The 54,132-nt window shown below is 69.0% G+C and carries 52 protein-coding genes, 4 pseudogenes and 4 CRISPR repeat arrays; of the genes and pseudogenes, 33 read left to right on the top strand and 23 right to left on the bottom strand.

Annotated features, from left to right (window positions below):
• The 4 genes from IE265_RS38820 to IE265_RS34840 all read left to right on the top strand — a co-directional run.
• A partial coding sequence (locus IE265_RS38820) for a hypothetical protein (RefSeq protein WP_229916895.1) occupies positions 1 to 424 on the top strand: 424 nt, incomplete at its 5' end.
• A gap of 205 nt (positions 425 to 629) precedes the next feature.
• A complete protein-coding gene (locus IE265_RS34850; RefSeq protein ID WP_190039771.1) occupies positions 630 to 2,369 on the top strand; it encodes an AIPR family protein in 1,740 nt (579 codons plus the stop codon).
• A gap of 205 nt (positions 2,370 to 2,574) precedes the next feature.
• Positions 2,575 to 3,335: direct repeats of the CRISPR family, unit length 29 nt; unit sequence CTGCTCCCCGCACCCGTGGGGATGGCCCC.
• A gap of 434 nt (positions 3,336 to 3,769) precedes the next feature.
• On the top strand, positions 3,770 to 4,375 hold the full coding sequence (locus tag IE265_RS34845) for a hypothetical protein (protein ID WP_190039770.1): 606 nt from the start codon (positions 3,770 to 3,772) through the stop codon (positions 4,373 to 4,375).
• Positions 4,372 to 4,770, top strand: a complete 399-nt coding sequence (locus IE265_RS34840; RefSeq protein WP_190039769.1) for a hypothetical protein — start codon at positions 4,372 to 4,374, stop codon at positions 4,768 to 4,770. Before IE265_RS34845 ends, IE265_RS34840 begins: the two co-directional genes overlap by 4 nt.
• Positions 4,771 to 5,469: 699 nt before the next feature.
• Here the strand turns inward: IE265_RS34840 and IE265_RS38815 are convergent.
• The 3 genes from IE265_RS38815 to IE265_RS34825 all read right to left on the bottom strand — a co-directional run bounded on the left by IE265_RS38815 (position 5,470) and on the right by IE265_RS34825 (position 7,450).
• Positions 5,470 to 5,682, bottom strand: a complete 213-nt coding sequence (locus tag IE265_RS38815) for a hypothetical protein (protein WP_229916894.1) — start codon at positions 5,680 to 5,682, stop codon at positions 5,470 to 5,472.
• Between the two features lie 308 nt (positions 5,683 to 5,990).
• Positions 5,991 to 6,896, bottom strand: a complete 906-nt coding sequence (locus IE265_RS34830) for a hypothetical protein (protein WP_190039768.1) — start codon at positions 6,894 to 6,896, stop codon at positions 5,991 to 5,993.
• Complete coding sequence (locus tag IE265_RS34825; protein ID WP_190039767.1) at positions 6,893 to 7,450, bottom strand: hypothetical protein; 558 nt, start codon at positions 7,448 to 7,450, stop codon at positions 6,893 to 6,895. The genes IE265_RS34830 and IE265_RS34825 overlap by 4 nt, the downstream gene beginning before the upstream one ends.
• A gap of 308 nt (positions 7,451 to 7,758) precedes the next feature.
• A CRISPR array of direct repeats spans positions 7,759 to 8,642; the repeat unit is 29 nt; unit sequence GGGACCATCCCCGCGGGTGCGGGGAGCAG.
• Between the two features lie 231 nt (positions 8,643 to 8,873).
• Here IE265_RS34825 and cas3 point away from each other — a divergent pair.
• From cas3 to cas2e, 8 genes are read left to right on the top strand one after another with little or no spacing between them, the layout of a single operon-like run.
• On the top strand, positions 8,874 to 11,795 hold the full coding sequence (gene cas3, locus IE265_RS34820; RefSeq protein WP_190039766.1) for a CRISPR-associated helicase Cas3': 2,922 nt from the start codon (positions 8,874 to 8,876) through the stop codon (positions 11,793 to 11,795).
• Positions 11,788 to 13,464: a type I-E CRISPR-associated protein Cse1/CasA gene (casA, locus tag IE265_RS34815; RefSeq protein ID WP_229916893.1), complete on the top strand. Its 1,677-nt coding sequence runs from the start codon at positions 11,788 to 11,790 to the stop codon at positions 13,462 to 13,464. The genes cas3 and casA overlap by 8 nt, the downstream gene beginning before the upstream one ends.
• Positions 13,461 to 14,171, top strand: coding sequence for a type I-E CRISPR-associated protein Cse2/CasB (gene casB, locus IE265_RS34810; protein ID WP_190039764.1), 711 nt, complete (start codon positions 13,461 to 13,463; stop codon positions 14,169 to 14,171). The genes casA and casB overlap by 4 nt, the downstream gene beginning before the upstream one ends.
• On the top strand, positions 14,168 to 15,361 hold the full coding sequence (gene cas7e, locus IE265_RS34805; protein WP_190039763.1) for a type I-E CRISPR-associated protein Cas7/Cse4/CasC: 1,194 nt from the start codon (positions 14,168 to 14,170) through the stop codon (positions 15,359 to 15,361). The genes casB and cas7e overlap by 4 nt, the downstream gene beginning before the upstream one ends.
• A complete protein-coding gene (gene cas5e, locus IE265_RS34800; RefSeq protein WP_190039762.1) occupies positions 15,358 to 16,080 on the top strand; it encodes a type I-E CRISPR-associated protein Cas5/CasD in 723 nt (240 codons plus the stop codon). The genes cas7e and cas5e overlap by 4 nt, the downstream gene beginning before the upstream one ends.
• The gene (gene cas6e / locus IE265_RS34795; RefSeq protein WP_190039761.1) at positions 16,080 to 16,880 is read left to right on the top strand and encodes a type I-E CRISPR-associated protein Cas6/Cse3/CasE; all 801 of its coding nucleotides are present in this window, start codon (positions 16,080 to 16,082) and stop codon (positions 16,878 to 16,880) included. Before cas5e ends, cas6e begins: the two co-directional genes overlap by 1 nt.
• Complete coding sequence (gene cas1e, locus IE265_RS34790) at positions 16,877 to 17,845, top strand: type I-E CRISPR-associated endonuclease Cas1e (RefSeq protein ID WP_190039760.1); 969 nt, start codon at positions 16,877 to 16,879, stop codon at positions 17,843 to 17,845. Before cas6e ends, cas1e begins: the two co-directional genes overlap by 4 nt.
• On the top strand, positions 17,842 to 18,204 hold the full coding sequence (gene cas2e, locus IE265_RS34785; RefSeq protein ID WP_190039759.1) for a type I-E CRISPR-associated endoribonuclease Cas2e: 363 nt from the start codon (positions 17,842 to 17,844) through the stop codon (positions 18,202 to 18,204). The genes cas1e and cas2e overlap by 4 nt, the downstream gene beginning before the upstream one ends.
• Positions 18,205 to 18,284: 80 nt before the next feature.
• Positions 18,285 to 20,107: a CRISPR direct-repeat array (repeat unit 29 nt; unit sequence CTGCTCCCCGCGCCCGCGGGGATGGTCCC).
• A gap of 253 nt (positions 20,108 to 20,360) precedes the next feature.
• Here cas2e and IE265_RS34780 read toward each other — a convergent pair.
• Positions 20,361 to 20,942 carry a GNAT family N-acetyltransferase gene (locus IE265_RS34780; protein ID WP_190039758.1) on the bottom strand — a complete coding sequence of 194 codons (582 nt, stop codon included), beginning with the start codon at positions 20,940 to 20,942 and terminating at the stop codon, positions 20,361 to 20,363.
• A gap of 114 nt (positions 20,943 to 21,056) precedes the next feature.
• Here IE265_RS34780 and IE265_RS34775 point away from each other — a divergent pair, with 114 nt between their 5' ends.
• Positions 21,057 to 22,073 carry an NAD-dependent epimerase/dehydratase family protein gene (locus tag IE265_RS34775; protein WP_190039757.1) on the top strand — a complete coding sequence of 339 codons (1,017 nt, stop codon included), beginning with the start codon at positions 21,057 to 21,059 and terminating at the stop codon, positions 22,071 to 22,073.
• Between the two features lies 1 nt (position 22,074).
• Here IE265_RS34775 and IE265_RS34770 read toward each other — a convergent pair whose 3' ends face one another.
• Positions 22,075 to 23,334 (bottom strand): DNA-binding protein, encoded by a 1,260-nt coding sequence (locus tag IE265_RS34770; RefSeq protein WP_229916892.1) that lies wholly within the window; start codon positions 23,332 to 23,334, stop codon positions 22,075 to 22,077.
• A gap of 358 nt (positions 23,335 to 23,692) precedes the next feature.
• Here IE265_RS34770 and IE265_RS34765 point away from each other — a divergent pair, with 358 nt between their 5' ends.
• The 10 genes and pseudogenes from IE265_RS34765 to IE265_RS38810 all read left to right on the top strand — a co-directional run.
• Complete coding sequence (locus IE265_RS34765; RefSeq protein ID WP_229916891.1) at positions 23,693 to 24,172, top strand: ATP-binding protein; 480 nt, start codon at positions 23,693 to 23,695, stop codon at positions 24,170 to 24,172.
• Positions 24,173 to 24,207: 35 nt separating this feature from the next.
• Positions 24,208 to 24,597, top strand: a complete 390-nt coding sequence (locus IE265_RS34760) for a DUF6415 family natural product biosynthesis protein (protein WP_190039755.1) — start codon at positions 24,208 to 24,210, stop codon at positions 24,595 to 24,597.
• Entirely contained in the window at positions 24,594 to 25,307 is a 714-nt protein-coding gene (locus IE265_RS34755) for a hypothetical protein (protein ID WP_229916890.1), read from the top strand. The genes IE265_RS34760 and IE265_RS34755 overlap by 4 nt, the downstream gene beginning before the upstream one ends.
• Before the next feature lie 139 nt (positions 25,308 to 25,446).
• Complete coding sequence (locus IE265_RS34750) at positions 25,447 to 26,418, top strand: D-alanine--D-alanine ligase family protein (RefSeq protein WP_229916889.1); 972 nt, start codon at positions 25,447 to 25,449, stop codon at positions 26,416 to 26,418.
• 15 nt (positions 26,419 to 26,433) lie between these two features.
• A complete protein-coding gene (locus tag IE265_RS34745) occupies positions 26,434 to 27,054 on the top strand; it encodes a C39 family peptidase (protein ID WP_190039754.1) in 621 nt (206 codons plus the stop codon).
• Complete coding sequence (locus tag IE265_RS34740; protein ID WP_308434845.1) at positions 27,047 to 27,409, top strand: glutamate ligase domain-containing protein; 363 nt, start codon at positions 27,047 to 27,049, stop codon at positions 27,407 to 27,409. Before IE265_RS34745 ends, IE265_RS34740 begins: the two co-directional genes overlap by 8 nt.
• A 271-nt stretch (positions 27,410 to 27,680) precedes the next feature.
• Positions 27,681 to 27,830 (top strand): hypothetical protein, encoded by a 150-nt coding sequence (locus IE265_RS34735; RefSeq protein WP_190039753.1) that lies wholly within the window; start codon positions 27,681 to 27,683, stop codon positions 27,828 to 27,830.
• A 580-nt stretch (positions 27,831 to 28,410) separates the two neighbouring features.
• Entirely contained in the window at positions 28,411 to 28,683 is a 273-nt protein-coding gene (locus IE265_RS34730) for a hypothetical protein (RefSeq protein ID WP_190039752.1), read from the top strand.
• An 85-nt stretch (positions 28,684 to 28,768) separates the two neighbouring features.
• Complete coding sequence (locus IE265_RS34725) at positions 28,769 to 29,383, top strand: DUF998 domain-containing protein (RefSeq protein ID WP_190039751.1); 615 nt, start codon at positions 28,769 to 28,771, stop codon at positions 29,381 to 29,383.
• A gap of 68 nt (positions 29,384 to 29,451) precedes the next feature.
• Positions 29,452 to 29,753, top strand: a pseudogene (locus IE265_RS38810) (transposase family protein); the annotation flags it as partial.
• Positions 29,754 to 29,847: 94 nt separating this feature from the next.
• Here IE265_RS38810 and IE265_RS34720 read toward each other — a convergent pair.
• The 3 genes from IE265_RS34720 to IE265_RS34710 form a co-directional block, all read right to left on the bottom strand.
• Positions 29,848 to 30,789 (bottom strand): ATP-dependent DNA ligase, encoded by a 942-nt coding sequence (locus IE265_RS34720; protein WP_229916888.1) that lies wholly within the window; start codon positions 30,787 to 30,789, stop codon positions 29,848 to 29,850.
• Positions 30,790 to 30,910: 121 nt separating this feature from the next.
• Positions 30,911 to 31,126 carry a hypothetical protein gene (locus IE265_RS34715; RefSeq protein ID WP_190039749.1) on the bottom strand — a complete coding sequence of 72 codons (216 nt, stop codon included), beginning with the start codon at positions 31,124 to 31,126 and terminating at the stop codon, positions 30,911 to 30,913.
• Complete coding sequence (locus IE265_RS34710; protein WP_229916887.1) at positions 31,126 to 31,620, bottom strand: DUF6233 domain-containing protein; 495 nt, start codon at positions 31,618 to 31,620, stop codon at positions 31,126 to 31,128. The genes IE265_RS34715 and IE265_RS34710 overlap by 1 nt, the downstream gene beginning before the upstream one ends.
• A gap of 128 nt (positions 31,621 to 31,748) precedes the next feature.
• Between IE265_RS34710 and IE265_RS34705 the strand changes: the two genes are divergently transcribed.
• The 5 genes and pseudogenes from IE265_RS34705 (at position 31,749) to IE265_RS38805 (ending at position 34,106) form a co-directional block, all read left to right on the top strand.
• Positions 31,749 to 32,717, top strand: coding sequence for a DNA polymerase Y family protein (locus IE265_RS34705; protein WP_229916896.1), 969 nt, complete (start codon positions 31,749 to 31,751; stop codon positions 32,715 to 32,717).
• A gap of 17 nt (positions 32,718 to 32,734) precedes the next feature.
• Complete coding sequence (locus IE265_RS34700; RefSeq protein WP_190039780.1) at positions 32,735 to 32,941, top strand: hypothetical protein; 207 nt, start codon at positions 32,735 to 32,737, stop codon at positions 32,939 to 32,941.
• Positions 32,908 to 33,075: pseudogene (locus tag IE265_RS34695) on the top strand (tRNA (adenosine(37)-N6)-threonylcarbamoyltransferase complex transferase subunit TsaD); the annotation flags it as partial. The gene IE265_RS34700 and the pseudogene IE265_RS34695, both read left to right, overlap by 34 nt.
• Positions 33,075 to 33,640: pseudogene (locus IE265_RS34690) on the top strand (GNAT family N-acetyltransferase). The pseudogenes IE265_RS34695 and IE265_RS34690, both read left to right, overlap by 1 nt.
• On the top strand, positions 33,582 to 34,106 hold the full coding sequence (locus tag IE265_RS38805) for an NUDIX domain-containing protein (RefSeq protein WP_229916886.1): 525 nt from the start codon (positions 33,582 to 33,584) through the stop codon (positions 34,104 to 34,106). The pseudogene IE265_RS34690 and the gene IE265_RS38805 overlap by 59 nt, the downstream one beginning before the upstream one ends.
• 78 nt (positions 34,107 to 34,184) lie before the next feature.
• Here the strand turns inward: IE265_RS38805 and IE265_RS34680 are convergent, their stop codons facing one another.
• Positions 34,185 to 35,180, bottom strand: a complete 996-nt coding sequence (locus IE265_RS34680) for an alpha/beta fold hydrolase (RefSeq protein ID WP_190039747.1) — start codon at positions 35,178 to 35,180, stop codon at positions 34,185 to 34,187.
• Between the two features lie 902 nt (positions 35,181 to 36,082).
• Here IE265_RS34680 and IE265_RS38800 point away from each other — a divergent pair.
• The 4 genes and pseudogenes from IE265_RS38800 (at position 36,083) to IE265_RS34660 (ending at position 38,078) form a co-directional block, all read left to right on the top strand.
• Positions 36,083 to 36,820 (top strand): hypothetical protein, encoded by a 738-nt coding sequence (locus IE265_RS38800; RefSeq protein ID WP_229916885.1) that lies wholly within the window; start codon positions 36,083 to 36,085, stop codon positions 36,818 to 36,820.
• Positions 36,821 to 36,824: 4 nt separating this feature from the next.
• Positions 36,825 to 37,490 (top strand): dTMP kinase, encoded by a 666-nt coding sequence (locus IE265_RS34670; RefSeq protein ID WP_190039746.1) that lies wholly within the window; start codon positions 36,825 to 36,827, stop codon positions 37,488 to 37,490.
• Positions 37,487 to 37,816, top strand: a pseudogene (locus IE265_RS39040) (isocitrate lyase/phosphoenolpyruvate mutase family protein); the annotation flags it as partial. The gene IE265_RS34670 and the pseudogene IE265_RS39040, both read left to right, overlap by 4 nt.
• Complete coding sequence (locus IE265_RS34660; RefSeq protein WP_308434843.1) at positions 37,803 to 38,078, top strand: LexA family protein; 276 nt, start codon at positions 37,803 to 37,805, stop codon at positions 38,076 to 38,078. The pseudogene IE265_RS39040 and the gene IE265_RS34660, both read left to right, overlap by 14 nt.
• A gap of 499 nt (positions 38,079 to 38,577) precedes the next feature.
• A CRISPR array of direct repeats spans positions 38,578 to 38,972; the repeat unit is 29 nt; unit sequence CTGCTCCCCGCACCCGCGGGGATGGTCCC.
• Positions 38,973 to 39,079: 107 nt separating this feature from the next.
• Here the strand turns inward: IE265_RS34660 and IE265_RS34655 are convergent.
• Positions 39,080 to 39,976, bottom strand: coding sequence for a replication-relaxation family protein (locus IE265_RS34655; RefSeq protein WP_190039744.1), 897 nt, complete (start codon positions 39,974 to 39,976; stop codon positions 39,080 to 39,082).
• Positions 39,977 to 40,581: 605 nt separating this feature from the next.
• Entirely contained in the window at positions 40,582 to 41,478 is an 897-nt protein-coding gene (locus IE265_RS34650; protein WP_190039743.1) for a hypothetical protein, read from the bottom strand.
• A 451-nt stretch (positions 41,479 to 41,929) separates the two neighbouring features.
• Between IE265_RS34650 and IE265_RS34645 the strand changes: the two genes are divergently transcribed.
• Positions 41,930 to 43,312 (top strand): PIN-like domain-containing protein, encoded by a 1,383-nt coding sequence (locus IE265_RS34645; RefSeq protein WP_190039742.1) that lies wholly within the window; start codon positions 41,930 to 41,932, stop codon positions 43,310 to 43,312.
• Positions 43,313 to 43,609: 297 nt separating this feature from the next.
• Here the strand turns inward: IE265_RS34645 and IE265_RS38790 are convergent, their stop codons facing one another.
• From IE265_RS38790 to IE265_RS34595, 12 genes are all read right to left on the bottom strand, one after another.
• Positions 43,610 to 43,792 (bottom strand): hypothetical protein, encoded by a 183-nt coding sequence (locus IE265_RS38790; protein ID WP_229916884.1) that lies wholly within the window; start codon positions 43,790 to 43,792, stop codon positions 43,610 to 43,612.
• On the bottom strand, positions 43,789 to 44,202 hold the full coding sequence (locus IE265_RS34640) for a hypothetical protein (RefSeq protein ID WP_229916883.1): 414 nt from the start codon (positions 44,200 to 44,202) through the stop codon (positions 43,789 to 43,791). The genes IE265_RS38790 and IE265_RS34640 overlap by 4 nt, the downstream gene beginning before the upstream one ends.
• A 368-nt stretch (positions 44,203 to 44,570) precedes the next feature.
• Entirely contained in the window at positions 44,571 to 45,749 is a 1,179-nt protein-coding gene (locus IE265_RS34635) for a hypothetical protein (RefSeq protein ID WP_229916882.1), read from the bottom strand.
• Positions 45,655 to 46,143 carry a ParB/RepB/Spo0J family partition protein gene (locus IE265_RS39545; RefSeq protein WP_229916881.1) on the bottom strand — a complete coding sequence of 163 codons (489 nt, stop codon included), beginning with the start codon at positions 46,141 to 46,143 and terminating at the stop codon, positions 45,655 to 45,657. Before IE265_RS39545 ends, IE265_RS34635 begins: the two co-directional genes overlap by 95 nt.
• Positions 46,144 to 46,373: 230 nt before the next feature.
• Positions 46,374 to 46,835: a hypothetical protein gene (locus IE265_RS34630; RefSeq protein WP_190039741.1), complete on the bottom strand. Its 462-nt coding sequence runs from the start codon at positions 46,833 to 46,835 to the stop codon at positions 46,374 to 46,376.
• A gap of 163 nt (positions 46,836 to 46,998) precedes the next feature.
• The gene (locus tag IE265_RS34625) at positions 46,999 to 47,364 is read right to left on the bottom strand and encodes a DUF3846 domain-containing protein (protein ID WP_190039740.1); all 366 of its coding nucleotides are present in this window, start codon (positions 47,362 to 47,364) and stop codon (positions 46,999 to 47,001) included.
• A 187-nt stretch (positions 47,365 to 47,551) separates the two neighbouring features.
• Positions 47,552 to 48,190: a hypothetical protein gene (locus tag IE265_RS34620; protein WP_190039739.1), complete on the bottom strand. Its 639-nt coding sequence runs from the start codon at positions 48,188 to 48,190 to the stop codon at positions 47,552 to 47,554.
• 304 nt (positions 48,191 to 48,494) lie between these two features.
• Positions 48,495 to 49,355: a hypothetical protein gene (locus IE265_RS34615; protein ID WP_190039738.1), complete on the bottom strand. Its 861-nt coding sequence runs from the start codon at positions 49,353 to 49,355 to the stop codon at positions 48,495 to 48,497.
• A gap of 707 nt (positions 49,356 to 50,062) precedes the next feature.
• Complete coding sequence (locus IE265_RS34610) at positions 50,063 to 50,284, bottom strand: hypothetical protein (RefSeq protein ID WP_190039737.1); 222 nt, start codon at positions 50,282 to 50,284, stop codon at positions 50,063 to 50,065.
• Positions 50,285 to 50,499: 215 nt separating this feature from the next.
• Positions 50,500 to 50,964 carry a hypothetical protein gene (locus IE265_RS34605; protein ID WP_190039736.1) on the bottom strand — a complete coding sequence of 155 codons (465 nt, stop codon included), beginning with the start codon at positions 50,962 to 50,964 and terminating at the stop codon, positions 50,500 to 50,502.
• Between the two features lie 208 nt (positions 50,965 to 51,172).
• Entirely contained in the window at positions 51,173 to 52,324 is a 1,152-nt protein-coding gene (locus IE265_RS34600; RefSeq protein ID WP_229916880.1) for a DUF932 domain-containing protein, read from the bottom strand.
• A 542-nt stretch (positions 52,325 to 52,866) separates the two neighbouring features.
• Entirely contained in the window at positions 52,867 to 53,259 is a 393-nt protein-coding gene (locus IE265_RS34595) for a hypothetical protein (protein ID WP_190039735.1), read from the bottom strand.
• Positions 53,260 to 54,132: the final 873 nt, after the last annotated feature.

Genomic DNA, 54,132 nt, shown 5'->3' with positions numbered 1-54,132 from the left:
CCTCGTTTCCTTGTTCAGGACAACCCTATTGGGCGCCTGTCCGGAAACTTCGTGGCCCCTCAGAATCGTGTACGGCTTCCTCGGCCTGATATTGAACGGGACGGCGCTTCTTGGCATCCACCTCTGGGCCGGACCCGGCCTTGAGGAGGTCATTCGTGGGATGGGTGCAGGAGCCGTACTCGGGGCCGCAGGGTGGTTGCTCCTCACGCGGACGTTCGTACCGAAAGCCGTGGCTGCTTACAGTTCGTGGTGGATGCCGAAGGTCGAGCGGACCGCGCACCGGCAGGACATCCTGTATGCGCTGACCCGGGCAAGCTGGGGAATACGGAGCCGCCATGCCTGGGAACTGCTGAAGTCCAGCCCCAGGGCCGGACTTCGGGCCCGTCGGCATCATGCCCGCCTGCGGGCTGCAGTTGCCCGCTGAGCTTTGGCGCGGTCACGCCGCCTGCCGACCCACGAACCAGGTCGACGGGCCCCATCTCGCCGGCGATCGGTTCAACATCGTCGCCGTCGAGTCGCCGTGCTGCGGGCGCACTGTGGCTAGGCGTCGTGTTCGCGGGCTATTCACAGTCTCATGAGCCTGCCAACATCGTTGTCGGGTTTGACGCATGGGTGGGGGGTAGTGCTGTATGACGTCCGTACAGAACAACGACCAGCGACTGCTCGACCGCATTCTGGAGGACCAGCACCGGAAGCTGGCTCCGGACAAGAGCAGGGACGACTTCTTTACGTTCTTCGCCGCAGACAAGGCTCTGCAGGACTGGGACCTTGACAACGACGAAATCATGGACGGCATTGTGGATGGTGCTCACGACTGCGGCATCGATGGCATCTGGACCTTCGTTGACGAGCGCTACGTCACTGCCGATGCCCATCAGTTCCTGCCGCTGCGTGCTGGCAAGATCGAGTTGGTCATCCTGCAGGCCAAGACCTCGACGGGCTACCAGGAGACTGTGGTCGAGAAGCTCCATTTCCACCTGCCAACCTTGCTGGATATGAGCCGGGACGAAGAGGACTTGGTCGCACACACCAACGCCAAGCTCCTGGACCGGACGCGGCGTTTCCTGCACATCCTCGAAGAGCTGGCGTCGTCGTTCCCTCAGGTCCGCATCAAGGTGATCTATGCCAACAAGGCAGCCGAGCCGCCGCACCCGAACGTGAAGGCCAAGGGAGACCGCCTGCGGCGAGAACTCGCGAAGATTACTTCGGACACGAAGGCGGATCTGGAGTACCTCAACGCCGCTGATCTACGCGAACGCACCGCCCGAGGTGCGAAAGCGGTCGCGCAGCTGGTGTTCACCGAAACGCCGATGAGCACATCGCTCGGCGAGGGTTATGTGTGCCTGGCCCGCTTGGACGAGTACTACCGCTTCATCACCTCGGACAACGAAGCACTGCGCCTGGAACTGTTCGAGTCGAACGTGCGCGACTACGCCGGATCCACTGCGGTGAACAACGCCATCGGCGAGACACTCAAGTCCGGTACGGGTGAGGACTTCTGGTGGTTCAACAACGGTGTCACCGTAGTCGCCGACGCTGCCCAGATCGCAGGCAAAAGGATCGTTGTCAAAGAACCGCAGATCGTCAACGGGCTGCAGACCAGCCATGAGATCTACAGCTACTTCCAGAGCGGCGGCCAGCACCGCGACCGCTCCCTTTTGGTCAAGATCGTGGTCGCGCCCGAATCAGGCACTGCTCGCGACCGTATCATCCGAGCCACGAACAGCCAGACGCAACTGCCAGCTGGCGCCCTGCGAGCCACCGAACCCATCCAGAAGGACATCGAGGAAAGCCTCGGTCACGCCGGTGGCTACTACTACGAACGCCGCGCCAGCTACTACCGCAACCTCGGCTTCCCTCTCGACCGGGTCATCAGCATGACCCGCTTGGCCCGGGAGTTCACAGCCTTCGTCCAGCGCGAACCGCACACCGCCCTGCGACACTCGGACGCCCTCCTCCTGGACGACCAGCACTACTCACCGATCTTCTCCTCCCGCCACGACCTGGATATCTATCGCCTCTGCCTCGATGTCCACACCCGTCTACGAAGCTTCCTTACTCAGTACGCCGAAGACCGTCCATTGCTCGGAGAAACCCTGGAGAACTGGCTGTACCCCCTGGCAGCCATGTCCGCGCACACGCTCACTCGTCTAAGACAGCCCACCTCGCGGGACTTGCTCAACATCGATCTCGTCCATCTCACAGACGACCTCATGTCCCGCATGACGGGCACCCTGGACCAGAACTTCAAGAGCGCTCTGCGGCAGAGCAAAGCCGGCGGCGTCGACCGCATCGCACGCACACCCCAATTCACCGCCAAACTCCGACAGGCCGTCATCTCCCAGAGCCGATACCACATCGAGCGCTGACGGCGAAAATTGCCGCGGGTGAATGTCGGGGCGAGGCGGCGCGTTCAACCCGAAGCTCCTGGTCTGCCGACCACTGGTCACGGACTCCAGGGCCATACTCCTGCTGTATTATTCGGCGTCGACGGAATCGATGTCTGAAATGCCGGATTTCGTGAAAGTGCTTCAAAATCCAGTGAGGCGGCCCTAAAGCCCCAGGTCGGGCAGACTGCTCCCCGCACCCGTGGGGATGGCCCCCATCTCAACGTCCCCGCGTATCTGGACCGTCACTGCTCCCCGCACCCGTGGGGATGGCCCCGGCGTGGCGACGGTCGCGGACGACGAGGAGCTCTGCTCCCCGCACCCGTGGGGATGGCCCCACCACCAAGGCCCAGCATGAGGCCAACAAGAACTGCTCCCCGCACCCGTGGGGATGGCCCCTGCACGAGTTCCTTCATCTCGCCGCGGGTGGTCTGCTCCCCGCACCCGTGGGGATGGCCCCGGGGGGCTCCGCCAATTGAGCTACGGCCACCACTGCTCCCCGCACCCGTGGGGATGGCCCCCGACCACAGGTCCAACCTGAACCCCCACCGCACTGCTCCCCGCACCCGTGGGGATGGCCCCTCCCAGTGTCACATCCGGGTCAGCCCTTGCGGCTGCTCCCCGCACCCGTGGGGATGGCCCCGCCCCGGGCCGGGACCACCCAGGGCGGCATTCCTGCTCCCCGCACCCGTGGGGATGGCCCCTCCACCTGCCACTCGGCGCCCGGGGTGTGCGCCTGCTCCCCGCACCCGTGGGGATGGCCCCGCCATCGAGCGGGACATCCGCTCCGGCCGGCTCTGCTCCCCGCACCCGTGGGGATGGCCCTTCCCCCCGGTCACCTCACGGAGCGCCTGGAGCCTGCTCCCCGCACCCATGGGGATGGCCCCCAGGCGTCAGCTCCGGGCCAGCCCTTGCCGAACTGCTCCCCGCACCCGTGGGGATGGCCCCAGCTCCTCTGTTGGGGAGCTCGCTGCGGGAAATCCAGACGGACAGGCACCTTTTGCCCCGTTGGTCGCATTCGGAACCCCTTGGCTGTCGCTCTCGGCTACCGTCGGAGAAGGTGCCGCGCCAACAGCCGGGGGGATCACATGGCCGGACTGCGATTCACAACACGGAAGTCGGTGACGGCCGTGAACGACAGGCCGGATCCTGCCCCTTCGACATCTGGGCGGACGCCGTCGCCGGCCGCATCTCCTCGCAGCCCGTCAACGACGGCGCCCGCTCCACGTGATCCCATGAAGGAGACGGCCCCGCGGGCTCCGTCGACGCCGTCGCCTGCTACTCGGCAACACACCAGCGTGGAAACGGTCTCGCGGAGTTCGACGTCAATGCCCCTCCGAGGAAGGGCGGTTGAGTCCTCGCCAAGGGATCAGGCTGCCGCCTTGCGGAATTCGACACCGCCGCCCGCTCGGGGGCAGCAGGCACAAGCTCGGCCGCTGCCGGACGCCGAGCGCGATGCAGCCATCGGCTCCCCGCCCACGGCTTTGCCGTCCGTTCCGGACGTGCGGATGTATTTCTTCGGCGCGATCACCAACAGCCAAGTGGCGATCAACAGCGGCACGGTGACGCAGACCATGGTGAAGGAGTTCACCAACACCTACCTCGGCGGCAGGGCACAAGCAGTCCCGGAGCCACAGAGCACCCCCGTATCAGGGGAGTTCGATCTGCCCCACCAGCCGCAGCCGGCAGCAACGCAGGGGAATGCGGGATCCATCAGCGCGGAGACCTTCTGCCGCACCTACCTGCCCCCCATGCTCGACGATCTTCAGCGCCGCCTCCCAGAACTCGGGCTGCGCAGGAAAACAGAGCAGGCCCTCCGCCGGAGGATCCTCGGTCTGAGGGACGAACTGAACCGCACCCCTGTCGACATGAAAGCCGTCACCGCGGAGCTGGACGACATCCATGGGGCGCTGCGGGCGGCGCCGCGCAACCGCGTGTCCCTGACGGACGATCTGCGGGGGGCACCAAGGCGCGGAGGAACGCGGTGACGAGTATGGGCGGCCCGCAGTTCCACGGGTCCATCCACGGAAGCCAGATCGCCATCGGAAACCACGACGTGGCACAGCACCAGTACGCCGCCGCGGAGAGCCGAACCGACAGCACTCTGGCCGAGGCGGTCGGGGCACTCCTGGCCGCGCTGGAGCATCTCGGCCTGCGCACCGAGGAGGAGACCGGAGTACGCCAGGACGCGGAAGCCGCCTTGGAGGAGGCGGCCCGACAGGAGCCGGACGTCGGGCGCCTGCGCCGCCTGCTGGGGCGGATCCAGGTCGTCCTGGTCCCGATCGCGGCAGGCGCCGCGGCAGGCGCTGCCACGGGGGTGACCAGCGGGACGGCTCAGCTGGCCCAGAACGTCCTCGCCGAACTCCAGCAGGCTCTGCCCTGAAGGCGGAGAGCTTTGCGTGGGACAGGGCTGCTTCGCTCTGTCCGGAGAGGAAGAAGCAGTGTCGCGCGGATGCGCCGGGCCCTCGCGAGACTTGGTGATCGTGACGGCCCCTTGGCCTGCTCCTATGATTCGATCACGGCTCTACGAATGTCCAGGGAGGTCTCGCCGATCGCCTCTGCAGGACAGGAGGTGGGCGACATCGCGGATGCTGTGCAGGCACTTGATCAGTCGGTGCAGCGGATGCAGGAACGCGCCATGCCCCCAGGGAAGCTGCGTTTCTCGGCGAATCGGCGCGAGTCATCCGCAATCAGATGCTCAGCTATGGTCGTGCGGCCGTAGAACGCGGAGAGAGCTGGACGGCGCAGGCGGGAGACCTCGTCATGACGCTGATTCCACGGACCTGAACCGCGTACGCGTTGGGAGACTCGCGCCAGAACGAGTGGGGTCTGCCATATCGCTGCTCCGTCGGCAGGGTCAGGGGGACGGGACCGTCCCCGCGGGTGCGGAGTAGACCCCGAACCCCTCGGTGATTGTGTCCGCTGGGGACCTGCCCCGCGAGTGGGGGGAGCAGAAGCTTGCAGTGGGGCAGTGTTTGCCCTCGAGGGTGGCGATGGGCGTTGGTGACCACTCGGCCAGCGCGTGGGGCGAGCGGGTGCGGCAGGGAGAAGTGTGCCCATGACGGCATCCTGCAGGCGGCCGTCAGAGCTTTTGCAGGCAGGTAGCGGGCACCTGGCCACCCTGGACGATGCGCCAGATGTGGCCGCCGGTGCCGCACTTGCGGTAGGCGGGTCCCTGGTGCGTGCGGGCGATCGCTGCTACGCATGAGGTGACGATGTCTCCGCGGTGCAGGTAGCGGACGATGGGGGAGTTCGGCGTGGCGACCGGACCGTCGTTCCAGGCTGGCTTTCTCACGGCTACGGACTTGCCAGTGACCTTGTACTTCGTGGTGCACGGTCTTGCCGGGGTCTTTGTGGCCTTGGGAGCGGCGATTGCCGCGGGAATCTGTGCTCCAGTCAGGACGGCCACTGCGGCGAGGGCGGCCAGGATCTGAATCCCTCGTGTGGTCAGTACTCGCATGCAAGGTCCAACTGCCGGTTTGGTCCCGGGGTACGGCGCACCGGTAAGTGATCACTCCGATGAGGGAGCGCACGGCTTTGCTTGGTGCGGTGTTCTGGGCGCAGGGGCGTGCCATGCCCCTGCAGGCGTTCGGGTTGCGGTGGTTACGGGGTGCGGGTGTAGGTGACCGTTTGTCCTCTGCTGAGGGAGCGGTGCAGGGTGCCGTCGCTTTTGAGGGTGAGGGTTGAGGCAGTGCCCGGGGAGCAGGAGGCGGCCGGGGTACCGGAGGTGAGGGTGCTCGGACCGAGTTCCAGTCTGGTGCCGTTGCTGGGTGCGGCGGTCAGGGCGGCCGTGAACACGCAGTGGTAGGTGTCCTCGCCGGTGGGGCCGTCGGCGACGAGAATCAGAATGTCGTCACCGATGCTGCCTTGTTTGATGACGAGTGACCTGGTGTTTTCGCTGCCGGCGTTGGCGAGGGTTGCTGTCCAGCTTCCAAGATAAGCCTCCGGCACGTCACCGCTTTCGACGGGCGCGCTGCCCACGGAGCGCGAGGGCTGGACGAGGGGGCGCAGTTGGTAGCCGAATACGGTGAATACGATGGCGATAGCAGTGGCAACTGCGGCCAGCGCAAGGGTGTGCTGTGGTCGGCGCCGACTCTGATGTGTGTGAGTCCCGCTTCCTCCGATCACCACGAGTGAGGCGGGATCGAAAATGACGGCGGCCCGGTTCGGCAGGCTCTGACGGGACGGACCGTTGTGGTCCGGCGGCCGATGGACAGTAGCCGTGTCCTTCTCCGGCTGCGGCGCCTGTGCCCTTCCTGTGGAGGGGCGCGTGAGGTCGTTGGAGCGGACTATCTCCCAGACCCGCGCTGCTGCAGGGGAGTTACTGGCCTGGCCGGCTGCTGCGGGTCGTCCGACGGGCTGGTAGGAGCGGATCCCGATGACAGCGGCTGCGGCCCGGCGGGCGAGGGAAAGCTCAACGGCAGCCGTCAGTGCTGGGGCCCGGGTGCGCGTGCGGCTGGTACCGAGAGTGGCTGCGGCGGCGCGGCGCAGCAGGCTGGGCCGGCTCACCCGGTGCCGTCCTCGTCCGCGGCTGGCCGGTGCGCCGCGCCTGGCGGCGAGGAAGGCCGTGAAGCCGGCGGGCTGTCCGTCCCAAGCGACGATGGTGAATCACTCGCGGTGCGTTGTGTGGGCGTGGTGTTCCGGGTGCTGCGCAGGACCGGCTCGTTGGTTGCGGCATCTGCGGACTGCGTGGGGTTTGCGGCGGTCGAAGGGGTGCCTTCCCCCAGGACGACGTCCGCCAGGCGCGAGCTTTTGAGCTGGACGAGGACCAGGGGAGCCGAGGCTCCGGCAGCGAACACCGCGAAGCCGCCACTGATCTGCCCTGACATCCCCAGCAGTCCGGCGACGAGAGCTCCCAGCAGGGTGTGCACCACGGCGGCGATGGACTCGCCCCCGATGTCGTAGAACGCGCGGAACGCGGGTGGCCCTTCAGCAGCGGAGTCGGGATCGAGCCGGTACTGCTGACGCCCGTTCAGCCATTCGGTCATGCAGTCGTAGGCGTGCACGATTCCGCGTACCGCTCCGCCCGCGGCGCCAAGCAGCAGCAGTGTCGCAGCGTTCACGGTGATCTCAGCCTATGCAGGAAGATTCAAGTGATTCCGCCCAAATCCTACGGACTCGATCATCATGATGCTGAGTGTTTGCCGAAGACTCTGTCCCTAACCCCGCATTTCGGCGCCAGCAGTTGAGGACCGCTCGGACGAGTAGATATCGGTGGGCAGGTCCTGTAGACCCCAGTTGGGTGCCGGTCTACCCAGGATGATCTTTCGGGGACTCCGGCAGAGCCGGGATGCCTTGAGTGCGCGCCCGCTTGGTCGAGGTAGCCGATTCGGTGGGTGCGGGCAGCAGATGAAACGTTCACGCTCCATGCGGGACCATCCCCGCGGGTGCGGGGAGTAGGCCTGCGCCGGGTGGGCGATGATCCACGCCAAGGGACCATCCCCGCGGGTGCGGGGAGCAGCGCCAGCGTCAAGGCGGGTGAGGTCGCGTGAAGGGACCATCCCCGCGGGTGCGGGGAGCAGCAGCCGATCCGCACGACCGGCAACCTCTTCGGAGGACTATCCCCGCGGGTGCGGGGAGCAGGCCTCTCCCGTCCCGGACCGGCGCGCGTTCTGGGGACCATCCCCGCGGGTGCGGGGAGCAGCGCAAGATCCCTACAGCGATGATCGACAAGCTGGGACCATCCCCGCGGGTGCGGGGAGCAGACGACGAGCCGGTCGCCCGTGTCCTCCGGACGGGGACCATCCCCGCGGGTGCGGGGAGCAGTTCCGGACGCAGATCACCAAGTCCGTGCGCACGGGACCATCCCCGCGGGTGCGGGGAGCAGCGCAAGGTCTTCGTGAACTCCATGAGCGACCTGGGACCATCCCCGCGGGTGCGGGGAGCAGAGCGGCTCGATACCTACGAGCTGGACACCGACGGGGACCATCCCCGCGGGTGCGGGGAGCAGACGGACTCCAGCTCCCCGCGGATCACAACGTCGGGACCATCCCCGCGGGTGCGGGGAGCAGCTGCCGACCCCGTTCGGGGTGGGCGACACCGAGGGACCATCCCCGCGGGTGCGGGGAGCAGCAGCTCGACGAAGCGCGGTCGCTGGCCGAGGAGGGACCATCCCCGCGGGTGCGGGGAGCAGACCGCAAACGACCTGCGCGAACTCCGCATCCAGGGACCATCCCCGCGGGTGCGGGGAGCAGGTACATGCCGGCGGTGTAGCCGTCGGTGTCCAGGGACCATCCCCGCGGGTGCGGGGAGCAGACTGCGCGACCTGCGGGTTTACTCCGCCCGAGGCGGGTTCTCACACACTTTCATTGATTCCGGCAAATCGGTCATAGTCGGTATGGGTTCCGTGGGGTGTTCGGTGGTGAATCGACCACCCTATCGCTGGAGTGATCGCGTCGGTGCGTGAAGCGCAGGGATCGGTTGCCGGGGTGGCATGTTCGCTGGTTTTGGCCTGCTGGGTGCTGGTTTGCCTGTAGGTGTTTTCCCATGACGGGTGGGGGAGTTGCCGGTGGCGGCTTGCTGTCACGGCTTGGGCCGGTGGCGCGATCGGTGTGGGCGAAGCATGACCGGGACAGCGATGGCTGGATGCCGTTGTGGCGGCATATGGAGGACGGTGCCGCCGTTGCGGGATTCCTGTGGGACGAGTGGCTACCGGCCTCCGTACGGAGGGTAGTTGCCGCGAGCCTGCCGGGTGGCGCCGCTGACGGTCGGGCGTTGGCGGTCTGGCTTGCAGGCGTGCACGACATCGGCAAGGCGACGCCCTCTTTCGCCTGTCAGGTGGAGCAGCTTGCTGATGTGATGCGTGAGCGCGGGCTGGAGATGCGGTCCCGGCAGGCGTTGGGGCCGGATCGGCGGTTGGCTCCGCACGGGCTGGCCGGGCAGGTGCTGCTGGGGGAGTGGCTGGAGGAGCGGCACGATTGGACGGGGCGGCAGTCGGGGCAGTTCACGGTGGCGGTGGGCGGGCATCACGGGGTGCCGCCGGAGAACGGCCAGATCAAGGCGCTTTACGAGCATGAGGAGTTGCTGCGGACACCGGGCCGCAGCAGTGCAGTGTGGCGCCAGGTGCAGAGGGAGTTCCTCGACGCCTGTGCGGAGCAGTTCGGTGTGGGAGAGCGCCTCGCGTCATGGCGGGGGGTGAAGCTGCCGCAGCCGGCGCAGGTGCTGCTGACGGCGGTGGTGATCGTCGCGGACTGGATCGCGAGCAACCCTGAACTCTTTCCGTACTTCCCGGAAGCCGCTTCTCACAGCGGTGGGGAACGTTTGGCCGCGGCATGGCGGGGATTGGACCTGCCGGCGCCGTGGGAGGCCGAGGAGCCGACAGGGGACGCCCAGGACCTCTTTACCTCGCGGTTCGGACTGCCGCAGGACGCCAAGGTACGGCCGGTACAGGAGGCGGCGGTAGGGCTGGCCCGGGAGATGGCCGTGCCGGGACTGATGGTCATCGAGGCCCCGATGGGGGAGGGAAAGACGGAGGCGGCGCTCGCCGTGGCCGAGGTGTTCGCAGCGCGGTCGGGCGCCGGAGGCGTGTTCTTCGCGCTGCCGACGATGGCGACCGGCAATGCCATGTTTCCTCGCCTGCTCCAGTGGATCGAGCAACTTCCGGGAATCGGACGGCAGTCGGTGCATCTCGCCCACTCCAAGGCGGCCCTCAACGAGGACTTCGCGCCCCTCCTCGCGCGAGGCGGCCGGGTGGCAGCCGTCGACATGGACGCCGCCGACGTGCCGGGCCCACGGCAGCTGGGAGACCCGACGCGGGCTGCCGCCGCTGAACTGGTGGCGCACGCCTGGCTGCGCGGCCGCAAGCGGGCCATGCTGGCGTCGTTCGTGACAGGCACCGTCGACCAGCTGCTCTTTGCAGGACTCAAGAGCCGTCACCTGGCGCTGCGTCACCTGGCGGTCGCAGGCAAGGTCGTCGTCATCGACGAGGCGCACGCCTACGACGCCTACATGAGTGTCTACCTGGACCGGGTGCTGTCCTGGCTGGGCGCGTACGGGGTGCCGGTGGTGGTGTTGTCGGCGACGCTGCCCGCGGGGCGTCGGCGCGAGCTGCTCGACGCCTACGTGGGAACTCCCACACCGGCGCCGGCCGAGGCCGATGACGACGCCGATGAAGACGCCTATCCGTTGCTGACAGCGGTGGCGCCGGGCGGCGCCCCGGTGGTGCGCTGCCCGCAGCCCTCGGCGCGAAGCACGGATGTGCACGTCGAGCGGCTGCCGGACGACGCGGAGGTGCTGGCCGACCTGCTCGAGCGGGAACTCGTGGGCGGGGGCTGCGTCCTCGTGGTGCGCAATACGGTCAGGCGGGTGCTGGAGACGGCGCGTGTGCTGAGGGACCGGTTCGGCGACGACAACGTCACCGTGGCGCATTCGTGCTTCGTCGATGTGGACCGGGCGGCGAAGGACCGAGATCTGCTGCAGCGGTTCGGGCCGCCGGACAAGGCGACCGGGCGGCCGGACAGCCGGCACATCGTGGTGGCCAGCCAGGTCGCCGAGCAGTCCCTGGACGTGGATTTCGACCTTCTGGTCAGTGATCTGTGCCCGGTCGATCTGCTGCTGCAGCGCATGGGCCGCCTGCACCGCCACCAGCGCGGCGAAGGACAGCGCGAGCGGCCCGAACGGCTGCGGACAGCACGGTGCTGGCTGACGGGCATGGACTGGGACACAGAGGTGCCGACCCCGGTACGGGGATCCGTCGCGGTGTACGGGACGCACGCGCTGCTGCGGTCGGCCGCCGTGCTGCTGCCCCACCTCGAAGGCGGGCCGCAGCGCCCGGTGCGGCTGCCCGCAGACATCTCCGCGCTGGTGCAGGGCGCCTACGGGGAGGCACCGGTGGGCCCCGCCAAGTGGGAACCTGCGTTCCAGGAGGCGAGAGTGCGGCTCGAGCAGCACCGGAGTGACCAGGCCGATCGGGCGGCGGTATTCCGGCTGGGCGACGTGGGCCGGCCGGGCCAGCCGCTGTTCGGGTGGGTGGCGGCCGGCGTCGGGGACGCCGATGACAGCCGTACCGGCCGGGCACAGGTCCGCGACAGCCGGGAGAGCCTGGAGGTCGTGGTCGTCCAGCGGCGCGCGGACGGCGCTTTGGTGACCCTGCCGTGGCTTGCTCCGGACGCGAAGGGACGCCAGCGCGGTGGGCTCGAGCTGCCGCAGGACCAGGCGCCCACGTCGTTCGCCGGTCGTACGGCGGCCAGTTGCGGGCTGCGGCTGCCCCTGCAGTTCTCCTACGCCCAGACCATGGACCAGGCGATCGCTGAACTGGAGCGCCTGTACGTGCCCGCGTGGCAGGGCAAGACCAGTCCGTGGCTCTCCGACCAGCTGATTCTTGCACTCGATGAGGAATGTCAGACCCGGCTGGCAGGCTTTGCGGTCCGCTACAGCCCCCTGGACGGCCTGGAGGCGACCCGTGACTGAACGAGCCGGGGACAGCACGACGCAAGGCCCGTCATTCGATCTGACCGACCAGCCGTGGATCGAGGTCCTTGACGGCGAGGGCAGCCAGGCGCAGTTGTCGCTGCGGCAGGTGTTCACGCAGGCCAGGAAGGTGCGGCGGATCGTGGGCGACCTGCCCACCCAGGAGTTCGCACTGCTGCGGCTGCTACTGGCCCTCGCCCACGACGCCCTGGACGGGCCGCAGGACATCGACTCCTGGGCCGAGTTGTGGGCGGACCCCGACTGCTTCGCCGGGATCGGCCACTACCTCGACGCCCACCAGGAGCGGTTCGACCTGCTCCACCCGCACACCCCGTTCCTGCAGAGCGCCGGGCTGCGTACCGCGAAGGACGAGGTGTTCTCCCTCAACCGGATCGTGGCCGACGTGCCCAACGGGGAGCCGTTCTTCACGGCGCGGATGCCGGCCGCCGAGCGCCTGACGTTCGCCGAGGCGGCCCGGTGGGTGGTGCACGCCCACGCGTACGACACCTCAGGCATCAAGTCCGGCATGGTCGGGGACGACCGGGTCAAGGGCGGCAAGGTGTATCCGCTGGGCACCGGCTGGGCCGGCGCACTCGGCGGCGTCTTCGTGGAAGGGGAGACTCTGCGCGAGACGCTGCTGCTGAATCTGGTTCCGGCCGACAGCGACCACCTGGAGTTCGCGGCAGAAGACCGGCCGGCCTGGCGGCGTGAGCCGTGCGGAGCAGACGGCAGCGCCCGCACCCCCACCGGGCTGCGGGATCTGTACACATGGCAGACCCGACGGCTGCGCCTGCACTACGACGACGACGCGGTCACCGGGGTGGTCCTCGGCTACGGGGATCCGCTCGCGGCACGCAACATGCACCGGCGCGAGCCGATGACCGCCTGGCGGCGCAGCCCGGCACAGGAGAAGAAGCTGCGCCAGTCGCCCATCTACCTGCCCCGTGAGCATGATCCGGCGCGCTCGGCCTGGCGGGGTATCGCCTCCCTGGTGGCGGACCGGTCCGAGACGACGCAGGGCGCGGAAGCTGCTGCCTACCTGCGGCCCGGGATCCTGGAGTGGGTCGCCCGGCTCGTCACCGAAGGAGTGCTGCCGCGTGATTTCCTCATCAGGGCCCGGGTGATCGGCGCCGCGTACGGGACCCAGCAGTCGGTGATCGACGACCTGGCGGACGACCATCTCGCGATGCCGGTGGTGCTGCTGCACCAGCAGGACCGCATGTATGCCCGGCAGGCGATCGGCGCGGCCGAGGATGCCGATCTGGCGGTGCGCGCTCTGGGGGATCTGGCCACCGATCTGGCCCGCGCGGTCGGCTCGCAGGGGGATGGAGCCCGCTCGGCGGCCCGGGACCTCGGCTTCGGAGCACTGGAGGACCCCTACCGTGTCTGGCTGGCCGGACTGGCGGACACCGACGACCCGTTCGAGCAGCGCAGGGTGTGGCAGAACACCGTCTTCGAGACGGTCGGCCGACTCGGCGACGGCCTCATCAAGCAGTCAGGCCAGGCCGCCTGGCAGGGCCGGACCGTCTCGGCGAAGAACGGCACGGTGTGGCTGAACGCTGGGCTGGCCGACCGCTGGTTCCGCCGCCGACTGGCCAAGGCCTTGGGCCACCCGGCCAGCACGTCCGAGCCCGACACGTCCACGACCGACCCGAAGGTGCCCGCATGACGACCGCCACCACCACTGCGCCGACCGTGCAAACCCGGGTGGCCGAGCTGGCCGCCACCCGCATCACCACCTGGCAGAAGGGCTACCTGCGCGACAACTCCAGGGACGTGGCCGCACTCGCCCGCCTGCGGCGCGGCGCCGGCCGCGACGCCGGAGCACTGCCCGACCTGTGGACCCTCGTCGACACCACCCCCCTGCACGCCCACGACGAGGGCACGCGGCCCCTGCGCGAGGAAGAACTGGTCCGCGCCGAGGACGCCCTGCACGCCGTCCTCACCCTGTGGGCGCTGCACCAGCAGTCCCGCAGCACCGGCATGCACCGCCCGGCCGCACCCCGAGAGCCGGCCGGTCTGGGGGCGGCCGTGCGGCGCCTGATGCCGCCCGGCGACATCGACGAGCCCATCCGCAAGCGCCTGGTGCGCGCCGGCACAGCGCCTGACCTGACCGCTCTGTCCCAGCGGCTGCGGGACCTGGTCGTGCTGCTGCGCCGCGCGGACATTCCCCTGGACTACGGACTGCTCGCCGGCCAGCTCTACGCCTGGCAGTGGCCCGGCGGCGCCGACCGCGTCCGCCGGGAGTGGGGCCGCTCCTTCCACGCCTGGCAGCCACCCGTCGGCCCGGACCCGGCACCCGATCCTGCTGCCGGCGAGAGCACCACCCTCGAGACCACCCTGCCCAGCCCGGACCGTGACAAGGACGCCTCGTGACCCGCATCTTCCTGGACGTGCACGCCCTGCAGACCGTCCCGCCCAGCAACCTCAACAGGGACGACACCGGCGCCCCGAAAACCGCCATCTACGGGGGAGTGCCGCGCGCCCGGGTCTCCAGCCAGGCATGGAAGCGGGCCACCCGCACCTACTTCAACGACGAGCACCTCCTGGAACCCAACGAACTCGGCGTCAGGACCAAGAAGATCGTGGAAGTGCTCGCCGAGCGCATCACCGCACTGGACCCCTCCATCGAGAGCGACACCGCGCTGACCGTCGCCGACGAGACGGTGAAAGCCGCCGGACTGAAAACCGAGATCCCCAAGCGGAAGGCCGAAGCGGCCAAGGAATCCGGCGCCACCCCCGCACCGGAAGCCAAGTACCTGGTCTTCCTCAGCGCCCGCCAACTCGACGGCCTGGCCCGCCTCGCCGTCGAAGGCGCCGCCGACATCACGGCGTTCGTGAAAGACAAGAAGAACAAGGACCGCATCAAGGAGATCGCCGACAGCCGGCACTCCGTCGACATCGCCCTGTTCGGACGCATGGTCGCCGACGCCGCCGACTTCAACGTCGACGCCGCCGTCCAGGTCGCCCACGCCATCAGCGTCCACCGGGTGGAGAACGAGTCCGACTACTACACTGCCGTCGACGACGAGAACACCGAAGAGGAAACCGGCGCCGGGATGATCGGCACCGTCGACTTCAACTCCGCCACCCTCTACCGCTACGCCGCCCTGGGCGTGCACCAACTCGCCGCCAACCTCGGCGAGGGCCTGCGCGAGGACGAGGCCCGCACCGAGCCGGTACGCCGCGCCGTCGAGGCGTTCGTCCACGGCTTCGTCGCCTCACTGCCCACCGGCAAGATCAACACGTTCGGGCATCACACCCTGCCCGACGCCGTCATCGTCAAGCTCCGCACCACCCGCCCCGTCAGCTTCGTCGCCGCCTTCGAGGAGCCCGTCCGCGGTGACCAGGGCGGCCACCTGCGCGAAGCCGCCGACCGTCTCGCCGCCTACGTCCCGGACCTCGAACGCGCCTACGGCCAGCAGGAATCCACCCGCACCTGGATCCTGCGCATCGGCCCCAACACCCTCAAGCTCGCCGACCTCGGCACCGAGTCCGACACCCTGTCCGACCTCGTCACCGCCGTCGGACAGGCCGTCGCCGAACGCCTGGACAAGCCCGCATGAGCGTGCTCACCCTGCGGCTCGCCGGCCCCCTGCAGTCCTGGGGGGCCGCCTCCCGCTTCACCCGCCGCACCACCGAATCCGCACCCACTAAGAGCGGCGTCATCGGCCTGCTCGCCGCCGCCCAGGGCATCGACCGCGGCGACGACGCACGGCTCGCCCCCCTGGCAGCCCTGCGCTTCGGCGTCCGCATCGACCAGCCCGGCACCCGCATCCGCGACTTCCAGACCGCCCACCACGCCGCCACCGGCCAGTCCATGCCCCTGTCCGAGCGCTTCTACCTCGCCGACGCCGTCTTCGTCGCCGCCCTGGAAGGCGACCACCCCCTGCTCGCCGACCTCAACGCCGCACTCACCCACCCGGTGTACCCGCCCTTCCTCGGCCGCCGGTCCTGCCCACCCGCCCAACCCGTCGACCTCGGCCTCCACGACACCACCCTGGAAACCGCCCTCCAGCAAGTGCCCTGGCAGGCCTCCGCCTGGTACCGCAGAGCACACCGCACCCGCCTCCCGCAAACGCTGACCGTCCTGCGCGAAGCCACCCCCGGCGAACCAGGCGCCGCGCAGGACCTGCGCGACCAGCCGCTCAGCTTCTCCGCCGCACACCGCCGCCACGCTCTGCGCACCGTCATCACCACCACGGTGCCCCTCCCCGCCACCGCCCCTGCCGCCCGTGCAGTGGAGCACGATCCGTTCGATGCCCTGGAGGAGGAGAACAGCTGATGTTCCTCACCCGCTTCCGCGTGAACACCGCCCGGCCCGGCGCCCGCCGCCTGCTGTCCTCGCCGCAGACCATGCACGCCGCCGTCATGTCCGCCTTCCCCACCCTGCTGCCCACCGACAGCCCACCCCCCGACGGGCCCCGCGTCCTGTGGCGCCTGGACCACCAGGCCCGCGCCGAGGTCCTGCTCTACATTGTCAGCCCCCACCAGCCCGACCTCACCCACCTCGTGGAACAAGCCGGCTGGCCCGCAGCCGCCGCAGCCGACCCCCACAACCCCGGATGGCACACCCGCCCCTACACCCCGCTGCTCGACCGGCTGACGGCTGGCGACCAGTGGGCCTTCCGCCTCACCGCCAACCCCGTCCACACCATCCGCCGCCACCCCGACGAACCCCGCAAGATCACCGCACACCTCACCCCCGTCCACCAGATGCGCTGGCTCCTCGAACGCCAGGACCGCTGCGGCTTCCGCATCCTCGAGAAACCCGACGCCCAGCGCCTCCTGCCCAGCGGCACCACCCACCACGGAAAACACGAACACCACGGCGACCGCTACGAACTCTCCGTCAGCGACCGCACCCCCCGCTCCTTCGACCGGTCACGTGAACCCCGAACCAGCGGAAGAACCAAGCCGGTCACCCTCGTCACCGCCACCTTCGACGGCCGCCTCGAAGTCACCGACCCCCAAGCCCTGCGACACACCCTCGCCCACGGCATCGGCCGGGCCAAAGCCTACGGATGCGGCCTCATCACCCTGGCACCCGCCACACAGCGCCCCGCACCACAACGGGCCTCATGACCACCATCTCCCAGCGCACCGCACTGACCCCACGCCAACTCACCCGCACCGCCGAACGCCTCTCCTTCGTCTACCTGGAACGCTGCACCATCCACCGCGACGCCAACGCCATCACCGCCCAGGACGCCGAAGGCACCACCCACATCCCCTCCGCCACCATCGGCACCCTCCTCCTCGGACCCGGCACCCGCATCACCCACCAAGCCATGAGCGTCCTGGGAGAAACAGGCGCAGCCGTCTGCTGGGTCGGAGAACGCGGCGTGCGCTACTACGCCGCCGGCCGCGCCCTGTCCCGATCCTCCGCACTCATGGAAGCCCAGGCACGGCAGTGGGCCAACAACCGCAGCCGCCTGGCCGTCGCCCGCGCCATGTACCAACTGCGCTTCCCCGACGAAGACCCCGCCGGGCTGACCCGCCACGAACTCCTGGGCCGCGAAGGACGCCGCGTCAAAGCCTGCTACCGCGCCCAGGCCGCCCGCACCGGCCTCACCTGGCAGGGACGCCAATACGTGCCCGGCGACTTCACCGCAGGCGACCCGGTCAACCAGGCCATCACCGCAGCCGCCCAATGCATGTACGGCATCGCCCACGCCGTCGTCGCCTCACTGGGATGCAGCCCCGCTCTCGGCTTCATCCACTCCGGCCACGAACTGTCCTTCGTCCTCGACATCGCCGACCTCTACAAGACCGAGTTCGGCATCCCACTCGCCTTCGACATCGCCGCACAGGACCCCGAAGACACCGGCCCCCGCACCCGCCGCGCACTGCGGGACCGCATCAACGAGACCGCCCTGCTGGAACGCTGCGTCGACGACATCAAACGCCTGCTCCTACCGGCACAAGCCGATGCGGCCGACCCCGACGAGCACCGGGACGTGGTCACGCTGCAAAGCGACGGCGGCCGCGAGGTCCCCTCCGGATACAACCATGGCGAGACCGACGACTACGGCCCGGTGAACTGGTGACCGTCATCGTCCTCACCAACTGCCCCGCAGGCTTGCGCGGCTTCCTCACCCGCTGGCTGCTGGAGATCTCCGCTGGCGTCTTCGTCGGCAACCCCTCAGCCCGGATTCGCGACGTGCTGTGGAACGAAGTCCAGCAGTACGCCGGTCAGGGCCGCGCTTTGCTCGCCCACACCACGAACAACGAACAAGGCTTCACCTTCCGTACTCACGACCACGCATGGCAGCCCATCGACCACGAAGGCATCACCCTGATCCACCGTCCAGCCGCCACGCCACCCCGGGAAACGAGCAGCCCGTCAGCTGAACCATCCGGATGGAGCAGGGCCGCCAAACGCCGACGATTCGGCAGAGGAAAATAGCCTGTATGTCTAAATTGTCTATTTCTTTGAAAGTGCTCCGAAACTGGTCGTGGCGGAGCTAAAGGCCCAGGTCGCGCAGTCTGCTCCCCGCGCCCGCGGGGATGGTCCCCCGCGCCGCAATGTCTCCCGGGACACCCTCGACTGCTCCCCGCGCCCGCGGGGATGGTCCCCACGGCAGGTGGGTGGCCGACTGCCCGTGCAACTGCTCCCCGCGCCCGCGGGGATGGTCCCCGGCGCTGACCGTGTAGGTCTGCTTGTCCCAGCTGCTCCCCGCGCCCGCGGGGATGGTCCCAGTTACCTTCGCGGGCTGGGGGTGTACGGGGCCTGCTCCCCGCGCCCGCGGGGATGGTCCCCCGCCGCCCCTCCGACCGTGCTGCCTGCTCAGCTGCTCCCCGCGCCCGCGGGGATGGTCCCCCGGACCCCTCGCAAGAGGTGTTCACCGTCGCCTGCTCCCCGCGCCCGCGGGGATGGTCCCCAAGGCGTACCTGAGCGCGTACCTGGTGGCCGACTGCTCCCCGCGCCCGCGGGGATGGTCCCGTGGTGCGGTGGTCGCAGCACGGGCATGCGTGCTGCTCCCCGCGCCCGCGGGGATGGTCCCATGTGAACGAATCCTCTTCTGGGTCGCGACTCCTGCTCCCCGCGCCCGCGGGGATGGTCCCGTCCGCAACGGTATTTCGGTCGCAGGTCGGCACTGCTCCCCGCGCCCGCGGGGATGGTCCCGCCAGCGATTCGGGGGCGACCTCGGCGGCGGCCTGCTCCCCGCGCCCGCGGGGATGGTCCCCTGTCCGGCGGCCTGGTAATCGACTCCGTGTCCTGCTCCCCGCGCCCGCGGGGATGGTCCCAAGGATTTCGGCCTGAAGCCGGGCGCGGAATCCTGCTCCCCGCGCCCGCGGGGATGGTCCCTGGACCGTATTCAGAGCCGGGGGCGCCTGGCTCTGCTCCCCGCGCCCGCAAGGATGGTCCCGGTCCGCTTCTGATGAAGAGGGCCGCCGAACGCTGCTCCCCGCGCCCGCGGGGATGGTCCCCAGCGCCAGGAGCTCAGCCCGGGCCCGCTTCTCTGCTCCCCGCGCCCGCGGGGATGGTCCCCAGCGCCAGGAGCTCAGCCCGGGCCCGCTTCTCTGCTCCCCGCGCCCGCGGGGATGGTCCCGGGGGGCCCGAGTTGATCGGCTCCAGGTTGTACTGCTCCCCGCGCCCGCGGGGATGGTCCCCCACCCGGCCGAGGCTGGACTTGAGGCGCCCCCTGCTCCCCGCGCCCGCGGGGATGGTCCCGGCGCCGTCCTCGCCCGCGGGGATGGTCCCTGGGCCGGCGTGAGGGACTTGCCGAGGACCTCCTGCTCCCCGCGCCCGCGGGGATGGTCCCTCTGCGCATCGTGGGGTCTGTGCATCGAGGCGCTGCTTCCCGCGCCCGCGGGGATGGTCCCGTGATCTCCGAGCCCCGCCCCGAGCCCTGCTCCCCGCGCCCGCGGGGATGGTCCCGAGACCCGCACCAGCGACGACCTGCGGAGCGACTGCTTCCCGCGCCCGCGGGGATGGTCCCATCATGACGGTCTACGACACCGGCGACTCGTCCTGCTCCCCGCGCCTGCGGGGATGGCCCCGGCCAGTAGGCGTAGGGGTTCCCGGAGGGGATCTGCTCCCCGCGCCCGCGGGGATGGCCCCAGCAGGCTGGGTCGAGCAGGACAGCAGCCATTCTGCTCCCCGCGCCCGCGGGGATGGCCCCGACGTGTTCGAGCGGGTCGGCGGCACCGTCACCTGCTCCCCGCGCCCGCGGGGATGGCCCCGGGCACGAGCCCGTCAACGCACCCGCGACCGGCTGCTCCCCGCGCCCGCGGGGATGGTCCCAGCATGGAACGTCCGCTCTACGACGAGTGGAACTGCTTCCCGCGCCCGCGAGGATGGTCCCCAGCTCCAGATGACGGTGTCACCGTGACCGCCACGGCGAAGTGCAGATCATTGGAACCTTCTGAACGCCAGTCTGTGGCGAGCCTGTAGCAGCAGCCGCCCCTCGGGGTCGTTTTTGTGGCCGGTGAGGCCGTTGGTTTCCGGCACGTTGCTGTTGCATCTTCTCGGCGCAAGATCGGCAATCAGCGTTCTGTTGTCGCTGCGTTGCCCAACCGGCGCGTGAGCGCAGCCGATGTCCTTGCATGTCGTTTTGGCTATTCGTTCTGGTGTAGGGATGCAAGCTGTCCCGATTCCACGGCCCATTCACGATCGAGGATCGCGTGCACAACAGAGTCACGCCATAGGCCTGCCTTGAAGACGTGCTCGCGGATGGTGCCCTCTTCGATCATTCCTGCGGCTGTCATGGTTTTGGCTGATGCTCTGTTAAGCGGAGAGCGTGCTCCCCATACTCGGTGCAAGCCCAGCTCCTCAAAGCCGAGCGCGAGTAGAAGTCGCACGGACTCCAGGCCGTAGCCCACGCCCCACGCCTGCGGGCGCAAAGCGAAGCCGAACGTGGCTGCGCGCGGCTGATGCGGATCAAGAGCGAGCCGGCCGAGCCCGATCAGTTTGTCCGTGTTCCGTTCAGTGACCGCCAAGACGTACTCGGTGCGCGGCTCTGTTGTGGCTGAGGCGATGGACCGCGCCAGGATTTGTTCGACCTCGTGGCGTGTACGTGGCTCGAACGACAGGTGCTCCGTGGCTTCAGGGCTGCCGTAGATGGCGAACACTGCGGCGACATCCTCTGCAGTGAGTTCGCGGAGGCCAAGCCGCAGGCTTGATCGCTGAACCGGGTGCATGCTCCGGACTCTACCCGCGGGGGAGGGCGGGCCTGCTGGCGGGGAATGCTGCGATCTCCGCGCGAAGAGTAGGGCCGGTCATGGGTTCTTGACGGACGGGGCAGGATCGATGGCATGAGAATTCTCGTCATCGGCGGCACTTGGTTCTTGGGGAAGCGCATCGCGGAGGCCGCCCTGGCCAGACGGTGGCCGGTGTCCACCTTCAACCGGGGGCGCTCCGGAAGGGACGTTGAAGGAGTCGAGGCGATCCACGGAGATCGCACTGACCGCAGGGACCTTGAACGCCTCGCCCAGCACGGGCCGTGGGATGCCGTCATCGATACGTCCAGCTCCGACTTCACGCCCCGAGACGTACTCCTGGCCACGACCGCGTTGAGGGATGCGGCCCGGCGCTGGGTGCACATCTCCACCGTGTCCGTCTACAAGGGATGGCCCCACTACGCCCTCACGGATGCCTCGCCGCTTCTGGACTGCCCGGCAGATGCCGACGAGTCGTACGGCCACAACGGTGAGGACGGCAGCCCCACCGTGTACGGCTTCCAGAAGGCTGGGGGAGAGCGTGCCGTGACCGAGGTGTTCGGCGACGCCGCGGTGTTCCTCCGCCCCGGGGTCCTCCTTGGGCCCGGCGAGTACGTCGGCCGGCTCCCCTGGTGGCTGACCCGGGCGAAGCGCGGCGGGCGGATCCTTGCGCCTGCTCCGGCCGGACAGCGCATCCAGCCCGTCGACGTGCGCGACCTGGCCACGTTCGCTATCGACCAGGCAGCCGGCAAGACGAGCGGCGGGTACAACATCACGCATCCCGAGGGCATCACCTTCGCCGACTTCCTCGACGAGTGCCTGTCCGTCACCGGCGGGGCCGGGAAACCCGAGTGGGTGGACCCGGGCACCCTGGCCGAGCACGGGATCAAGCAGTGGACCGAGCTCCCTCTGTGGCGCGTCCACGAGGGAGTGTGGTCGGTCGACTCCAGCCGGGCAGTGGCCGAAGGCCTGCGGTGCCGGCCGATCGCCGACACCATCCGTGACACCTGGGCGTGGCTGGATTCGGACGGGCGCCCCGTGGACCACCCGAGATGGGGGGAACACGGGATCGCTCCCGAAAAGGAGGCGAAGATCCTCGCTTCTCTCGCCTGACTCAGGCTTCCAGTTGGAGCAGCGCGGAGCGCGTGCTGAGCTGGTGACTGCTTGCAGCGCGGGTGAAGTCCTCAACCCGGTCACGCAGCTCGCGTGACAACGTCGCGGCCCGGTAGGTCGGCTGGGCGAGGAACTGCTGGATCTGGCCGGTGCGCACGAGAACGCCCGTGACGCGCTGTTCCCCGGGGATGTCCCACAGCGGGGTCAGCGCGTCGGCGGCTCCCTCGACGTCGTCCGACAGCAGCCGGGCCATCGCCAGGTCCGCGGCCGCGCCTCCCAGGACGTGTGCCGACCGGCTGGCACGCGGCCGCCGGCTGATGAGATCCAGCGCGTGACGGGCGGACCGCTCGGCCTGGTCCCCGTCGTGGATCAGTAGCGCTGTCGAGCTGCTGGACATGGCCAGGCGCTCGGCACTGAAGCCGAATTCTCCGCCGACGCCGTCGTGGAGGTCATCGCGCGCCCCGCTGTCGCCTTCCACGGAGAGTCGCAGAGTGCGGCGGGCGGAATCGACGTCACCGAGATACCCGTGCGCGCGGGCTTCGATCGCCAGAAGGCGGCGTCGTGCGGTGTCACCCAGTCCGCCGTACGTCTGGGCGTGCCGCGCCTTGCTGACGGCTTCGGCGGGCATGCCGGTGAAGTAGGCGATGTACGCGAGGATTCCGTCCGCGTACGCCCGCAGAGGGTCGAAGCGGGCGCTTTCGCCGTAGAGGTCAGCCGCACGGGCCAGGCGGCGGGCGTTGCCGAACGAGCCGAGGTCGAAAGCGGCCGCGGCAAGGAGTGCCATCGTCTGGCCGGTCAGTTCGAGCAGACGCTGTTGCTGTGTCGGGATCTGCGTGCGGTCCCGAAGAGATTGCAATGCCTCCTGGAGTTCCCGGCCGCGCCGGAAGGTGTCGATCGGGGGCACGGTGGCGTAGGCGTGTGCGAGTGACGACACGTCGTCAGTGAGCTGGTCCAGGCTGGTGTCGGAGACGGATGCGGCAGCGGTAGCGCCAGCTTTGTCTTGAGCGTCGCGTGCGGTCATGGTGATTTCTTGCTCCAGATTGAATACGGGTGCCTGGGGTTCATCGGCCGCCGGCGGAGGGCTCAACAGGGCCATGACTTCGCATCCGAACATGGCTTGTAAGACGCGGCGGGTGTCCGCCGAGAGCGCTTCCGGGCGGATCTGCCCGGCCTTCCAGCGAAACACCGTTCGCTCGCTGCAGGTCGGGTTGTTGCCGCCCTTTCCGATGACCTCGACCGCGGTCCTGTCGAACAGGCTCACGAAGTCAGGGGCGCTCAAGTTGCGCCTGTCACTGAGGAGCTTGAGCAGTGTCTCGGGTTGTTCCGTCACTTTGCCCCCAGTGATCAAGCGTTGGCCTGTCGGCAGCCGATTTGCAGATCCATATGTATCGAAGAGACCGCGCAGTCACCTTCCAGTGCAACACATCAGAAGTGAATGGCAGTTGGCTGCCAGTCAGATGGCATTCCACCGCGTGGTGGCGCCGAGACGGCAGTCCCCTGACATGGCGATGGCACCCCCTGCAAGGTCACGCTGATCAAACCCTCGCCGAGCGTGTTCGAACCAATACGCAAGACAGGGGTGCGCTGTACAGGCGGGCCCCTCATCCCCGGAGGACGTGATGACGACGACAGCCGTACGGACGCCTCATGAGGTCGCCCGCCGGGCCGGCACCGTGATGGACGAGAAATTCAAGGTCGCTCCACGCTGCGGCGACAATCCACCTCTCCCCGAGGACGCGAACAAGGTCGGCGTGATGCGACGGATCACCGCTGCACGGCTTCGGCACTGCGGGCTTGAGGCGCTGGCCGACGACGTGATGGTGCTCGTCTCCGAGATGCTCACGAACGCGCTGGTGCACAGTGGCGCGAGTGAGATCGGCCTCCACATCACCGTCAGCGAGGGCTACCTGCGTATCACTGTCATCGACGGCATGGCCGGCGCACCAGTACCCAAAGCGGTTGGCGAGAACGACGAGTCGGGGCGGGGCCTCGGTCTCGTCGAAACCCTGGTGAAGGCGCACGGCGGCGAGTGGGACACCAGCGAGTCGGGCGACCGGACTTGGTGCTCCCTCGCCTTACCAGCGGCGGCGCAGCTGTGACGGCGCCCGCCCTCACCGCCGGGTGGGAGCATCCGGTGCGGGCTGCGGTGCCGCCCTTCACCGCGGACGGGCTCCGGCAGGTTCTGGAGAAAGTCCAGCGGTGGGCGCCCTACGTCGACGGCATCCTCCTCGACGATGTTGCGGCCGTCCTCGACGACTACACGCCCAGCGAGAAAGAGACCGCCGACTTCGCCCTGCGGCTGCGCGGACATCTCCAGCGCCTTGCGGCCCTGGCCCTCAGCGATGGCCTGTCCATGCAGGACGAACAGCTCTGCGACCTGGTCGCACAGGCGCACGCCCTGCGGTCCGCGGTCCTGCCGGCCGACCGCCGGCAGGCGGTCGGACATCTGCGCCGGATGGCCTGGACTCTCGAGGCGCTCCTCGAGCGCATGGTGGCCCGCCAGCGACTCAAGGAGGAGCCGTGACCCACCAACTGCCCCTGCACCACCCACCCACCGAGACGAGAGAGAACTGCCCTGTGCGTACGACAGAGCCTGGTCTGGTCCCCTTCATCACTCAGCGGGCCGGTGAGGAGGCCGCTCCGGACAACCTCCTGATCGAGATGCATGCGTCGGGGCCGCGGCTGTACTACGGCGATGAGGATCCGCGGGACCGGGATGTGCGGGGTGTGCTGTGGGCGCGGTGCGGCTTCAACCCCGTCGATGACCGGGACCGTCCGACCGGCGTCCCGCAGTGGAAGATGATGCATCCCTTCCGGCAGCGGTTGTGCATGCAGCACCTGCTGTGCCAGGTCTGTCAGGAACCCGCGCGTACGCCGTTCGGTCTGATCTTCCTCGCCGGGCCCAAGGACGAGGATCCCAGGCAGGCGTCGATCCTCACCAACCAGCCGCCGGTGTGCTTCAAGCACGCCCGGGCCGCCGCCGAACTCTGCCCCCACCTGGCGAAGAACCCCATGGTCCTCCTCGCCCGCAGCGCCCCCTTGTACGGGGTGCTCGGCACGCTCTACGGGCGGATCGGCGGCCGGGTGGAGGTGGTCGCGCTGCCGGAGATGCCCCTGCCGTACGGGCATCCCAACATTCCCACGTTCCTCGCCTCCCAGATGGTCCGCCGCCTCAGCTCCTTCACCGTCGTCGACCTCGACGAACTCCTGGAGCAGGTGGCTGCCCGCACCTGATCGGCCCCGGCCCGGAGCCCGAGCGACTGCCACGCATCAGACCACCCGTCAGTTCAGGCCCTGCACGGCGACCGACCACGACCAAGAAGCAGCTGCCGCGCAGAGCGACGCCCCGCCACTCATCCCACAGGAGAGCCGCGTGACAACACCAACGCTGCCAGACATCGCCGCCTTACGGATCGGCGTTCTCTACGGAGGACACTCTCCCGAACGGCCCGGATCACTCATCTCCGGCGAACACGCCGCCAAGGCCCTGGCCGGAGCGGGCCTGACCACCGAACTCATCGACCTCGCCATCACACCCGCCTCCGTCCTGCGCGACCGCATCGACGTCGCCCTCCTCGGCCTGCACGGCCTGGGGGGAGAGGACGGGAAGATACAGGGCGCACTGGAAACCGCCGGCATCCCCTACACCGGCTCCGGTGTCCTCGCATCGGCCCTGGGCATGCACAAACCCACCTTCAAGAAGCTGATCACCCAAGCGCGCATCGACACCCCGACGTGGACCGTGATCGATCCGAACGTGTCGGTCGACGCCATGCTGTCCGTGGTGCGGTACTCCATCGGCTTTCCCGTGTTCGTCAAACCCTCCTCCGGCGGCGGCAGCCTCGCCGCCGGCATCGCGCACAACGAGGCAGAGCTGCGCCCGATGATCGAAGCAGCCGGCTCCGGTGCGTACGCGGAGTACCTGGTGGAGGAGTACGTGCCCGGCATCCCATGCACCGTCGGCCTGATCGAGGTGGACGGACGGCTGCTGGCCCTGCCCGTCCACGACGTGCAGACGCCGAACGACTTCTACGACTACGCCGCCAAGCACGACCCAGCCCAGCGCACCGAGCACTGCCCGTCGATCCTCCCGGCCCCTCTCACACAGAGCATGACGCACACCGCGCTGGCCGTCTTCAACCTGCTCGGCGCGCACGGAGTGCTCCGCGTCGACTTCCTGGCGAGCGCCCGGGGCCGCACCACGGTCCTGGAGGTCAACACCCTGCCCGGCCTGTCCGAACACGGAAACCTGGCCACGATGGCCCGCGCCGGCGGCATCCCGTACCCCCAGCTGATGCAACACGTCGTCAGGACCGCGTTCACCAAGGCCGGATACCTGCCGTAGAAGAGACTGGAGCGCATGAGCACCGCGTCGATCACCCACCCCGTGCCGTACTACTCGCAATGGGAGTCCGCTGCCCTTGTACCGCAGTTCATCACCGGCCGGCGCCAAGCGGCGGACGATCCGCTGTGGCAGAAGTCCGGCGCCGACACTCCGCAGGAGTACGCGTTCTGGGCTCCGCGGATGTGCGGGGTGGCCTGTCTGCGGATGGCACTGGACTTCTGGCGGCACCCTGTCCCGCCGTCGGTCCCGCTCGTCAAGGATCTCTGCGAGGCCGGGGCGTACGTGCGGGACGGGGACACCGTACGAGGTCTGATTTACCACCCGTTCGCCACCTACGTGCGGGCGCGGTGGGGACTGCACGCTCAGGCCGTCCCCGACCTGCCCGCCGGCGACGTCCGTGACGCCGTCGCGGCCGGTCGGCTGGTGTTGCTGTCCGTCCACAAGTCGATCCGGACGCCCGAGACGGACCCGCCCGGCAGGGGCGGGCACCTGGTGCTCGCCGTTGGTGTCAGTGAGGAGACGGTGGTGCTGAACAATCCTTCGGGTCTTCCCGGGCGTTCGCAGAAGGCCGCGGAGGTGACGTGGGATCGTCTCGGCGCTTTTTACGCGGGGCGGGGAGTGATCCTGGGTGAGTGATGACGGGATCGGTGAGAAGGAGCCGGGCACCCGGCGGATCGCTGTGCTCGGCGAGATGCTGGAGCTGGGCGACACCGCGGCGCAAGCGCACTGGGACATCGGCCAGGAGACGGGCAGACTCGGCGTGGACATCGTGATCGCTGTCGGCGGCGTCCTGGCCAAGCAACTCGCCCTCGGTGCGGCCGACGCCGGCGTCGACACCGCCATCGTGGGCGACAACGAAACCGCCACCACGCTCCTGGAGAAGCTCCTGCAGCCCGGCGACGTCGTCATCATCAAGGGCTCACGGGGCGGCATGCGATGGCAGATCGCCCAAGCGCTCACCGGCCAGCCCATCACCGGCATCCTCAGCTGACGGCACACCCAAAACCGGCCCCGCTCACCCGCCACCCCCGAGGCGGATGGGCGGGGTCTCTCCTTCCGCCCGCCACCAACAAGCCGAGCGACATAAGGCACCATTCGAGGTTGCCTGGCCCGCTGCGGCTGCGTACCGGCGTCCGGCGTCCGGGGCCCGGCAGGGCGGTCGGGCGGGGAGGGGGCAGCTGGGCTGCGCGGTCGGCATGATGAAGACCTGCGGCAGATTGACGCGCAGCGGCAGGGAGGCGATGAAGCCTACCGTCTGAGCGATGTCCTCGGGCTGGAGCCATGCCGTGGTCTCCTTCGACGCCTCCAGCCAGGCGTTGGCGCCGGCGTCCGTGACGTGGGACTGCAGTTCGGTGCCCGCGATTCCGGGCTCGATCGCTGAGACCCGTACCAGGCCGACCCGCTCCGGCTGACCGTTGAGCAGGCGACGGCGATGGTGTCCAGGTGGGAGGGGGTCGTTGCAGGCAATCCGGAGCCGTTCGGCGGGCTGACGGTGGTGCGTGCAGGCCTGGCCCGCAGCCCCTGCTGCTGGCCTGATAGCGGGCCACCTGCCGCCTCCACCTCTCAGGTTGGACCCGATCCACGTGGTGCAGGCGCTGTCCGTGTTCGAGACGCAGCCCACCGACGACGGCCGGCTGCTTGTGGGCAGCATGGCGTCGTCCACTGTCGCTCCCGGACGCTGCGGCTGCCCGGCGGGACGATCGAACCGCCTCAAGAGAGCGGCACACCCTCTGAAGATCGGGGAGTTGCGTCGGCATGCCGTGCGGAAGCTGATCGAAGGAGCCGGCCGCAGTTGGGCGACGCTGAAAATGCCGACGGGCGCGACACTGAGTGCGCCGACGAGTGAAAGCCTGATCGCCCTGCTGGGGTGGTCCCGGCAGGGCGATCGTCGGCGAGGTGTCGCTTGGGTCGGCAAGGTGCCGGACAGTGACGCCGGCAGGGTGTCAAGATCGTGCCAGCGTTGACCAGCAGAGCAAGGGAGTTGGATTCCGCATGGCACGGTGGATAGTGCTTGTTAGTCCTGTGGGAGGGATCGCCGCTGAGGCGTCGAGCGTTCGCACTCTGGCCGAGTTTGAAGGCAGTGCGGAGGAGGCGATGGCGGAGTTCGCAACGAGGGTGAACTCCTATGACCGTGACGTCACGAAGGTCACCCGGCGGGAGGTGTTCAGGTGCTCGGACCGGTCCTATTTTGTTCGGGTCAACGGGCGTCTCTCTCAGTTCGAGTACTTCTTCCAGCTTGCCGAGCTGGTGGCCGACACGAAGTAGGGCTGCGGCCGGGGGCCTCGTTGCTCAGCCCGCGACCAGGCCAAACAGCCCCGTTGACGCGCCCCTCTTGTCAACATAAGTTGACATGATGGGTGATGAAACGCTGCTTGCCTGCGGGATGGCCGCTGGTCCGCTCTTCACCGCCGCGTACCTACTCGAAGGCGCCAGCCGTGTGGACTACGAACTCTTCCGCCATCCCGTCAGTTCGCTCGCCCTTGGCCCCGCCGGATGGACACAGACCGTCAACTTCCTCTTCACGGGCTTGCTGTCGCTGCTCTTCGCCGTGGGCCTGTGGCGCGCTGGGCCGTCCCACGGGGGTGCACTGCTGATCGGCGTATGGGCGATCGGCCTGCTGGGCGCAGGCGCCTTCCGCACGGATCCGGTGAGCGGATACCCAGCCGGCACCCCCGATCAACTTCAGCACCCCACCCGCGCCGGGACTCTGCACGACCTGTTCTCCCTCATCGCATTCCTCGCCCTTGCCGCAGCCTGCTTCGTCTTCGCCCTGCCCAACTCGCCGGGATGGACCCTCTACTCGATCGCCAGCGGCGTGCTCTTCACCACCACGATGGCGCTCGCCAGTGCCGCGTTCAGCCAGCACCAACGCTGGGTGGACCGGGGCGGACTGATCCAGCGCGTCGCACTCACGATCGGCTGCACCTGGCAGACGCTGCTCGCCGTGCGCATTCTGCACACCTGACGGGCACCTCATACCGCTGCTCACGGCACAGACGATCTCTCCAAGGCTGGTGCGACACAGCATCGGAGCTGTCTTGGACAGGCCCCTTCGCCGGGCTGAGCCTGCAGCGCTTCACCACGTTGGTGAGCGCGCTGCGGCGCCAGGCCGGTAGAGGTTGGCCGTGGAGCCTTCGCCTGGAGGACCGAGTCCTGCCCGGGAAGGCCTACTGGCGCTCAAACGTGACGATGCGGCAGCTCACTCCGCTGTTCCGCATCTCAAAGCCCGCAGCAGACCGCGCCATCGACCACCTCCGCCCCAGGCTCGCACTCCGGCACGCCTGCGCTACCTCAAGGACGCCGTACTCGTCGTGGACGGTGTACCCAGCCGGGACCCACGCCGTTGCACCTGTGGCGGGCTGCTACGGCCTGGGGCAGCGTCAACGGGTGCGGGACAAGCGCGGTGAACATCTCTGGTGACGTATCGGGTCAGAGGGCTGGGTCGACTTCGGATGGAGGCAGGTCGGTCCTGACGCGGTGCCAGCGGGCCGGGTGCCGCCACCGGCCGGCCCTGTCCCGAGCGACGTCGACGCCGACCTCTACCACCAGTTCGGGCCGGATCAGCGTGACGGTGAGCGCCTCGCGGGTGCTCCACCCCGCGGAGAACGACCAGCCCGTCCATGGATGACCGGGGCCCGCGGCGGTGAGGAGCCCGGCGAGGGCTCGGTCGGCATCGTGGGGCAGGGTGGTGGTGCGGCCGGCGTACTGCAGATGTCCGGTCGTGTCGTATCTGCCGAGCAGGAGGGTACGCGGAGCGGCCGGCGTGCCGGTGATGGCGCCGACGATGGCCTCGGTCGTCTCGCGGGGTTTGTACTTCAGCCACCCCCTTGCTCCGGGCCGGTAGGTGTCGTCGAGCCGCTTGAAGACGATCCCCTCCATGCCGACCGTCGTCCAGGTGAGCCACTCGGTCACGACGGTCTGGTCGGTGGTCGACGGACACAGCGCCCAGGGCGTTGTCGGTCGGCGGGTGGTGAAGAGGGACTCGAGCGCTGAGCGGCGGCGCCGGTACGGCCACCGGGTGATGTCCGTGCCCGACAGGCGCAGGAGATCGAAGGCGACGAAGTGCGCCGGCCACTCGCCTGCGGCCCGGGCCGCGGCGGCGCCGCGCCGTGGCAGGCGCTGCTGGAGCCGCTCGAAGGCCAGCCGGTCTCCTTCCCACACGATGAGTTCGCCGTCGACCGCGGTCCTGTCGGGCAGCTGGGCGGCGCTGTCCACGATCTCCGGGAACGCCTCCGTCATCTGCGTGCCGCGCCGCGAGCGGAGCTCCACCCTGCCGGTGTCGAGGGAGAGCTGGGCCCGGTATCCGTCCCACTTCGGCTCTGCGGCCCACCCCGGCCGCAGAACCGGCTGGGGGATAGGGGTGGTCAGCATGGGTGGCGGCATGGTCCAGGTCACCCGCCATGCCTTCCACGTCAGGCAGTTTTGTCGGCCGGTGCCCACCCGAACGCGCGCCGTCTGTCCCGGGGCGTCCGGGCGGTGCCGGGCCTGCGGGTCAGACCGCCGGTGTCCGGGTGCCGGTGAAGCGGACGGTGTTTCCCCAGTTGGCCTGGGCGGTGGCCATGCACCAGTGGCACAGGGGCAGGCCGCCGTGGCCGTATTTGTGGGTGTGGCGGTGGCAGCCGGAGCAGGGGCCGACCTGGCTGGTGGAGCAGGTGAAGGTGGACGGGTCCGGTTCGCTGAGCGGCGGCGGGGGAGGAGCGCTGGTCATCAGGGGTGTCCTGTCGGGGATGGTCGTGAAGGGAACCGCGGGCGAGGCCGTGGAGGGCCGGGGTGCCGGTCCGTGCTGCGCGGGGGAGAGGGCTGGGCGCATAGCCGGTCGAGGTGTCGCGGGCGAGGCCGACGGGGGCGGGATGGGCACTTCGGTAAGTCGACGATGTCCAGTGCGGTGTCCGGGCGGCAGTGGCTGCAGGCGCGCAGGCCCGATGCGAGCAGCGTGCGGGCTTCGTCGCGGGTGATGGCGCGGCGGCGCCTGCCCGCGATGTGGCAGTCACCCGTGTGGACCTCGCTGGGCGGGCGGCCGCTGCCGATGCCGAGCTCGACGATCCACTGCGGTGGTTCGGGCCGGCGCCGGCGGCCGCGTTCCTGCTCGGCCTCCCGGGCCTGGATGGCGGCGATCTTGTCGTCGATGCGCTGCAGCCACAGGGTGTGCCAGACCCGCAGGGTGTGCAGTCGCCCCAGGTCAGGTGGCAGGTCGTCGAACATGTTCCATCCCGGTTTTGGTTGCCGCGGAGTCGCACCTCTCGCGTGTTCGAATTCTAGTTCGATATTGTGGGTGGGGAGAGGCGGTGGGTGCCATGGCGGCAGGAATCGAAACGAGGGGGCCGAGCGTGATGCATGTGCGCTGCCCCGACCGGCTGCCCGAGGACCGCTACCGGGAGGTCCTCGAACTGCTCGCGGACCTCTCACCGGTCGTCCAGGCACTGCCGCCGGCCGCGGCGCTGGTGGAACTGAAGGGCGCCCTGCGCTTCCACGGCACGGACGCCCGGCGCCTGGGGGAGGTGCTGCGGGTGCGGACCCTGACCCGCCTCGGCATCGACGTACGCGTCGGGATCGGGCCGACCGTCACCGTCGCGGCTACCGCCTGCGCACAGATCGCCGGTACCGGCGGCGTTCTGGCCATCGATGCCGGCCAGGTCACCGACTGGCTCCACCCACTGCCCGTCGAGGCCCTGCATGGCATCGGCCCCCGCCAGGCCGCGGTACTGCGCGACTACGGCGTGCACTCGGTGGGCCTGCTGGCCGCGATCCCGCCGGCCACCGTGCAGCGCCTGCTCGGCGGCCGGGCAGGCCGACTCGCCACCGACCGCGCCCGGGGCATCGACCCCCGCCCGGTCACCCCGAAAGCCCTGCCGGCCTCCGCGACCGTGCGGCACGCCTTCGCCCGGCACACCCTGGACGGCACCACGGTCCGCGCGACCCTGCTCGATCTGGTGGTGCAACTCGGCCGGCTCTTGCGGAGCCGGGGCCAGGTGGCCCGCGGCCTCACCCTGGCCCTGCGGTTTGCCGGCGGCACGTCCTGGGAGAAGACCCGGCGCCTGCCCGAGCCCTCCGCACACGACGAGGACCTGCGCACCCTGGCCTACCGGCTCATCGACGCCGCGGGCCTGCAACGCGGCCGCCTGACCGGACTCGCCCTCACCGGCCACGACCTGGTCGGCGCCGACCAGATCGCCGAGCAGATCAGCCTCGACCAGGCCCGCGAAGACCGCCTGAGCGCCGAAGCCGTCAGCGACCGCATCCGCGCCAAGTTCGGCCCCACCGCCATCGGCCCAGCCGCCACCCTCCTCAACACCGCCTAATGCAGAGGCGAGCGTTGATGCTGCGACCACCCGGCCTGCTGCGCCCGGATCTGCTGCCCCATTGGCCCTACGCCGAGGCCGTCGACCAGGCCCTGGCCGATGCGGGCATCGCGCCGGGCACGGTCCGCATCGGGCACGCCGGCCGAGAGCACGGTGAAGCGATGTACCTGCTACTGGGCTGGGACATGAGCCGCACGCGTTGTGCACGGACAACGGGGCGATGATCGCGGCTGTCGGAGACCTGCTGATGCGTTCCGGCACCGAACCCGTACCCCTCGATGTGTCCATCGACCCGTTCGCGCCCCTGGAGTACGCCTCCCTGCCCCCGCTCGCCACCCCCGCGGCCCGGGCCGCGTGATGGGACCGGCCGTCCGCATCGTCCCGCGCCTGCTGCCCTACCGCGACGGGATCCGGAACGTGTACGCCGACGCCTTCGGTGCCCCGCCCTGGAACGAGGAACCCGCACGCGCGGACTCCTACCTGGACCGACCGGGAACCGATGAACTGGGCCCGGGTTCGTCGCAGCCGTCGCGCTGCGGGAGCACACCGTCCTCGGCTGGGCCACGGCCTGGACCACACCCCAGCCCTTCCCGATGGAACGCTGCTATCCGCAGATCGCGGCCGCACTCGGCGAGCAACGCACCAGGGACTGGCTGTGCGGCGCCCGGGAAGTCGACGAACTGGCGGTCGCCACCAGCGCCCGCAGCACCGGCCTCGGTGCCCGCCTGCTGCGTGCAGTGACCGAGGACCGCGCGGACGGCCGCTGCTGGCTGCTCACCTCGGTCGGCGCCACCGACACCCTGCGCTTCTACGCACGCACCAGCTGGACCGCAGTCACCCACCCCACACCGTCGGGAGCGAACCTTGCGGCGTTCCTCGGACCCCGACACTCTGCCCGCGCCCTCGCCCCCCGCCCTCTGTGACCACCGAACCCGTCGAGCACTCGCACACCCGCACCGCCGACATCCGCTGGCGCCCCCGCGGTGTCCTGACCGCCCTGCCCTGAGATCGTCCCAGCGCACGCGCTCGCCACGCTCCAGGCCCTGCGATCTGCTGCTGCGCTACGACGAGAACGGCGGCTTCTGGGCGACGCCCGGGGGCTCACTGGAGGACGGGGAGGACCACTCCACGGCGACGCTCCGCGAGCTGAGCGAAGAACTCGGTATCGACGAGAAGGCGGTCGAGTTGGGGGCGCAGCTCGCGGAGCGCAGCAAGGACCACCTCGTCGGTGGCCGGGAGGTCCGCCAGGTGGAGAAGTACTTCCTCACCCGAGTCTGCGCCGCCGACGTTGACCCGGCCCGGGCATCACGGCCCGACAACAGGAACGCTCGGCGGTGCTCCGCCGGGCCCCCGCAGCCGGCGGTTGGCTGCGGTTGCGCGCTGCAGTGATGCAAGATCCGAGGTTGCCGCCCAGGCCCCGTAGACCTCGGCCGGGTGGGTGGCGATTTTGCCGAAGTGCGTCCGCCGTCAGGAACGAGAGCCGCGGCGGGAACGGGTCACGAGGAGCATTCCGCTGCCGAGGGCGAGCGCGGCGGCCCCGCCGAGAACGGCGGCTTGGCGGCCGCTGCCGGTGTGGGCGAGGCTGGGCCTCGAGCCGTGCGCCGCCTGAAGGATCAGCTCCGTGACCGCGTCCGAGTTGGTCTCCATCACGTCGTGCGGGGCGTCGACTTCGACCGTGGTCGAGCCGGCCCGCTTGGCCATGAAGCGCAGGTTCTCGGTGCCGATCGTGCGGTCGTCATCTGCCACGAGGTACCACGACGGGATCGTTTTCCACGCGACCGCTTCGGTCGGCTGAACGTTCGTGGTCGCGTTGAGGGGACGCTGGGCGGCGGCGAGGACAGCGGCGCGAGCCGCGTCGACCCGGTTGCTGAGGAAGACGTTGTTGAACTTCTCCGGCTTGAGGTACAGGTCGACGTCCGTGGGGCCACCCCCGAGGGGCACGGCGCTCAGCGCCGTCGGGAGCGGGGCGTTGGGGTCGTCGGTGAGCTGACTTCCGGGGAACTTCGCGGCGAGCTCGCCGGTGGTCTCGCCCTTGTCCGGGGCGAAACCCGCGATGTATACGAGGGACTTGACGTTCGGGTTGCCCGCGGCCGCGTTGGTGATCACCGCGCCGCCATAGGAGTGACCGACCAGAATCACGGGGCCGTTGATCGTCTTCAGTCGGGCGGCGAGGTAGGCGGAGTCGCCGGACAGGCTGCGCAGCGGGTTGGCGGTGGCGATGACCGGATAGCCCTGCGCCTGGAGACTGCTGATGACCTCGCTCCAGCCCGAGGCGTCGGCCCAGGCACCGTGCACAAGCACGACGGTCGGCTTCGCGCTCCCGTGCAAGGCGGGGGAGTCTCCCGCGTCGCGTGCCGCAGCGGGGCCGGCGGATATCGCGGATATGAGGGTGACAGCGGGAAGAACCGCGGCCAGCGGCAGGAGTCCTCGGGTACGGGCGATGTTGCGGCGGACAGAATTCATCGGTCACTCTCCCTCGACAGCACTGACTGCTACCGACCCTGCCTCGGGCTCGCTTGGCCAGCAGTGCGGGAGAGCCGGACAGGTGACGGCCGCGCCCTCCCGCAACCGGAGCCGCCCGGCGCGGGGGCGGCAGCAGGGCTCGCACCTGCGGTGGGGAGGACGTGCGCTGCGCTTCTGCGATGCTCCGGATCTGCGGATTACCCCGCGTTGGAGGAGAGGACCCGAGGATCGTGCGCGCGACGCGGTACAGGATCGGAACACCCCCGCGTCGGCGGGAGGCCTCATGTCGGATCAGCTCCTTGCCCAGCTGCGGAACATCCCGAGTTGATCATGGTGGTGAGTGACGGGACTTGAACCCGCAGTGCCCTCGCGTTGGCGGAGAAGGCGACACTGGCGAGTTCCGCTGCGGTATGCGCCTTGGAACATCCTCGCGGCGGCGGGGCGACTGCCCGGGTCACGGCGACGTACGCCAGCCGCGCGGAACACCCCCGCGTCGGCAGGGAGGACTCGTCGACCTCGACGAACTGCTGGAGCAGATCAGTGCGCGGGCCTGACAAGCCCCTGCCCGGTGGCCGGATGACCCCGCGCCCGGCCACCGGGCAGGCCCCACCGTCCCCCGTGGCGGTCGAGCCGGAGATGCCCGCAGCGGGACGAGGTCGCCCGGCCGCCGTCGACGCGAGGCGTCCGGTCGGGCCAACTTCTGCATGGCGTACGGCAGTTCGAGCAGGCTGGCGCCTCGGTGACACCCTTCTGCGAGATCTAGAGCCAGAGTCGTTTGCCCTATTTCGACCTTTAGGTGCCAGGGTTGCGCGCGGCCGTGCGCCGTGATCGCGGCCGCTGTGCCGCGTCCGGTCCTGACGAATCCAGAAAGGGCGTCCTCAACGCCCGAGAAAGGAGCCCGTGTGACCCTCTCCCCACCCGGCCCGAACCTGTGCGCGTCCTGGGAGACGCTCGCCGACGGCCTGCAGGTCCAGCGCCTGGCCCTGCACCTGCCGCAGCTGCGCGAGCAACTCCTCGCACCGCCCGGCGGCATCGCCTTGTTCGCGCAGACCCCGCCGAGCGCGCTGACCGCGCGCCCCGACCCGCTCGCCGAACCGCCGGCCGAGGCCGTCATCGACCAGGCCGGCCTTCAGCACTGGCTGCACATGCCGGCCGCATACGGAACGACCGACGCTGGGACGAACCCCTTGGCCGCGAGCGCCGACCAGGTCGCCGACACCCTGCTCGAGGGTGTCACCGATCGGGTCGTCCGTGCTGCGGTGGCCGCCGTGTGCACGGCGTCGGCCTGGTGGACAGGCGCGTTCGCTGTCATCCGTCACCTCGGCGTCCACCACACCTCCCTCCAGCCCGTCGATACCGCGATCACGCTGAAGACGCTGCAGAGCGCGACGAGCATCGTGGCCCTCGGCACAGCCCAGCGGGTCCTTTCCGAGCAGCTGCGCACTGCTGCGGCGGACGAAGCCGTACGCATGGCCTACTGCCGCGCGATCACCGAGAGCATCGTCGCCGAGAGCCGGCTCCCCGGGCTGCTGGAGGAGCTGGGCGAGCTGCGGCTGGTCGACCTGGTATCGACGTCGATCCCGTGGCGTGGCCGCTTCACGAAGTACGCCGGGGGCACCGGCGCCGGACAGGTGGAGTAACCCGATGGACCGATACCCCTTCATTGCCGTCGAGGGCCTGGATGGCACCGGCAAGACCACCCTGCGCAAGGGCCTGTTCCGCCTCTTCGAGGGCCTGTTCCGCGTCACGCCGCTCGCCGTGCTCACCACCAACTTTCTCGACGCGGCGGTCGCGCCGGACCTGGTGGAGGGCAAGTACCAGCCCACCGAGGAGAACCGGGACCGCTACCTGGCGGCGCTCGCGGCGGACAAGCAGGCCACCGCCGGCCGACTGATCGCTCCTAGCCTGCCGGCCCGCCCGGTCATCGCGGACCGCTGGCTGTTGTCCGAGCTGGCCTTCTTCGCGGTCAAGCACGACCGCGCCCCGAAAGAGACGTACGCCCGCCTCACCGAGCAGCTCCACCTGGTGCCCGACCTCACGCTTGTCCTGGACATCACACCGGAGACCGCGATGGAACGGGCTGCCGACCGCTCGGGGGACGCCACCCGCCCCGACTGGGATGTGCTGGACGTTCAGACCCGGGTCCGAGAGGTCTACCAGTCCGTGGCCGACACGCCTGGCGCGTTCCCCGCCCTAGGAAAGATCGTCCGGATCAATGCCGCGCAGGACCGCGCCACCGTCCTGCACACCGCCTGGCAAGCCCTGGCCCATCACGGCCTACTGCCCGACCGTGAAGGAGCCGCGTCGTGACCACGCGCACCGAGGCCGACATAGCCCCGCTCATCACTCGGCTCACCGCCGCAGCGGGTGCCCGCCGCCCGCTGCGGGCGATCAGCGCCGCGAGCGCAGTGGCCGCCAAGGTCGCCATGGAGACCGGCTTTGACGCCCTGTGGGTCTCCGGCCTGGAGGTCTCCACGGCCCTGGGGCTGCCGGACGAGAACGTGCTGGGACCGCGTGACCTGGCCGACACCGTTCTCGCCCTCACCCGGACGACGGCGCTGCCGGTGAGCATGGACATCGACAACGCCGGCGGCACCCCCGCCACGGCCCGCCGGTACGCCGGTGACCTCACACGCGCGCACTGCAGCAAGGTGCGCGGTGAACCGGCGTCCTGCGCACCTGACCGAGCGCGAGGAGCAGATCCTGGCCTGCATTCGACGGTCGATAGCGGAGCGTGGAGAGGGTCCGACCATGACGGAGATCGGTGCCGCGGTCGGGCTGCGCAGCAAGGGCACGGTCGCCTACCACCTGCGTAACCTCGAAGTGCGCGGCGCACTCGTACGGGACGGGTCCGGCTGGCGCACCTGCCGCCTGACCACGTGCCCCCCACCGAGCTGACAGCGACCACGACCTGACGGTCTTCCTGAATCACGCGGGCATCCAGGATCCCGACAATCCTGGACGACCGCGGCTGGATCGGGTGGCGCGGCCGCCGCGCCCACCAGTGGAACGCCACCCGAGCAGAAGCGTCCGCTCGACAGACGCCGACGGCGGGAACAACCGGAAAGCACAGCCTGCAAGCTGGCCGATTCTGAAGTGATGCAGGAACCGGTTGGCGGATCAAGGCGACGCCCTGACGATCGAGCGTCCGTCAGCAACTCCCCACCTGTCATGGAAGATTCCTACCGGCAAACCAGCACTCAGCAGGCCAAAACAAGCGAACACGCCAAGCCGCAGCCGATCTGAGCGCTTCACTCGCAATCCCTCCAGGGGTAGCGTGATCCCCACATCACCGAGCACCCCCACGGAACCTGCGCCTTCTATGTCCTATTTGCCGGAGTCGATGAAAGTGTGCAAAACCTCGCCTCAGGCGAAGTAAGCCCGCAGGTCGCACAGTCTGCTCCCCGCACCCGCGGGGATGGTCCCACCGAGCGCCGCCGCGTGCTGGGGCGGGCCGCCTGCTCCCCGCACCCGCGGGGATGGTCCCTCGTCAAGCAGCAGCGGGCGGCCCGCCGGTGACTGCTCCCCGCACCCGCGGGGATGGTCCCGACGTCGCCTCGTTCCGCACCGGCTACGGCACCTGCTCCCCGCACCCGCGGGGATGGTCCCGGCGACCCCAGGGCGCTCACGGGCGGACGCTGCTGCTCCCCGCACCCGCGGGGATGGTCCCTCGACGGTCAGGATGTCCGCGCCGGTCTGGCACTGCTCCCCGCACCCGCGGGGATGGTCCCCACCCCGGGACGGCGGCACAGCCGTTTCTCCGCTGCTCCCCGCACCCGCGGGGATGGTCACTCGCGTGTGTGCCTTGGTGGCGTTTCGGTAGGGGTCCGTGGGAAGAGGCCGTGGATGTGCGGCGGCACGAGGTCGTGTCGTGTCTGTTCAGGTGCACGGCGGGGTTGCTACAGGTCTGCCCATGTGCGGGGTTCGCCGCCGGTGAGTGGCACCCATGGTGGTGTGGCGGGGTCGTGGTTTTCGATGTCTTCCAGTACGGCGGCTGCGAGTCGGACTTCGCGGGCGAGGGCTGCCACGAGCGGATGTTGGGCGACCATCGCCTGCAGGTCCCGGATTCGGTGGTCGAGTCTGGCTCGGGTGGCGCCGGTGAGGACGAAGAGCACGCGGGGGAAGACCGGATACCAGCGGAGCCAGACCGGGCCGGTGGATGCGGGCTTGCGGCGGCCGACGGGTTGGGCCTCGTAGTGGAACAGTCGGGCGTACTCGATCAGCTTCACGGCGAGGCGTTCGCTGCTCATGGTGGTGCGGTCGACTTCGATGAACGCTCGGAGTTTTCGCTGGTGTTCGCCGGTGGTGACGGTGTAGTGCATGACGGCGTCGGCTACGAGCCGTTGTCCTTCTCCCAGGGGGTGGGAGATCTCGGGGGTCCAGTCCCAGGGGCCGTGTTCGTGTCCCAGTCGTTGGGCGTCGGCGGCGAAGGCCAGGTGGGTGCGCACGACGGTGAGTGTGTGCGGGGTTTTCAGTGAAGCGGCCGTTGTGGAGTTGATCGGATGGGGAGGACGGCCCCGCAGTGCGGGGAAGTCCCGCGTGAGGCGGGCTCCCTCGATCGTGAGGTACCAGGCGCGGGTGCGGTTGGACTGGGGGAGCACTGTGTAGTCGACAAGTTCCTCGTGCTGCAGTCTGTTCAGCGGGGTGGAGATGGTTTGGCGGGCGGCGTTGGGGCGCAGCATGTCGCGGAGTTGGCTGGTGGTGGCGATTCGGTGCTGGGCGAGCGCGGCCAGGAGCTGATGGGGCAGCGGCTCGGCGGGCCGGGGAGTGAACGACGCCGTGGGGGTGGTGGTCACTTGTATCTCCCAGCTCGGTACGGGTCATAGCCGACCTTGAGGAGACCCGCTGGCCCAGACCCGACCACCGACCACAATGCCCCGACCACGGTCACGATGGGAACACGAGAGCTGTGGTCGGCCCGACCGCGGTCTGGAATTGTTCTTCGTGTGAGGACGTGGGCAGCGCTTGAGGCTTCGCAGTCTGCGTCTGAATCCCTGTTAGGCAAAAAGGCGGGGAGGATGCCGCACAAGTGCCCGGGGGCCGGCCTTCGTCAGCGGTCGCCTCGTCCTGGACTGGGCGTGCAGAACCACGTGTGGCGTAAGGGTTCTGCCCCATCGGCGGGCCCGGTGGCGCCGGTCGACGCCGATGGTCGGGGCGGCCCTTCACCGCTCCTCTCACCGCTCCTCGACCAGCAGGACAGGGGGAAGGGGCAAAGGGGGGGGCGAACTTGCCCGCGCGGCTGGCGTCCGAACGGAGCGATGGCCGGCCCGGGATCCGAGGATCCCGGTGGGAGGTTGACAGCCTCCCCCGGCCATCGGCCGACACACCCGGCCCGCCGGGGTCACACGAAGGAAACCCACAGCCGGGTGCCGTACATCGTCAGGATAGCGCCGGCAGCGCGCTACCTCCGTTCGTGCGTGTTGTCCGCCTGCAGGGTGCCGCGGGCCTCGTCGATCGCCCTCTTCCATGCAATGGTGCTGCCGTGGCCGGGGTGGGACTCGGCCAGGACCTCGACGGTGACCGCTCCAGGGTCGGTGGCCGTGCGCAGGGCATGCACGGCTGCTGCCATGCGGCGCTCGTCGAGTTCGGCGCTGGTCGGGATCTGCTGGCGGGCATGTGCGAGAGCGGCGACCCGTCGGCGCTTGTAGCGGTTGCTGCTCAGGCCCCGGTTGCTGCGGAGGACGTCGTCCGGTCTGGCGAGCTCGGGCAGGATGCCGCGGGCGATGGCTCGGTTGAGTTCCAGGTGGTTGCTGTAGCCGAGCATTGGTGCGGCCTGCTTGGTGTCGAGCAACTCCTCCGGGTCTCCGTTCTCGGCCGGAGGTGCCGCCTGCGTGCGGGACTTGCTCTGGGTGTTGCCCGGGCCGGGACGCTGGTCGATCCAGTCGGCGACGGTGCCCAGATACCAGGAGCGGCGAAGCCGGCCGCCGTCGGTGGTCTCTGCGACATCGGGCTCGGGGAAGTACCCGGGCCGGTCCTGCAGCCAGCCGAGCAGGGTCACGGTCCGCTTGTGGCCGAGCACCTTGGCCACCTCCGACGTCGACATCAACCGATCGCGGGGGCCGGTGAGCAGACTGTGGCGGACGGAGGACTGGGACGTCTTTGCCGCGCGGTAGGCCGTCAGGAAGGGGCCGATGGTGCCGCGCTTCCACTGGCGGCGCCGGCCCTCGATCGCGTCCGGCTCCGGGCATCCGGTGGTGGTGCGGTCCCGGTACAGCTCGCTCAGGCGCGAAGGGCTGAGACCGAACTCGTCGTGGATCTGCTTGGAGTCCAGGAGTTCGTTCTCGTCGGTGCCGGTCATCGTCTTCCTCCAGGAAGGCGTGGTGAAGGGCGAAGGGCCGTGCGGGCCGGATGGGCGGAGGACGGCGAGGTCGTCGGCAGCGGTGACGCGTATATCTGGCGGGTGCCGTCGACCTGCATGCTGGTGCCCTCCTTTCGGGCGCGATCTCGGTGGGCCGTTGCAAAATTACACCAGTGCCAATTATTCGATACTAGATATACGAATCCGTGGTTGGCAAGCTGTAGATCGGGATCCTCGCTGACGGGTCAGTTGCACGTCATCCGGGCCCATGGGTACTTCGCCGTGGATCGCGTCGGATGACCAGCCCTGGCGCCCGTTGATCGGCAGACGTCCGGGGTGTCGGAATCGCCGCTGTTTCCTCGGTCGCAGTGGTTCGATCCGGTCCTAGACTTTCCCCCGCGCACCCAGCCGGGGAGGGCTGATGCGCCTTACGATTCCAGGGGAGCGTTTCATGGCAGCAGCGCCCACCACGTCCGACCAGCCGCAAGTGCGGGGCGTTTTCGACTGCGACGAGGCCCATCGCAGTCCACTCCGATCCGACTACGAGCGGATCTTCGATTCCGGTCTGGTCGTGCTTGACACCAACGTGCTGCTCAACCTATACCGCTCGAACGAGAGCACCCGCCGGGACACCCTTGCCGCCCTCGCGAGGCTTCGCGAGCGCCTATGGGTTCCACACCAGGTGCTCACTGAGTTCTGGCGTAACCGCGAGTCGCCGACCGTACGCCATCACCACGCAACCAAGGCCAATGAGGCGAGCGCCGCGCTCGATAAGGCGGTCAACGCGGCCCGGACAGTAGTGACCACCTGGCTGAACGCCGTCCAACTCAAGGACAACGAAGAGGCTGTAGAGCGGACCGACCGAGACCTGACCGAGCTCGCCGAAGCGGCCGGCAGCCTCAAGAAGTTCATCCGGGCGCAGGCCGAGTGCGACGCACTCAAGGAGACTGGCACCACTCACACTGACCCGGTGCTCAAGGCCCTGGAACCGCTTCTGCACGGCCGGGTCGGCGAGCCGCTGCCGTCGGATGAATACGACAAGGCCGTGAAAGAGGCGCAGGAGCGCGCCGACGAGGGGATACCGCCGGGGTACGAGGACTTCCGTACCAAGGAACCAGAGCTAGCAGCCGGTGACTACCTCGTGTGGGTACAGCTCATGGCGGAGGCCCGGCACCGCGGATGCGACGTTCTACTGGTCACGGGGGACGTGAAGAAGGACTGGTGGACCAACCGCGGATACGACATCCCGCCTCGTCCTCGTGCTGAACTCCTCCAGGAACTGCGGGAGCAGGCCGGGGTAGGGCTCTACATGCTCACTCCAAGCGAACTGCTCCGCTGGGCCAAAGAACTCCTCGAACTGAACGTGGACGAGGGATCGGTCCGCGACCTGGAGCAACTGGGCGAGGCATCGGCCGACAAAGTCTCCGAAGATGAAGCCTGGACGGCGGAGTCGCTGGCGGCGTTCATGGATGAACTGATGAGGCGTTATCCATCCCGAGTCAAAGCAATTGTTGCGGCTGCGGCGAACGGCGGGTTCGTGGACCGGGAGACGGTGTACGAGCTTGCCAGCTACGACGAGACACGCAGACTCCGCGGCTTCACCCAACCGATCGGCACTCTGTCGAGGGATCTGCAAGCGACAGGTGTGCTGACAGGAGGGGAGCCGTTCCTGCTTACCACTGTCTACGGCCACGCCACCGACCCTTCCTGGGCGAAGGGGTTCCGCATTCCCAGCGGGGTGATTCCCCTGCTTCGGAGCAAGTACGAGGGAGGCGACCTGTGGCAAACCCGAGACAGCGGCGAAGCTGGGAGCGAACCTTCCGACAGGGGCTAACAGACAACGGCTAGCACAATGAGTTACGCGATCAGGTGCCCACCAGCGCGTCCGCGCCATCAACGGCGCCGTCCCGACGGGAGTCGGGTGGCGTCAACTCGGGCAACCCGAGTTCGCTTTGGGCGGCCATACCAGAGGGTTCGCCCTCCCGGTACCGTCGTCCGCCCCGCGGTACACGCAGAAGTTGTCTGCAGCCGGTGGACGCCCCGATGCTCCGGTTACGTGCCCCACGGTCACCAGTGCCTCACTGAGGCAAGCGAGCCTCAACCGGATCGGCAGCCATTCGCAGGGCGGGGTTCACCCATCGTTCTCCAGGTCGAGTGCGCGGCGCAGCAGCTCGAGCAACTGCTTCGCGTCTGCGGGCAGGGCGGCCTCGCGCAGCAGGCGCTTCCGCCGGATCGGGACAGCGAGGCCGATGCCTGCTGGCGCACCAGGTACGTCCGGTTGGGCTACGAGGTGATAGTCGGCGGTGGAGATCATCTGCGGGAGGCATGGCCTTGGTCGGGGTCGCGTGACGGGCAGGGGCACGATGGATCGGTGCAGGGTCTTCCAGCGGGGTGGCTGGCCAGTACCGGAGCGCGGCGGTAGTGCATGGCAGTGCCGTTGAGCATCGGGCAGTGCGCGGCCGCGTAGGGCAGGCATTCCGGGTGCAGAGCGGGTTCGGGTGAGTAGCCGCGGGCCTGGTCGGCCGGTCGGACGATGAGGAAACACCGCTCGTCCAATTTGTGGCCGCAGATTTGGCACAGGTGGTCGCGGTAGGCGCGGAACACGCGCTCGGCGTCGAGGCTTCCGAAAGCGGCATGGCCGTTGTGGATCATGGAGACCCAGGGCACGATGAGCCCGCCGGCCAGGGGGCGGTGCGTACACCGCTGGGGTATCGCCAGATTCATGCGGAGATCGATCCTTCACAGACTGATCGGATCCGGCCGGGCACGCCCGTGCCCGGCCGGATCGACAGGGTGGGATGGTGGGGTCGTCAGACGCTGGACCCGTTTGTGAACGGCGCTCAGAGACGGGCACTTCCGAAGTGCACTGCGGTGGCCGTCCTTTCGCCCGCTTGTCGCGGATCTCGCATCTGCGGTAGCCACGCGTCGCATTGCTGCGGGCACGGGTGGTTCCGAAGGCTGCGCGAGCGGTCGCGCGGTGGCGCCAACGTTCCGATGGACAGATGCTGTCGGGCACGGCGTGGTTCTTGGCTGTGGCGGAGGTGAGACGGTCGGGCGCGGCACCTCCGTTCGCAACGCCGCGACCGGCAGGCTCAGGCGGCCAGGTCGGTGACTTGGTCCTCGTTCTCGTCGTTCGGTTGGGGGAGGTACTTGGTGACGGTGAGTTCCTCGACGTCGGACAGTCGATAGCCCTCCGCTTTCAGGCACAGCAGGTAGGCGGCTTGGTGGCGGCTGAGGCCCTGCCACGTCTTCGGCTCGCGCATGCTGTACTCGAAGGCGGCGGCCACCTGAGCGAAAACCTGGTGCCATCCTTTGGCTTTGCCCAGGCGGGCGACCAGGTCGTCGAACGGATCGCCCTCGCGGCTGGTCCGGGATCGGTCGGCGGTGGGGTCCGGGACCCCGAGGAGCTGGGCGACGGACTCGGTCTCGCCCTGCTCACACCACTTTGCGTACAGGTAGGGCGGGCTCATCACCGTGCGCAGGGCGAACTGCCGCACGGGTTCGGGCAGAGACTTTCCCTTGCATAGCCGCTTCACGAAGTCCTCGCGGACCGTTCGCGCGGTCTTCCACGCCTTGTTGCCCGCGATGGTCCGCGCCCGTGCCTCCTTGTCCTCCTCGCTCATGGATTGCTTGGTCGGCTTGGCTCCTGGGCGCAGCTTGTGGCCGTATGTGGCGGGGTCGGAGCAGTACCAGACGGGCTGGAACTCCTCATCGAGGCGGGCGGCATGGCCGGAGCAGTAGGCGTGCTTGTCCGGCGTGAGCGGCGCGCCCAGGGGTGTGCGTAGCTCGGTCAGCGGTCGGGAGGTGTCCTTCGTTCCGTACGGGAAGTAGTCGGGCAGCAGAGGGACGTCGGCCCTTTTCAGCCCGTCCAGTGCCGTCTGACGGGCTTCGGCGTCGGCCTTGGACTGCCGGAGCCGGGCCAGGGCTTGGTCCCAGTGGCCGCGCCCGCCGCTTTCCTCGGCAGCGTCCTTCGCGTGAGCGTCTTCCAGTATCTGAACGGCCCGGGAGACGTTGCCGACCTCGGCCATTTCGGCCATCTGAATCAGGTCGAAACCCTGGATGCTTGCCCGGTGGAGCTGGGCGTCGTCCAGGCGGGCGGCCTCGCGCGCCGCACGCAGCTCCGCCCGCTTGATCTTCAGGGCGCGGGCCATCTTCTCGCGCTGCTCCTCGCTCACATCAATGAGCGCCAGCGTCTCGATGGCCTTGACCCGGTCGCGGTCGTGCATCTGGTCTCGGTGATCGTTCTCGATCAGAGACAGCAGGTGCGCCATCGCGTCGTTGCCTACCAGGTCCGGCCCGGATGATCGCGGGGATTTCACGCGTGGGCCTGCCCTCGGCCTCGGCCGTTGCATTGGCGGTCTGCTGGGCCTGTGCTCGGCGCCATCCCTTGAACGCGCCGTACGTCCCGTTCTCCAGCGGGCGGACGTGGATGGGGTCCTGTACGCCGAGTTCGGCCACCGACGCCCTGAGGTCGTCGTCAGGGTCGGTGCCGGTGGTCCGGGCGTTGTAGTCGTCGCGCACGATCAGGGCTGGGTCGAGGCGGACGATCCGGTCGTGGGCTTCTTCCACGGGCGACGGCTTGGGCCGCGCGGTCTTCGGGGTTGCGGCAGAGGCGGCTCTGGTTGGGGTCGTCGTGGTCTTCTTCGCCGGGGAGGCGCTGGGCATGGGGTACTCCTGTGCTGGTGGTGCTTGACGGGCCGGGCACGTCCTGGCCCGTCCGGTCGGCCGGTCAGGCCGTGGGGTGGTTGTCGACTGTGGTGACCATGCGGTTGTCGGGCCCGCTGGAGTCGGTACGGGAAGGCCGCAGACTGCGCGTACGAGTGAGCACGCGTGGTCTTGGACGGCTGGCAGCGGTGCGGATCAGCTCGGCGGCGTGGGGAATGCCCTCGTGGCGCTCAGTGGCGCGTGCCGCCCGATGCGGTCGTGAGTGGGGTGCCGGCCTGGTAGTCCGTGTCCGGCTCCGGCGGGGTTGGTTCGCCAGTGGCGGGGTCGATGCAGTACGCCGTGTACACGTCGTTCGCTGTCATGGGGTGGGGCCACCCGTTGGTGACGGACCAGCCGCGTAGTACGGAGGTGCTGGTGGTGGTGTACGTGCGCGTGAAGATGGTCGCGCCTCGGAAGGCGATGGAGGTCTGTGCCAGCAGGTGACAGAACATCAACCAGCCTTCGTAGTCGGCGTCCACGTGGTCCTGGTCGGGAGTGCATTCGATGGTCGTTGACGCGGAGGCGAAGCTCCCGAGGGGGGTATACGCGCTGCACAGCAGGTGATGGTGTCCGGGTCCAAGGGCATCCAGTAATGCCCCGAATGCCTGGGCTGCGGTCTCGAACGGATCGGGCAGGGTGGTGGGGTCGGGCATGGCACTACTCCTCAGGCTGAGTGGTCGGGGGTGAGGGCTGGGCTGCTCGGCAGTCCGCCGGCGGTATGGCGCAGTGTGCCGAGTCGGCCCCTGGGTGAGTCGGTGGTGGAAGGCTCGTCCCGCAGGAGTCGCGTGCACGGCCGGGCCCGAGGACCCGGTGCTGTCACAGGTCTTCCAAGGTGAGCAGCAGGCCGATGAGCTGCTGCCTCAGCAGCGGCAGGGTGTTGCCTTCCGCGTCGGGCCCTCCGGTGAGCAGGACGGGGCCGTGATAGTGCTGGTGCGTGAAGCCGAACCGTCGGGCGAGAGCCGTGGCTGCGGGATTCACCGGGTGGTTGTACAAGCCTTCGTCGTCGATCCACATGTCCCACTGGCGGGTCAGGGCGACGACGTCGAATCGGTCGCATCGCAGGGCCGCGCGCAGCACGACACTGCGCTCGGCGCTGGACTTCTCGTCATGGCCGAACGGCACGTCGAGTGCGACGAGTTGTGCTCCGCAGGTCAGGAGCAGGGCGGAGGGAGGCTTCATCATGGGTGCTTGTCGTGCTCGTTGCGCAGGAGGTGGTCGGCCCGGCACGCGGGAGCGCGGGTGCGGTTCGAGGGGGGACCGCACGAGGCTCGACCGCGTGCCGGGCCGTGGGCGGCCGGGCCCCGAACGAAGGGAACGGGCCCGGCCGGTCTTGGCTCGCGCCGTGTCGCGGTGATCGGCGCGAGGCGCGTCAGGTTACGGAGGGCCCGTAGGTGCGGAACCCGCCGTGCCTGGCGGCATGCTTGAGGTAGTCGATCCACTCGGGCCACCAGTCGGCGTCTTCGATGACCTCCGCAAGGAGCGCGGGGTTCGTGGCCCTGCTGGCCTCGTACGCCCTGAGAGCCGCATGGATCTCTCCGGGGGTGACGGTCCAGCCCTCGTCGCCGCCGAGCTTGTGGGCCGCGATGCCCTCGGGCTGGGGCGGTGCCCAGGACAGCCGCTCCGCCAGGGCCCTGCGGTACTGCTTCACCTGCGCCGGAGTCGTGTCGTCCGCTGCCGGGGCGAGAGCGGCCTCCCCGGCGGTGGTTCCGTGCTCCTCGGGTGCGGGGCGGTCTGGTGGCTGCACGGCAACCAGCATGCCGAAGTGGTCCATGAGCGCCCGGCACTCACTCATCGCCCAGGTCGTCAGGTAGAAGTGCGTGGTGCGGACTGCCTCCATTGCGTCGTAAGCCCTGGTGACCGCTGCTTGGACTGCCTGGTACTCCGGGTGGCCGTACGGGAGGTCGAGATCGTCGCGGTGCTCCACGGCGGCGTCGAACGCCCTGCTGGCCGCTTCGTACGCTGCGTCCTCGCCCTCTGGGGAGCGTACGAGGTACGTGTCGTAGCCCATGCCTGGACTTCCCTTCGTGTGGATTCGGCGCCTGCCGGGACGTCACCCCAGACAAGTTCGATACTAGATTAACAAGCGTTGTGGGTCGGGTATTCCCTGGATGGCGGCGGCGAGTTGTTCAGAGGGAGGAGTGCAGGTCATCGCTTCTCCGCGTCTTCTCGGCCCTCGCGCTCGGCCTCGCGGCGCGCGTCGGCGGCGGTGTATCCGGTCGTGCACCATGGACGGCAGAACCGGCCAGGCGGTACCTCGCACGTTTCGCACGTGTCGTCGAAGTCCTCGGGGCGCCACGCCCGCGGAGAGCCGCTCAGGCCGGGGAGTTCCTGCTGCGCGCGGTCAACGGAGTATCGGCAGCGGGGTGCTGCCGGGCGGCGCAGCGGCCGGCTCGCCTGCGCGGCCGCTGCTGGGCGCGCAGGGAAGCGATCTCGTTGCGGAGGCGACCGACCCGATCACGCTCCTCGCGGGCTGCACGCTCGGCGTACTCGGCGTATGCGGGCATGTAGTCGGCGCGGCTTGCGAGCGACCCGCGGTAGTTCATCAGCACCAACATCAGCACCGGGTGCGGACGGGCGGTGAGCCACCGGGCGGCCGTCCACCAGTTGGAGACGGCGACGCGGGCGTTGCGGCGGTTGTCCTGAGCTTTGCGCTCGAAGCCTGCAGCCTCAGCCTCGCCCCGACGTATTGACCAGTCGAGGAAGCGCAGCAGGCCGGGGGTCTCACGCTCGCGGGAGGCATCCAGCAGACGGTGAAGGTTGGGCCCGTGGGCGACGTCCTCGGCGCAGGCCTGCATGACCAGGGCGAGGGTCTTGGCCATCGTGCGGGCAGGGGCGTTTCCGGCCGCTGACTCCACGGGGGTCATCGCGGTGTGCTGGTACGGGTAGTCGGAGTCTGTCCACCGCACCAGGCCACCGGTGTAGCCGGTCGCGCTGCCCCGCCTGCGCGGCAGCGACTCGCCTGGCGCGGTTGCCTCCATGGCGTTGACGGAGCCGAGGCTCACGCGCAGCGCGGTGAACTGGTCCCAGCGGCGCGGATGATGGGTGCCGGTCACGTGCACCCAGCCGCGCAGCGCGCCCGTCACTGCGTACACGACCGCGTCTGTGCCCCGTGGCTGGGCGGTGGCACGTACCGTGCCGGACGGTGTGTCGATGGTCAGGATGTCGACGCTCACGATCAGAACTCCCGGCGGTCGGAGGGAACATGGGGCGGTGGGCGGGTCCACCGCACCGCGCAGCAGGTGGGGCCGAGGGGCGGTGGGCCGGGAGCCAGTGACGAGCCAGCCGGTCGGCCGCGCCCGCTCGCCCGGGCGGGAACGGCGTCGGGGAGGCCGCGGTGTCGGGCCCCGCAGCCTGCGGGGCCCGAGGGGGCCCGGCAGCCGGAAGCGAGTCGGTGCGCTGTGGGCGCGCGGGGTCGCATGTCCGGCTGCCGGGGGCTTGGGGGAGTCTGGGTCCGGCGATCTCACGGAGGCGGGTGAGGAGCGCTTCAGCGGTTCCGGTGTCAGGCGGTCCACGCCGTCCTTGTAGGCGTACCGCCTGGTCCCGAGCGTTCAGCCGGTGACGTGGGCATCCCAGGCCGCCGCCGCACATCGTTGTGCCGCATGAGGGCTCGTCCTCGGGGGCGAGCGGCCTGCCATCCGGCTTCGGGAACGTTTGCGGTGAGTGCAGGTCGGGGGCGGTGGGGCGCGCCCCTGACCGGGTGGTTCGCGTAGTGCTGGTGGGACTCGAACCCACGACCTCAACGGCCTGTGAGCCGGCACTCCACCAACCTGGTCGAGCCACAGGCTTTCGGCGGGGAGGTGTGTGGGCCGCGCCCCGGCTGGGCGGGGCGCGGCCCTGGAAGCGGCCGGGGCGTGCGGGGGGAGGAAGCCCCGGCCGCTGGTCAGGTGAGCAGGATTCGTCCTAGCGTCTCGTCGATCAGTGCTACAGCTTCGTCGTCGGGCATGTCGTCGAGTCTGGCGAGCGCCTTGAAGTCGATGTCCACGTCCAGGTCCGCGAGCTGCTGCTGAGCGACGACGAACTCGATCACTTCCTGTGCGCTGGCGCGTTTGCGGATCTTCGGGGCGATGTTGGGGGCGGTGGGCTGGTGGCTGTCGGTGGTCATATCTCCTCCGTCGTGAGCCGGTCGGGGCGGCGTGCGGGTGGACGCGATCGGCCTTGCACTGGCGGCGCCATGCGCTCTTGGCGCTTGCACTTCCACTGAGCTGCGGGCCCTTGGGGTGGGCCGCCGCCCCGGTGCTGGGAATCCGGGGCGGCGGCCCGGCGGCGGCCAGGCGTGGGGGAGAGGACTGGCCGCCGGACCGGGGCGCGCAGCAAGGGCTACGCCGGGGCGGATGTCGGAACCGGGAATGCCGTTCGATAAGTGACGGAAGGCGACTCAGGACCAAGCGTTTCATGGAAGGCGTCGCGGACCTGGTCGGCGGTCAGCGGCTTGAGCGCATGGCCGTCGACCATCCAGGCGCGCACCGTTTCCTCGCCGGTCGGCGATGTCGTGCCGAGTACGACGCTGCCCTTGGCGACGATGAAGCCGAGGGCTACGACCTCTGCTACTGCGGCCGCATCAGCGAAGACGCCGCTCCAGAGAGCGTCAGTGCCTTCCCCGATGACGTCGAACCAGGCATAGGCGATGACAGGCTCAGCGTCGCTCGGATGGACAGCGGTGCTGATCAGGTGCCTTCCGGGACCTGCCGTCTTCATCAGATCCGTGATGGTGTCCACGGCATGCGCGGTGACCGACGCCAGGCCTTCCCGGGCCCGGCTGGACGAAGAGTTGTTGGGGGCCATGGGGTGTCTCCCCTCGTGTTGTTTCGGCGACAGCTGGGGGCGTCACCCCCCAATCGGCACATTCGATACTAGATAATGCGTGTCGTGAAGTCAAGCCCTGCCAGTCCCATCTCACGCGTCTGTGAGCGACACCTGAGCGCCGATCCACAGGCTTGCCGTCCCCGCAGGAGCGGGAGGCCGCCGCACTCCCACGGGGACTGGCTGCCCGCTACGCCGCCGCGGCGATGCCCATGGCGGAAAGGGCCTGCGTCTCCAGCTCGTAAGCCGCATCCCCGTCATCGAGGGTCTGCGCGGTAGCGGTGATGGCCTGCATGATCCCGCCCGCCGTGGTCTGGCCACCCCTGATGAAGTGGCTGAACACGGAGTCGCGCACACTGTCGGGGAACCGCAGCTGCTTCGCCACCAGTTCCACGGCCTCGGCCGGGCTGGTGATCTCGTGGCCTGCTTCCCGCTGGATGTCGGCCAGCTTCCGCTCGACGTAGTCGCGGTTCATGAAAGTGGCGACGGCGTCACGGGTCTGAGCGCTGATCAGCGAGAGATTCCTTTCCTGGGTGTCCTGGGAGAACTCGACGATTCCCTCCGTCATCCGTGCACCGAGGTGCACCTTGCCGAACGCGTCCTTCGTGATCGTCATGCCGTTGCCGCACACCTGCGCGACGATGCGGGGCGTGATCGCGTACTTGCCGCCGCCTACCTCGCTGTTGGTGAGAACGAATCCGGCCGAGACAAGGGGCAACTGATCGCCCGTCTGCCCGGTGAACGGCGACCGGTACCCGCGCAGCAGCTCGGGAGCAAGCGCGGCGACGTGCTCGGACTCAACCCGAACGATCATGCGCCGTTCCGTGAGGTCGCCTCCCGTGATCTTCACGGGATGCCCTGACTCCCGGATGCCCGCCAGTACGGCGGTGAGCATGTCCAGATGGTCAATGATCTTGTAGCCGTCGGAAAGCCACGCACGCAGTACGCCCGGCTCGCCCTTGAAGGCGCGGAGCAGGAAACGGCGGGTGGGCTCACGCTGCAGCCAGCCATTGACGTTGAGGTCGTACAGGTCGACTGCTTCGGCGCGCATGCGGCGCAGGTAAGCGGCAGGGATCCTCAGCTTTTCGGCAATCCCCTCGTCTGCCACGGCGGTGGGGCGGTAGGCCCCATCGGCGCGTGCCACGCCGCTGGGCGTCAGTACCGGCTCCACGCCGGCCACAGTGAGGTTGCCAGCAACTGAGGTGATGGCAGCAGCAGGGGCCACCATGTCGATCTTGGCGTCCTGGTCCCGCTCCAGGGTCTGGAGCAGGTCATCAAAGGACGCATTGCGAGTGTCCGTCACCGCGGCGCGCGCGGTGCTCTGGTTGGTCTCGTGAGCCACTGGGGCTCCCCCTTCGTGCTGTTCGGCGTTCTACCGGCGTCACCCGGTAGACTTCGATACTAGATAAAAATACCTGAGAATGCAAGCGGTGCGAGTTGCTCGCACCTGAGGGCGGTGGGGGCGGTGAGCGGTCGGGGTGACCTCTGCGCTGGGCAGCGTTCGGACCGCGAGTCATGAGCATCTCGGGGGAGGCTCCTGCTCTTCCTCAGAGCCTCTGCCCCCCGGCGGGCGGGCAGGTGCCCCGATCGCCTGGCGGCCGGCGCCGTTGCGGCCTGGCGCTGGGCGGCCACGCGCGGCCACCCAGCGCACCCTAGGGCGTGGTCACTTGTTCTCGAAGAACCGCGCAACCGCCTTTGCGATGTTCTCGCTCTGGCCTCGGGCGCGGCCCTTCCTGTACGCGTAGCAAGCGACTACAGCGACAAGAAGGATGATGACATTCGGGCTCATGACTTCCTCGCTGACCGAGTGCGGGATGAGGGCTCGGGGCCTGGTCTCCCGAACGGGGGCGCAGATGAGATGCGGCCCCCGTCCGGGAGTGTCTGTCAGGAAATCCCGTAGAGCAGATCTCCGGCTGAGTCACCCCACCGCTTCATTCCGTCCACACGGTGCGGGTGGAAAGGAGCCCAATACGTGGGCGGCACCCGGAGGAATTCGCGAGCCTCGTGCAGCTCAATTTCCATGATCTTGCCGAGAATTCGGCGGTACAGTTCCACATCGTCGCAATCCGCGACAACGATGGGGAATTCAGCGTACGTGGTGATTTTCTCCGGGTAGCCTTCCGGTGCGAAACTCCGCTCCGACCTGTGCGCGGGGAATGTGAACCTGACTTTCACCGTGCCCTCGAACCGGTGAGTATGGTCGTCGGCGTCGATCGTCCAACCCGGCTTGTAGATCAGCTGATTGATCAGCTGCACTGCTGACGCTGCCTCCATCACGGGGCTTCCCTTCGTGTTCGGCGTGGCTGCTCCGGCGTCACCCGGAACAACTTGCTGATTCGATACTAGATAATTATACGCATGATCACAACCCCCGCAAGCAGGTAAGACGCAACCTGATCGAGCGTCACCTCGTGACAACTCGCGCGCCAACCCACGCGCCAACTGCTGCGCCTTCCCCTGCGCCAACTCCTGCTGAGTGCATCTCAGATCTGGACCATCACACCTGCTCAGCCGGGCAATCAGGCGTGGTCGCTGCACTGACATCCCCTCAGCTACCACCTTCCCGCACCGTAGAAATGAGTAGAGGAATGGAGGCGGGTGTGGTCGGCGCCGGCTTCGGGGGCCGGGCTGAGCCTTGTCGGTGGCCGCGCGGCGTCCGGGGCCGCCGCCGCTCACAGATGGGAGCCTGGCGGCCCGTCAGACGCCTTGTAGAGCGTCTGGGGTGTCGGGGCGCGAGCGGCTGTCGGAGGCCGCCCATTCCTTATCCGATCCCTGACGGTCTCTCAATCGTCATAGCGTCAGCCTGGCTTGAGCCTTCTGGTTCCAAACCATCTATCGGTTTTCGTTCTTATTGGGTCCGAAGAGTTTCAGGACGCCCGTAACGAGCGAATCGGTACAGCAGGGGTACAGGGTAAGCCCAGAATCGATCCAGGAGAAAAAATGACGCATGAGAATCTTTTCTGAGATCGACTCCAGCCAGGACCTCAAAAGGAAGGAGCGAGCCTGGCTGACCCAGCCAGCTGTTTTCTGACAGACACGCACGGAGTGCGTGTCAGGTTCCGTACTGGACTGCGGAGCATTCCAGTACGGAACTGATCCGGCGTTAGCCGGATCGCCGGATCGCGGAGCGAATCCGGCCAGCGGAACGGA

Origin of the sequence: Streptomyces fructofermentans, assembly GCF_014651055.1 — a bacterium.
GTDB classification, from domain to species: Bacteria; Actinomycetota; Actinomycetes; order Streptomycetales; family Streptomycetaceae; genus Streptomyces; species Streptomyces fructofermentans.
The sequence above is the reverse complement of the archived record's forward strand: the minus strand, read 5'-3'. Positions and strand labels throughout refer to the sequence as shown.

What these genes read in the sequence shown, in the direction of transcription:
- IE265_RS34850 (WP_190039771.1), top strand. Translation starts at nt 630, where the DNA reads ATGACGTCCGTACAGAACAACGACCAGCGACTGCTCGACCGCATTCTG.
- cas3 (WP_190039766.1), top strand. Translation starts at nt 8,874, where the DNA reads ATGACGGGTGGGGGAGTTGCCGGTGGCGGCTTGCTGTCACGGCTTGGG.
- casB (WP_190039764.1), top strand. Translation starts at nt 13,461, where the DNA reads ATGACGACCGCCACCACCACTGCGCCGACCGTGCAAACCCGGGTGGCC.
- cas5e (WP_190039762.1), top strand. Translation starts at nt 15,358, where the DNA reads ATGAGCGTGCTCACCCTGCGGCTCGCCGGCCCCCTGCAGTCCTGGGGG.
- cas6e (WP_190039761.1), top strand. Translation starts at nt 16,080, where the DNA reads ATGTTCCTCACCCGCTTCCGCGTGAACACCGCCCGGCCCGGCGCCCGC.
- cas1e (WP_190039760.1), top strand. Translation starts at nt 16,877, where the DNA reads ATGACCACCATCTCCCAGCGCACCGCACTGACCCCACGCCAACTCACC.
- IE265_RS34780 (WP_190039758.1), bottom strand. Translation starts at nt 20,942, where the DNA reads ATGCACCCGGTTCAGCGATCAAGCCTGCGGCTTGGCCTCCGCGAACTC.
- IE265_RS34775 (WP_190039757.1), top strand. Translation starts at nt 21,057, where the DNA reads ATGAGAATTCTCGTCATCGGCGGCACTTGGTTCTTGGGGAAGCGCATC.
- IE265_RS34765 (WP_229916891.1), top strand. Translation starts at nt 23,693, where the DNA reads ATGACGACGACAGCCGTACGGACGCCTCATGAGGTCGCCCGCCGGGCC.
- IE265_RS34745 (WP_190039754.1), top strand. Translation starts at nt 26,434, where the DNA reads ATGAGCACCGCGTCGATCACCCACCCCGTGCCGTACTACTCGCAATGG.
- IE265_RS34735 (WP_190039753.1), top strand. Translation starts at nt 27,681, where the DNA reads ATGTCCTCGGGCTGGAGCCATGCCGTGGTCTCCTTCGACGCCTCCAGC.
- IE265_RS34730 (WP_190039752.1), top strand. Translation starts at nt 28,411, where the DNA reads ATGGCACGGTGGATAGTGCTTGTTAGTCCTGTGGGAGGGATCGCCGCT.
- IE265_RS34725 (WP_190039751.1), top strand. Translation starts at nt 28,769, where the DNA reads ATGATGGGTGATGAAACGCTGCTTGCCTGCGGGATGGCCGCTGGTCCG.
- IE265_RS34720 (WP_229916888.1), bottom strand. Translation starts at nt 30,789, where the DNA reads ATGCTGACCACCCCTATCCCCCAGCCGGTTCTGCGGCCGGGGTGGGCC.
- IE265_RS34715 (WP_190039749.1), bottom strand. Translation starts at nt 31,126, where the DNA reads ATGACCAGCGCTCCTCCCCCGCCGCCGCTCAGCGAACCGGACCCGTCC.
- IE265_RS34710 (WP_229916887.1), bottom strand. Translation starts at nt 31,620, where the DNA reads ATGTTCGACGACCTGCCACCTGACCTGGGGCGACTGCACACCCTGCGG.
- IE265_RS34705 (WP_229916896.1), top strand. Translation starts at nt 31,749, where the DNA reads ATGCATGTGCGCTGCCCCGACCGGCTGCCCGAGGACCGCTACCGGGAG.
- IE265_RS34700 (WP_190039780.1), top strand. Translation starts at nt 32,735, where the DNA reads ATGCTGCGACCACCCGGCCTGCTGCGCCCGGATCTGCTGCCCCATTGG.
- IE265_RS34680 (WP_190039747.1), bottom strand. Translation starts at nt 35,180, where the DNA reads ATGAATTCTGTCCGCCGCAACATCGCCCGTACCCGAGGACTCCTGCCG.
- IE265_RS34670 (WP_190039746.1), top strand. Translation starts at nt 36,825, where the DNA reads ATGGACCGATACCCCTTCATTGCCGTCGAGGGCCTGGATGGCACCGGC.
- IE265_RS34650 (WP_190039743.1), bottom strand. Translation starts at nt 41,478, where the DNA reads ATGACCGGCACCGACGAGAACGAACTCCTGGACTCCAAGCAGATCCAC.
- IE265_RS34645 (WP_190039742.1), top strand. Translation starts at nt 41,930, where the DNA reads ATGGCAGCAGCGCCCACCACGTCCGACCAGCCGCAAGTGCGGGGCGTT.
- IE265_RS38790 (WP_229916884.1), bottom strand. Translation starts at nt 43,792, where the DNA reads ATGATCTCCACCGCCGACTATCACCTCGTAGCCCAACCGGACGTACCT.
- IE265_RS34640 (WP_229916883.1), bottom strand. Translation starts at nt 44,202, where the DNA reads ATGAATCTGGCGATACCCCAGCGGTGTACGCACCGCCCCCTGGCCGGC.
- IE265_RS34635 (WP_229916882.1), bottom strand. Translation starts at nt 45,749, where the DNA reads ATGGCGCACCTGCTGTCTCTGATCGAGAACGATCACCGAGACCAGATG.
- IE265_RS39545 (WP_229916881.1), bottom strand. Translation starts at nt 46,143, where the DNA reads ATGCCCAGCGCCTCCCCGGCGAAGAAGACCACGACGACCCCAACCAGA.
- IE265_RS34630 (WP_190039741.1), bottom strand. Translation starts at nt 46,835, where the DNA reads ATGCCCGACCCCACCACCCTGCCCGATCCGTTCGAGACCGCAGCCCAG.
- IE265_RS34625 (WP_190039740.1), bottom strand. Translation starts at nt 47,364, where the DNA reads ATGATGAAGCCTCCCTCCGCCCTGCTCCTGACCTGCGGAGCACAACTC.
- IE265_RS34620 (WP_190039739.1), bottom strand. Translation starts at nt 48,190, where the DNA reads ATGGGCTACGACACGTACCTCGTACGCTCCCCAGAGGGCGAGGACGCA.
- IE265_RS34610 (WP_190039737.1), bottom strand. Translation starts at nt 50,284, where the DNA reads ATGACCACCGACAGCCACCAGCCCACCGCCCCCAACATCGCCCCGAAG.
- IE265_RS34605 (WP_190039736.1), bottom strand. Translation starts at nt 50,964, where the DNA reads ATGGCCCCCAACAACTCTTCGTCCAGCCGGGCCCGGGAAGGCCTGGCG.